The sequence below is a fragment of the Trinickia sp. genome (genome assembly GCF_057351765.1).
In genome coordinates, this window is record NZ_JBMRBK010000041.1 from 57672 (window position 1) to 115342 (window position 57671).

Annotated in this window: 45 protein-coding genes and 2 pseudogenes (2 of these 47 cut by a window edge); 24 read left to right on the top strand and 23 right to left on the bottom strand. The window is 65.4% G+C overall.

Annotated features, from left to right (window positions below; all coding sequences use genetic code 11):
* The 3 genes from astD to astE all read left to right on the top strand — a co-directional run.
* Positions 1-382 carry the final stretch of a succinylglutamate-semialdehyde dehydrogenase gene (gene astD / locus ACO1XS_RS11430; protein ID WP_331574412.1) on the top strand. Its footprint begins 1100 nt before the window's first position, so only the last 382 of its 1482 coding nucleotides appear in the window; its start codon lies off the left edge, out of view; the stop codon is at positions 380-382.
* Positions 383-481: 99 nt separating this feature from the next.
* Positions 482-1822 carry an N-succinylarginine dihydrolase gene (gene astB, locus ACO1XS_RS11435; protein WP_331574410.1) on the top strand — a complete coding sequence of 447 codons (1341 nt, stop codon included), beginning with the start codon at positions 482-484 and terminating at the stop codon, positions 1820-1822.
* Positions 1806-2876 (top strand): succinylglutamate desuccinylase, encoded by a 1071-nt coding sequence (gene astE, locus ACO1XS_RS11440; RefSeq protein ID WP_486390726.1) that lies wholly within the window; start codon positions 1806-1808, stop codon positions 2874-2876. The genes astB and astE overlap by 17 nt, the downstream gene beginning before the upstream one ends.
* A 40-nt stretch (positions 2877-2916) precedes the next feature.
* On the opposite strand, the gene ACO1XS_RS11445 is transcribed toward astE, so the two are convergent.
* Entirely contained in the window at positions 2917-3783 is an 867-nt protein-coding gene (locus ACO1XS_RS11445) for a hypothetical protein (protein ID WP_486390727.1), read from the bottom strand.
* Positions 3784-3901: 118 nt separating this feature from the next.
* Positions 3902-4741, bottom strand: a complete 840-nt coding sequence (locus tag ACO1XS_RS11450; RefSeq protein WP_486390728.1) for a LysR substrate-binding domain-containing protein — start codon at positions 4739-4741, stop codon at positions 3902-3904.
* 126 nt (positions 4742-4867) lie between these two features.
* Between ACO1XS_RS11450 and ACO1XS_RS11455 the strand changes: the two genes are divergently transcribed.
* From ACO1XS_RS11455 to ACO1XS_RS11470, 4 genes are all read left to right on the top strand, one after another.
* Positions 4868-5503: an FMN-dependent NADH-azoreductase gene (locus ACO1XS_RS11455; protein WP_486390729.1), complete on the top strand. Its 636-nt coding sequence runs from the start codon at positions 4868-4870 to the stop codon at positions 5501-5503.
* Positions 5504-5558: 55 nt separating this feature from the next.
* Positions 5559-6497 (top strand): helix-turn-helix transcriptional regulator, encoded by a 939-nt coding sequence (locus ACO1XS_RS11460; protein WP_486390730.1) that lies wholly within the window; start codon positions 5559-5561, stop codon positions 6495-6497.
* Between the two features lie 276 nt (positions 6498-6773).
* Positions 6774-7568 (top strand): ABC transporter substrate-binding protein, encoded by a 795-nt coding sequence (locus ACO1XS_RS11465; protein WP_486390731.1) that lies wholly within the window; start codon positions 6774-6776, stop codon positions 7566-7568.
* 142 nt (positions 7569-7710) lie between these two features.
* Positions 7711-9066 (top strand): EAL and HDOD domain-containing protein, encoded by a 1356-nt coding sequence (locus ACO1XS_RS11470; protein ID WP_486390732.1) that lies wholly within the window; start codon positions 7711-7713, stop codon positions 9064-9066.
* Between the two features lie 14 nt (positions 9067-9080).
* Here the strand turns inward: ACO1XS_RS11470 and ACO1XS_RS11475 are convergent, their stop codons facing one another.
* Together ACO1XS_RS11475 and ACO1XS_RS11480 are read right to left on the bottom strand one after the other, a co-directional pair.
* Positions 9081-10538 (bottom strand): HDOD domain-containing protein, encoded by a 1458-nt coding sequence (locus tag ACO1XS_RS11475; RefSeq protein WP_486390733.1) that lies wholly within the window; start codon positions 10536-10538, stop codon positions 9081-9083.
* A 68-nt stretch (positions 10539-10606) separates the two neighbouring features.
* Positions 10607-12454 carry a putative bifunctional diguanylate cyclase/phosphodiesterase gene (locus ACO1XS_RS11480; RefSeq protein ID WP_486390734.1) on the bottom strand — a complete coding sequence of 616 codons (1848 nt, stop codon included), beginning with the start codon at positions 12452-12454 and terminating at the stop codon, positions 10607-10609.
* A gap of 273 nt (positions 12455-12727) precedes the next feature.
* Here ACO1XS_RS11480 and ACO1XS_RS11485 point away from each other — a divergent pair, with 273 nt between their 5' ends.
* Positions 12728-13279: a peroxiredoxin gene (locus ACO1XS_RS11485; RefSeq protein WP_414720360.1), complete on the top strand. Its 552-nt coding sequence runs from the start codon at positions 12728-12730 to the stop codon at positions 13277-13279.
* A gap of 39 nt (positions 13280-13318) precedes the next feature.
* On the opposite strand, the gene ACO1XS_RS11490 is transcribed toward ACO1XS_RS11485, so the two are convergent.
* The 6 genes from ACO1XS_RS11490 to ACO1XS_RS11515 all read right to left on the bottom strand — a co-directional run bounded on the left by ACO1XS_RS11490 (position 13319) and on the right by ACO1XS_RS11515 (position 23307).
* Positions 13319-13873, bottom strand: a complete 555-nt coding sequence (locus tag ACO1XS_RS11490; protein WP_486390735.1) for a hypothetical protein — start codon at positions 13871-13873, stop codon at positions 13319-13321.
* Between the two features lie 13 nt (positions 13874-13886).
* Positions 13887-14303 (bottom strand): hypothetical protein, encoded by a 417-nt coding sequence (locus ACO1XS_RS11495; protein ID WP_331574388.1) that lies wholly within the window; start codon positions 14301-14303, stop codon positions 13887-13889.
* Between the two features lie 143 nt (positions 14304-14446).
* Positions 14447-17770 carry an efflux RND transporter permease subunit gene (locus ACO1XS_RS11500; RefSeq protein WP_486390736.1) on the bottom strand — a complete coding sequence of 1108 codons (3324 nt, stop codon included), beginning with the start codon at positions 17768-17770 and terminating at the stop codon, positions 14447-14449.
* Positions 17771-17782: 12 nt separating this feature from the next.
* Positions 17783-20926 (bottom strand): MdtB/MuxB family multidrug efflux RND transporter permease subunit, encoded by a 3144-nt coding sequence (locus ACO1XS_RS11505; RefSeq protein WP_486390737.1) that lies wholly within the window; start codon positions 20924-20926, stop codon positions 17783-17785.
* Between the two features lie 37 nt (positions 20927-20963).
* On the bottom strand, positions 20964-22340 hold the full coding sequence (locus ACO1XS_RS11510) for an MdtA/MuxA family multidrug efflux RND transporter periplasmic adaptor subunit (protein WP_486390738.1): 1377 nt from the start codon (positions 22338-22340) through the stop codon (positions 20964-20966).
* A gap of 160 nt (positions 22341-22500) precedes the next feature.
* The gene (locus tag ACO1XS_RS11515) at positions 22501-23307 is read right to left on the bottom strand and encodes an IclR family transcriptional regulator (RefSeq protein WP_414720359.1); all 807 of its coding nucleotides are present in this window, start codon (positions 23305-23307) and stop codon (positions 22501-22503) included.
* Between the two features lie 401 nt (positions 23308-23708).
* Here ACO1XS_RS11515 and ACO1XS_RS11520 point away from each other — a divergent pair, with 401 nt between their 5' ends.
* The 5 genes from ACO1XS_RS11520 (at position 23709) to ACO1XS_RS11540 (ending at position 29248) form a co-directional block, all read left to right on the top strand.
* Positions 23709-24638 carry an ABC transporter ATP-binding protein gene (locus tag ACO1XS_RS11520; protein WP_331574495.1) on the top strand — a complete coding sequence of 310 codons (930 nt, stop codon included), beginning with the start codon at positions 23709-23711 and terminating at the stop codon, positions 24636-24638.
* Positions 24638-25399, top strand: a complete 762-nt coding sequence (locus ACO1XS_RS11525) for an ABC transporter permease (protein ID WP_331574378.1) — start codon at positions 24638-24640, stop codon at positions 25397-25399. The genes ACO1XS_RS11520 and ACO1XS_RS11525 overlap by 1 nt, the downstream gene beginning before the upstream one ends.
* 130 nt (positions 25400-25529) lie before the next feature.
* Complete coding sequence (locus tag ACO1XS_RS11530; RefSeq protein WP_440561911.1) at positions 25530-27128, top strand: sensor histidine kinase; 1599 nt, start codon at positions 25530-25532, stop codon at positions 27126-27128.
* An 18-nt stretch (positions 27129-27146) separates the two neighbouring features.
* Positions 27147-27605 (top strand): response regulator, encoded by a 459-nt coding sequence (locus tag ACO1XS_RS11535; protein WP_173259556.1) that lies wholly within the window; start codon positions 27147-27149, stop codon positions 27603-27605.
* Complete coding sequence (locus ACO1XS_RS11540) at positions 27602-29248, top strand: ATP-binding response regulator (RefSeq protein ID WP_331574374.1); 1647 nt, start codon at positions 27602-27604, stop codon at positions 29246-29248. The genes ACO1XS_RS11535 and ACO1XS_RS11540 overlap by 4 nt, the downstream gene beginning before the upstream one ends.
* A gap of 77 nt (positions 29249-29325) precedes the next feature.
* On the opposite strand, the gene ACO1XS_RS11545 is transcribed toward ACO1XS_RS11540, so the two are convergent.
* Together ACO1XS_RS11545 and ACO1XS_RS11550 are read right to left on the bottom strand one after the other, a co-directional pair.
* Positions 29326-29508, bottom strand: coding sequence for a hypothetical protein (locus ACO1XS_RS11545; protein WP_486390771.1), 183 nt, complete (start codon positions 29506-29508; stop codon positions 29326-29328).
* Positions 29456-29578 (bottom strand): annotated as a pseudogene (locus ACO1XS_RS11550) (Rrf2 family transcriptional regulator); the annotation flags it as partial. The pseudogene ACO1XS_RS11550 and the gene ACO1XS_RS11545, both read right to left, overlap by 53 nt.
* 197 nt (positions 29579-29775) lie before the next feature.
* Between ACO1XS_RS11550 and hemN the strand changes: the two are divergent.
* From hemN to ACO1XS_RS11570, 4 genes are all read left to right on the top strand, one after another.
* Entirely contained in the window at positions 29776-31221 is a 1446-nt protein-coding gene (gene hemN / locus ACO1XS_RS11555; protein ID WP_486390739.1) for an oxygen-independent coproporphyrinogen III oxidase, read from the top strand.
* 17 nt (positions 31222-31238) lie between these two features.
* On the top strand, positions 31239-31940 hold the full coding sequence (locus ACO1XS_RS11560) for a Crp/Fnr family transcriptional regulator (protein WP_331574368.1): 702 nt from the start codon (positions 31239-31241) through the stop codon (positions 31938-31940).
* Between the two features lie 163 nt (positions 31941-32103).
* Positions 32104-33339, top strand: coding sequence for an NAD(P)H-dependent flavin oxidoreductase (locus tag ACO1XS_RS11565; protein WP_331574366.1), 1236 nt, complete (start codon positions 32104-32106; stop codon positions 33337-33339).
* Positions 33336-33761 (top strand): putative zinc-binding protein, encoded by a 426-nt coding sequence (locus ACO1XS_RS11570; RefSeq protein WP_331574364.1) that lies wholly within the window; start codon positions 33336-33338, stop codon positions 33759-33761. Before ACO1XS_RS11565 ends, ACO1XS_RS11570 begins: the two co-directional genes overlap by 4 nt.
* Here ACO1XS_RS11570 and ACO1XS_RS11575 read toward each other — a convergent pair.
* From ACO1XS_RS11575 to ACO1XS_RS11610, 8 genes and pseudogenes are all read right to left on the bottom strand, one after another.
* The gene (locus ACO1XS_RS11575; RefSeq protein WP_486390769.1) at positions 33735-34469 is read right to left on the bottom strand and encodes an anaerobic ribonucleoside-triphosphate reductase activating protein; all 735 of its coding nucleotides are present in this window, start codon (positions 34467-34469) and stop codon (positions 33735-33737) included. The genes ACO1XS_RS11570 and ACO1XS_RS11575 overlap by 27 nt on opposite strands.
* A gap of 1 nt (position 34470) precedes the next feature.
* A complete protein-coding gene (nrdD, locus tag ACO1XS_RS11580; protein WP_331574362.1) occupies positions 34471-34653 on the bottom strand; it encodes an anaerobic ribonucleoside-triphosphate reductase in 183 nt (60 codons plus the stop codon).
* A 2-nt stretch (positions 34654-34655) separates the two neighbouring features.
* On the bottom strand, positions 34656-36455 hold the full coding sequence (locus ACO1XS_RS11585) for a ribonucleoside triphosphate reductase (RefSeq protein WP_486390740.1): 1800 nt from the start codon (positions 36453-36455) through the stop codon (positions 34656-34658).
* A 247-nt stretch (positions 36456-36702) separates the two neighbouring features.
* Positions 36703-36945: pseudogene (locus ACO1XS_RS11590) on the bottom strand (DUF2249 domain-containing protein); the annotation flags it as partial.
* On the bottom strand, positions 36942-38069 hold the full coding sequence (locus tag ACO1XS_RS11595; protein ID WP_486390741.1) for a hypothetical protein: 1128 nt from the start codon (positions 38067-38069) through the stop codon (positions 36942-36944). The gene ACO1XS_RS11595 and the pseudogene ACO1XS_RS11590, both read right to left, overlap by 4 nt.
* Before the next feature lie 5 nt (positions 38070-38074).
* Positions 38075-38413: a metal-sulfur cluster assembly factor gene (locus tag ACO1XS_RS11600; RefSeq protein WP_486390742.1), complete on the bottom strand. Its 339-nt coding sequence runs from the start codon at positions 38411-38413 to the stop codon at positions 38075-38077.
* 96 nt (positions 38414-38509) lie between these two features.
* The gene (locus ACO1XS_RS11605; RefSeq protein WP_486390743.1) at positions 38510-40798 is read right to left on the bottom strand and encodes a nitric-oxide reductase large subunit; all 2289 of its coding nucleotides are present in this window, start codon (positions 40796-40798) and stop codon (positions 38510-38512) included.
* A 390-nt stretch (positions 40799-41188) separates the two neighbouring features.
* Complete coding sequence (locus ACO1XS_RS11610; RefSeq protein ID WP_331573376.1) at positions 41189-41770, bottom strand: DJ-1/PfpI family protein; 582 nt, start codon at positions 41768-41770, stop codon at positions 41189-41191.
* 182 nt (positions 41771-41952) lie between these two features.
* Between ACO1XS_RS11610 and ACO1XS_RS11615 the strand changes: the two genes are divergently transcribed.
* The 3 genes from ACO1XS_RS11615 to ACO1XS_RS11625 all read left to right on the top strand — a co-directional run bounded on the left by ACO1XS_RS11615 (position 41953) and on the right by ACO1XS_RS11625 (position 43505).
* Positions 41953-42405, top strand: a complete 453-nt coding sequence (locus ACO1XS_RS11615) for an Rrf2 family transcriptional regulator (RefSeq protein WP_331573378.1) — start codon at positions 41953-41955, stop codon at positions 42403-42405.
* A gap of 117 nt (positions 42406-42522) precedes the next feature.
* On the top strand, positions 42523-43167 hold the full coding sequence (locus tag ACO1XS_RS11620) for an NAD(P)-dependent oxidoreductase (RefSeq protein ID WP_486390744.1): 645 nt from the start codon (positions 42523-42525) through the stop codon (positions 43165-43167).
* 134 nt (positions 43168-43301) lie between these two features.
* Positions 43302-43505 (top strand): hypothetical protein, encoded by a 204-nt coding sequence (locus tag ACO1XS_RS11625; protein ID WP_331573380.1) that lies wholly within the window; start codon positions 43302-43304, stop codon positions 43503-43505.
* A gap of 21 nt (positions 43506-43526) precedes the next feature.
* Here the strand turns inward: ACO1XS_RS11625 and ACO1XS_RS11630 are convergent, their stop codons facing one another.
* Entirely contained in the window at positions 43527-45800 is a 2274-nt protein-coding gene (locus tag ACO1XS_RS11630; protein ID WP_486390745.1) for an FUSC family protein, read from the bottom strand.
* A 249-nt stretch (positions 45801-46049) separates the two neighbouring features.
* Between ACO1XS_RS11630 and recC the strand changes: the two genes are divergently transcribed.
* From recC to arfB, 4 genes are all read left to right on the top strand, one after another.
* On the top strand, positions 46050-49445 hold the full coding sequence (gene recC, locus ACO1XS_RS11635; protein ID WP_486390746.1) for an exodeoxyribonuclease V subunit gamma: 3396 nt from the start codon (positions 46050-46052) through the stop codon (positions 49443-49445).
* Positions 49442-53227: an exodeoxyribonuclease V subunit beta gene (gene recB / locus ACO1XS_RS11640; RefSeq protein WP_486390747.1), complete on the top strand. Its 3786-nt coding sequence runs from the start codon at positions 49442-49444 to the stop codon at positions 53225-53227. Before recC ends, recB begins: the two co-directional genes overlap by 4 nt.
* Entirely contained in the window at positions 53224-55356 is a 2133-nt protein-coding gene (locus ACO1XS_RS11645) for an AAA family ATPase (RefSeq protein ID WP_486390748.1), read from the top strand. Before recB ends, ACO1XS_RS11645 begins: the two co-directional genes overlap by 4 nt.
* A gap of 118 nt (positions 55357-55474) precedes the next feature.
* The gene (gene arfB, locus ACO1XS_RS11650) at positions 55475-55879 is read left to right on the top strand and encodes an alternative ribosome rescue aminoacyl-tRNA hydrolase ArfB (RefSeq protein WP_331573387.1); all 405 of its coding nucleotides are present in this window, start codon (positions 55475-55477) and stop codon (positions 55877-55879) included.
* A 62-nt stretch (positions 55880-55941) separates the two neighbouring features.
* Here arfB and ACO1XS_RS11655 read toward each other — a convergent pair whose 3' ends face one another.
* On the bottom strand, positions 55942-57219 hold the full coding sequence (locus ACO1XS_RS11655; RefSeq protein ID WP_331573388.1) for an EAL domain-containing protein: 1278 nt from the start codon (positions 57217-57219) through the stop codon (positions 55942-55944).
* A 404-nt stretch (positions 57220-57623) separates the two neighbouring features.
* Positions 57624-57671, bottom strand: partial view of a DMT family transporter gene (locus ACO1XS_RS11660; protein WP_331573389.1) — the end only. 882 nt of this gene lie beyond the right edge of the window; 48 of the gene's 930 nt are visible here — the last part of the coding sequence; its start codon lies beyond the right edge, outside the window; it ends in the stop codon at positions 57624-57626.

The following is a 57671-nucleotide window of genomic DNA, read 5'->3' on the forward strand; positions in this document are numbered from 1 at the left end:
CGCAGTCTCGGCATTGCCCGACGAGGAGCACTTCGGTCCGCTCGCGCAGATCGTGCGTTATGCGAGCCTCGACGAAGCGATCGAGCGTGCGAACGATACGGCCTTCGGGCTCTCGGCGGGCCTCGTCGCGGACGACGCGAGCGCCTGGGAACGCTTCAGCCGCACGATCCGCGCAGGCATCGTGAACTGGAACCGGCCGACGAACGGTGCATCGTCGGCCGCGCCGTTCGGCGGTGTCGGCCGCTCGGGAAATCATCGTCCGAGCGCGTTCTATGCGGCCGACTACTGTGCCTATCCGATGGCGTCCGTCGAGAGCGCGCAGCTCTCGATGCCTTCGAGCGTATCGCCTGGGCTTCGCTTTCACGAAGTCTCGAACGATTGAGACGCTGCGCCATGGACGACGCGGTGGCGCGACGGCAAGACTGAAAGTTGAAAGTTGAAAGTTTGAAACATTGAACGACCGACCGACCAAGGATCGACGATGCAAGCACGGGAAGCCAACTTCGATGGACTCGTAGGTCCGACGCACAACTATGCGGGACTCTCGTTCGGCAACGTCGCGTCGCAAACGAACGAGAAATCGGTCGCGAATCCACTCGCCGCCGCCAAGCAGGGGCTGCGCAAGATGAAGCAGCTCGCGGACCTCGGATTCCTGCAAGGCGTGTTGCCGCCGCAGGAGCGTCCCTCGCTGCGTCTTTTGCGCGAGCTCGGGTTCTCAGGCTCGGATGCGCGCGTCATCGATCGCGCCGCAAAGGAAGCACCGGAGCTGCTGGCCGCGGCGAGCTCGGCCTCGGCGATGTGGACCGCGAACGCCGCGACGGTCAGCCCGTCCGCCGACACGGCCGATCGGCGCGTGCATTTCACACCGGCCAATCTGACGAGCAAACTGCATCGCGCGATCGAGCACGAGGCGACCCGCCGGACGCTGCAAGCCGTGTTTGCCGACGAGAGCCGCTTCGCCGTGCACGAGGCGCTGCCGGGCACCCCGGCGCTCGGCGATGAAGGCGCTGCCAACCATACGCGCTTTTGCGCCGCTTACGGCGAGCCCGGCGTCGAATTCTTCGTCTACGGACGCAGCGAATACCGGCGCGGCCCCGAGCCCGTGCGTTATCCGGCCCGTCAGACGTTCGAGGCGAGCCGGGCCGTTGCGCAGCGCCACGGTCTTGCCGAGGCATCCACGGTTTATGCGCAGCAAAACCCCGAGGTCATCGACGCGGGCGTGTTCCATAACGACGTCATTGCCGTCGGTAACCGCGAGACGCTCTTTTGCCATGAACGGGCATTCGTCGATCAACGGGAAGTCTGCGACAGGTTGCGTGCGCAACTTTCCGGGCTCGGCGCCCAATTCAACGTCATCGAGGTGCCCGATGCGCGCGTGAGCGTGGAAGATGCGGTTTCGTCGTATCTGTTCAACTCTCAGTTGCTCACGCGTTCCGATGGACGCGATGTTCTCGTGGTGCCGCAGGAATGCCGTGAAAATCCGCGCGTGGCCGCCTATCTCGACGATCTGGCGAGCTCGGGCGGACCCATCTCGGAGGTGCTGGTTTTCGATTTGCGCGAAAGCATGAAAAACGGCGGCGGCCCGGCATGCCTGCGCCTGCGCGTCGTACTCGACGGCGCGGAGCAAGCGGCGGTCGCTCCCGGTGTCTGGATCGACGATGCGCTTTTCGCCCGGCTGGACGCCTGGATAGCCAAGCATTATCGCGACCGGCTCGCGAGCGCCGATCTCGCCGATCCGACGCTGCTCGACGAATCGCGTACGGCGCTCGACGAGCTCACCCAGATTCTCGGCCTCGGTTCCCTTTATGACTTCCAACGCTGACGGGACGAGAACCATGACCGGCGCGCCGGGTTTCCTGACCGACTTCCTGTCGTTCTCGCTCGCCGATGCGCGTCCCGTTGCCGATCGCGCGGGCGGCGAATGCGCGCATGGCGTGCGCTTCCAATGGCTCGGGGCCGGTTTGCTCCAGTTCGAGCCCGAAGCGAAGCCGGTCGCGAGCGTCGCCGTGTCCGCCGGTGTGCATGGCGACGAGACGGCGCCCATCGAACTCGTCTCGCGCATGGTGGCGGACATCGCGCGCGGCGCGCTGCCGCTTGCGTGCCGTCTGCTCGTGGTGCTGGGCAATATCGAGGCGATGAGGGCGGCCCGCCGCTATCTCGACGACGATCTGAACCGGCTTTTTTGCGGCGCGCACGCCCGATTGCACGGGGGCAGCGAGAAGGCGCGCGCGGCAACGCTCGAGGCCGCGACGGCGCGGTTCTTCGCGCAAGCGGCACCGGCCGACGCCGCGCCGCGCTGGCATATCGACATGCATACCGCAATCCGTGCTTCGGTCTTCGAGCAGTTCGCGCTGTTGCCGCACACGGGCCGGGCGCTCCCGAGCGCGATGCTGGACTGGCTTAGCCACGCGCGTATCGCTGCGATTTTGCTGCACACGGCTGCGGGGACGACGTATACGCAGTTCACGGCACAGACCCATGGGGCAATCGCTTGCACGCTCGAGCTCGGCAAAGTGCGGCCGTTCGGGCAAAACGATTTGTCCCATTTCGACGCAGCCGATCGCGCCGTGCGTGCGCTGGTCGCGAACCTCGCACCCGAGTCCGCTGCGCCGATGCCGCGCGTGTTCACGGTTGTCGACCAGATCACGAAACGCACGGACGCATTCGAACTCGCGCTGGCGAGCGATGTACCGAACTTCACCGTGCTCGCCAAAGGACAGGTGCTGGCGCGCGACGGCGAGTATCGCTACATCGTCACGCGCGACGACGCGCGGATCGTGTTTCCGAACCCGAGCGTGAAGCCGGGCTTGCGAGCGGGGCTCATCGTCGTCGAAACGACGGCCGAAACGCTGGCGCGCACACCCCGCGGTGCTTGATATCGATGCACCCCCGAGGCACGACGCGCCGTGGTACCGATCACTGCTCGGCCGGCACCGGCTGCCATCCGCCCGGGCAGGTCGCGACATACGGATAGTATTGGTCCCAATAAGGACAGTAGTACCAATAGCCCGTGTCGTCCGGGGGCGCGTCGGCGAATCCGGGGACAAACGGGTCGGGATAGGGATAGCTCGGCGCGGGATAGAAGTACCAGGCGCCGCCGACGACCCACCACCAGCCGTGCCGGCCGTCATGGGGCCCGTGATGCCAGTGTCCCGACCGCCAGACACGGACATCGTGCTCCTGGAAGCGGCCTATATCGCCATGCCACGGCGCGCGCGTGCGGGCCGGAGGAACAGCGGCGCGCGGTGCCATGCCCGGTTGCGGCGCGGTGGCGCGCGGTGCTACGCCGGGTTGGGGCGCCGTGACGCTCGGCGCCACGCCGGGCTGCGGATGCGGCTCACGGGGGGTGGGCTCTCGCTCGGGCGGTCGGGGCGCGGCGTTCGCACCCGGGCCGGCGCCGCCGGCCGCGCCCATCTGCGGTGTCGGCACATGCGGTGCCGGCATGATGCGGGGCCCCACCGCCGGCGGCGTGTGTGGACCGATCGCGCGCTGCTGCATCGGTGGCGCCGCCCCTGGCATCGGTGGCGCTGCCCTCGGCATGGGCGGTGCCGCGCGGTTTTGGGCCGGCATCGGCGCATTCGGTGCAATGCCGCCGTGCTGCGGGGCCGGCATTGCGGGTGCAGCGTGGCTCGGCGCTGGCGCCTGCCGGAGTTCCTGGGACTGAGCCCCGGGCGCATGGCCGGGGCCTTGCATCTGCGCGCGAATCGCGCCGCTGCCCGCGAGCGCTGCCGCAACGAGCGCTACCGCGCGCAACGCGTTCCGTGTTCCGTTTCGCATCGACATGGCGCACCTCCTCGCGACGCGTCGTCTCCCCCGTCAGCATAGGCCTGTCGAGCGCCGCGCGCTCGGGCGGCCGGTGCGCCATTGGTCTGATCACGGCGCGAGCGCGCGTGAACCGGCCCTAGCGCAGATCGCGCTGCGCTGCGCCGCAGAGTTCCTCGACGAGTGCGGTAATCGGGCTGCCACCGAACAGCGTGAACTCGACGCTCGGCAACGCGGGCAACCGCGAATCGGCCCCGAGCGCCTGCAAGCCGCTATCGAGACGGCTCGCCAGCATCGGCGCAATGGCGAGGCCTGCGCGCACCGCGGCGAGCACGCCGCCGCTGCTCGGACAGACGAGCGCGATGCGACTGTCGATGCCCGCATGCGCGAGCGCGGCGAGTGCCGCTTCACGGTAAGGGCAAGGCTCCGGAAACACCGCCAGCGGCAAAGGCAACGACACGTCGACATTCATCCATTCCGCCGCTGCCCACACGAGCGGCTCGCGCCAGAGAGGGCGGCCCGGCCGGTCGTCATGACAGCGCCCGCCGAGCACGAAGTCGAGTTCTCCGCGATCCATCGCCTGCAATAGTGTGCCCGGCACGCCGATCGTGATGTCGAGCGCCACTTCCGGGTTGCGCAGCCCGAACGTATGCAGCCGCTCCATGATGCGGGCGTGGGCGAAATCCTCGGACATGCCCATACGCACCGTGCCATCGCTCGAACTGCGACGCAAACGCGCACGTGCGTCGCGATTCAGGGCCAGGATCGCGCGTGCATAACCCAGTAGCAGTTCGCCGTCCGGCGTGAGGGCGGTCGAGCGCGTCGTGCGCACGAACAGCGTTTTGCCCGCCTGATCCTCCACCCGCCGCAAATGCGCACTGATGGCCGATTGCGTCAAATGCAGCCGCGCCGCGGCGCGCGTGAAGCTGCCTTCCTGGGCGACCGTCACGAACGAGCGCAACAGCACGGTATCGAACATGGAATTTAGTGAGTTTCGTGTTGAATGATTGAAGAATACTTCGTTTTCAATCGAGTTCGCAATGTGATTAGATGAAGCTCGAGCACACCAACCAGGCTTCACGCCCGCCATTCTTCGGAGAACCCTATGACAAGCCTGTTGCACATCGAGTCCTCGCCGCGCAAATCCCGCTCCGCATCGCGGGAGGTGGCGCACGCGTTCATCGAGGCTTACCGGAGCGCACACGCCGATGCGTCCGTCGAGACGCTCGATCTGTGGCACACACCGTTGCCTGAGTTCGACGGCGCTGCGATGCAGGCGAAATACGCGGGGCTTGCCGGAACGCCGCTCACCGACGAGCAGCGCGATGCGTGGAGGGCGATCCACGACCTCGCGAGGCCGCTTCACGATGCGCATACGCTGCTGCTCTCGGTGCCGCTCTGGAATTTCTCGATTCCTTACAAGCTGAAGCATTTCATCGATGCGGTCTCGCAAAAGGACGTGCTGTTCTCGTTCGACGAGCGGGGATTCGGCGGACTGTTGCGCGACAAGCGGGCCGTCGTCGTCTATGCGCGGGGACTTGATTATTCGAGGGAATCAATTACGCCCGCCGAGTGTTTTGATTTCCAGAAGCCCTATGTCGAAGCCTGGTTGCGATTCGTAGGCATCGAGGATATCGAAACGGTCGTCATCGAAAAGACGCTGTTCGGGCCTGAAGTCGATATCGCCGCGCGCCGCGACGCCTGCGCGAGCGCCGAGGCGCTTGCGCGCGCTCGGCCATGAGCGCGTTTTGCCCGGGCGTTGCCGCGGCCGCCCGTTTCATCCGCCGGGAGATGTCATGTCGGAATCGTTGCACACCGATGCAGGTCAGCGTTCCTATCGCATCCTCAGGGACCCCGAGCTCGGCCTCGGGCCTGGCCCTGTCGTACTGCCGCGAGAGGAGGGCGAACCTGCCCGTTCATCGGCTGCGCGTCTTGCTGCGTTGGCGGACGTGCTCACGGCGCAGTCCGACGGCGCGCTGCGCCGTACGCTGATTCGCAGCTGCCTCGTCGATGCCGGCTTCGATTGGCTTTGCTATTACCGCATCATGTGCCTCGATGGCCGGGTGAGCCGAGCGGCCTGGTATGCACAGTATTCGCCGCCGGGCTGGGCCGAGGCCTATTGCGGTGCGCACTGCTTCGACACCGACGTGCGGGTCGTCAAGGCGTGCACGGCCGGCTGGCCGTTTGCATGGGTGCTCGACGACCTGACACGCGATGCGGCCGGCGCGGGCAGGGCGGGCGCTGCCGCACGGAGTCTCGCGGCGCTGGCGGCTCGCGCCGGCATCGGTTCGGGCGTGACCGTGGGCTTCGAGACGGCGCGTCCGTTCGAGTACTGCATGGTGACGCTGTCGAGCACGCTCGCCACGCGTGCCTGGATTTCCGACGCGACGATGGGCGCGGCGCTGGTGTTGGCGGGCGAGATACACGCGTTCATCGAGCCGCGTATCGGCCCGCTGCTGACGACAACGGGCGCGGATGGGCTCTCGGGGCTGCAAAAGCGCATGCTCGATCTGATGACCCAGGGTTCGTCCGATCGCGAAATAGGCGCACTGCTGTCGCTCTCGGCCGATCAGGTGGCCTATCAGCTCGGCGGCATCGAGCGGCGCTTCGGAACGCGCAACCGCGCGCAATTGGCTTACGTGGCGGGCGTGTTGTCCCGGCAACCCGCCGAACGTGCCGCGCAGCCGCCGATGGAACCCGTTGAGGACGAGGGACGTCGCGTGCGGTACGCATGAGCGGCGCCCGGCTCGGCGGGGGGCGCGGCGTGGGTCTCGGCGTTTGCCGCTGAGCGACATCGAATTGCATCTTTGGGCATGCCATTGCGGCGGCCCGGTCCGTCCGATTTTCTTCCCCTTTCTCGAACGAGCGCGCGGGCGCCGCCTACAATGCGGCGCCCGCGCGCTTTGTGCGACGCACAAGACTAGCGCCGGGCATTTGAACGCTGATTTTGGCGCGGCGACGATGCGCCGGCTGCGCCCATCGTTGCAACTCTTTCTCGTTTAGGAATCCTGATGAAACTGAACTTCCGAAAGCACACAGCGCTTGCACTCATCGCTGCGGCGTCGCTGATCGCGAGCGGCGCATCGGCCGCCGAGCTCAAGCAGATTCGCTTCGGCGTCGAGGCGTCGTATGCGCCGTTCGAATTCAAATCGCCGACGGGCGAGCTGCAAGGCTTCGACATCGAAGTCGGCCATGCGGTTTGCGCGAGGCTCAAGGTCAAATGCGTCTGGGTCGAGAACGACTTCGACGGCCTCATTCCGGCGTTGTCCGCGCGCAAGTTCGACGCGATCAATTCGGACATGACGATCACGGAGCAACGTAAAAAGGCCATCGACTTCACCGAGCCGATCTATTCGATCCCGAATCAGCTGATCGCCAGGAAGGGCAGCGGGCTGCTGCCAAGCGCCGCTTCCCTCAAGGACAAGCGCGTGGGCGTGCTCCAAGGCACGATTCAGGAATCGTATGCGAAGGCGAAGTGGGCGGGCGCAGGCGTCGACGTGGTGCCGTACCAGACGCAGGACCAGATATATGCCGACCTCGTCGCCCGACGGCTCGACGCCGCGTTCCAGGATTCGGAGGCGGCGTCCAAGGGGTTCCTCAAGCGTGCGCAGGGCGCGGCGTTCGAGTTCGCGGGGCCGACGGTCACTGACTCCCAATTGCTCGGCTCGGGCGTGGGCTTCGGCGTGCGCAAGGGCGATGCGGCGTTGAAGGCGGCGCTCGACGAGACGTTGCGTGCGCTGAAGGCCGACGGGACGATCGAGCGGATCGCGGCCAAGTATTTCGACGTGAAGGTCGTGCTCAAATAAGACCGCTTCGCCGGCGTTTGCTCCGGCCCGCCTTCGGCTATCGCTTCGCTGCGGCCCCGTCGTATAATCCCGCCCAGATTGGCCACGGGGCCGGTACGTGTAGTACCGGGCGGCGATAAAAGCAGACAAAGAAGAGGGGCTGATGGAGACGACCAACGTGACGGCGGCACACCCGGCGGTGGCCAGCGAGCCTGCCCAGGCGGGACATCCGCCCGGCGCGGTGACCCATCCCGCGCGTCAGCCGCTCGTCGACGCCGAGGGGCTTTTGTGCGGATTCGAGTTGGTCACGCGCGAGCCGCTCGCCGGCGACGGTGCCTCGGACGCTGACCCCGCGAGCCGCCGTGCCGCATCCGACGCGGCGCTGACGCAAACGTTGGCGTTGCTCGGAGCGAGCGGCGTGCACGCGGCGCTGGGTGGCCATCGAGGCTATCTGAGCGTGAATCGCGCATTGCTCATGGCCGACGATCTCGCTCGCATCTCCCCGGAACGCTACTTCTTCCAGTTGCCGCCCGATATCGCTATCGATGGCGAGTTGACGGCCCGTCTCGTGGCGCTGCACGGCAAGCGTTATCGCTTCGTGCTCGACCGCGTGAGTGCTCCCGACGCGACGTTCGCCAAGCTGCTGCCTTACGTCTATGCCGTCAAGATCGACGTCGCGAAGGTGGCGCCCGATCTGCTTGCGAAGCTGGCGGACGCGCTCAAATCGGCCGGCAAGATTCTCATTGCGCTCGGTGTCGATTCGCACGAAACCTTCGAGCGCGCGAAGGCCGCGCGCTTCGATGTCTTCCAGGGGTATTTCTTCGCGCGCGCGGACAGGCAGGCCTCGCGGCGCGCCAGTGCACCGCGCCAGGCGCTGCTGAACCTGTTGCGGCTGCTTTCGGCGGATCCGAGCGTCGCGCAGCTCGAAGCCGAGCTCAAGCTGAACCCGGTGCTCGTCATGCACATCATGCGGCTCGCAAATTCGGGCGAGGCGAGCATCGGGCGCAAGGTGGCGACACTGCGCGATGCGATCAATGCGACGGGCACCAACCGTATCGCGCGCTGGACGCAATTGCTGCTTTATGCGGACGGCCGCAAAGTCCGGCTCGAGGACGATCCGCTCGTGCAGCTCGCGGCCACGCGCGCGCGTTTCATGGAAATGGCGGCGGCCCGTCTGACTCAGGCGAACCGGAAGGTCGTCGATGCGGCGTTTTTGACCGGCGTGTTTTCGCTTGTCGACGCTGTGTTTGGCGACACGCTCGAAGCCACGCTGGACGCGCTGATGCTGGCGGGTCACATCCGCGCGGCCATTCTTCGGCACGAGGGATTGCTCGGCACACTGCTGGCCGCCGTGCAGGCGCTCGAGCGCGCCGACTGGGCCGCGCTCGAGCAGGTGAGCGCAGCACTGGCGCCGTTCACGCCGCCCGAACTCGCCGAATTGGCCATCGCTTCAGCGGCATGGGCCAGCGCGGCGGATCAACACGGCGACAACGCGGGGCTCGAGCGCGTACAGGAATAGCGCGCTCGCGCGCCTCAGAGCGTTTCGACTTCCTGTGCCGGCGCGTGTGCGAAGAAGCGGGCGAGCTCGCGGGCGAGCTCGGTTAGCGCACTCATTTCGTCTTGCGAGATCTTGCGGGGCTCTTGCGCGTGCGACCAATCGCCGTACAGGAGCGCGACCGTCGCTTGGTCGACGGTCACGGGCAGCAGGACGAACGAGCGGGCGTCGGAAAACGCATCGCGGAACCAGGCCGGCAGCCGTGCCACCATCTTCGGATCGTGCGCGTTCTCGATGAAAATGCCGATCGAGTTGGCAATCGCAAGATGAAATACGTCGGGCTCGAATGCTTCATTGAACGAAAGCGCCGGCAGCAGTTTCTCCACATCGCGTCCAAAGCCCAGCCGCGACTTGAACAGCCCCGGTGCCTGTCGCACGAAGACGATCGTGCGGGCAAAGCCGAGACCGGCCAGCACGGTCTCCGAGGCAAGCGCCAGGACCGGCGCCAGCGCATTCTCGGACGGCAGCGCGCGCAGATCCTCGAGGCCCGCGGCGATGCGCGCCTCCGGCGCGACGCCCGCGCGAGCAATGGCATCGGCGCTTGCTCGCAGCTCCACGATTTCCCGCATGACCCCCATGCCGGCTTCCTCGCGCGCGAGCGCCGTGCTCATCGACACGAGGGTCTCCGGCTCTATCGCCAGCGCCTCGCCGTAGCGTTGCGCCAACGCCGCGAGTTCCATTTCGGCGGGTTGCGCGTGTGCATCGGACGCGCTCAGCACGTCGGCCACATCGGTCGAGAAATTGGTTACCGCGCGTAGCCATTGGACGTGCTGCAGCTCGTTTGCCTCGGGTTCATAACGGCCCATGCCCGCACGGATCTGCTCCGGCAGACGCCAGCGCGAGGCTGCTTCGAGGCCGATTTCGTCGAAGGTGACGCCGAGCACGGCGTTGCAGGCAGCGGCTTCGTCGAGCCCATCGTTTTCGACCTTGTGCCGGATCGTGTTCCACTCCGCTTCGAGATAGCAGACGACGAGCAGCTTGCCGACTTGCCGCATCAGCGTGCAAACGACGGCTTCCTCGCCCGCGCCCAAATCCGCTGTGTCCGAAGTCAGCTTGCGCGCCACGCTGCCGGACAGCAGCGTACGGTTGAGCTCGAGCTTCGCGTCGATGCGGTGCGGCGCGCTTTGGTGGAAGTGATCGACGAGCTTGAGTCCGACGACGAGGTGGCCGACGGCATCCATGCCGAGCACCATCAGCGCGCGCGTGACCGTCGTGATGTTGCCGCCGAATGCCATGTACATGGCCGAGTTGGCGAGCCGCAGGACCTTTTGCGTCAGCGCAAAGTCCGACAAGACGACCTGTACCAGCGCCGAAAAGTCGAGATCGTCGTTTTTCATTGCGGCCACTGTGGTCCGCAGCGATTGGGAGAGCATCGGAAAGTCGCCGCGCTCGCTCATTTGCGCCCAGAGCTTATCGAGCAGCGCCGCCTTTACCATGTGAATTCCGTCAAAACCATATACGTGTCGATTGATGGAGCCGTCCTGCGCACCTTTTTTCGCGTGCTTCAAGCGAAAGACTCGTCTTCGTGCAGGCGTAAAACGCGGGCCGCGAAGCGTTGCGCGAGCTCTTCCGAGGGCAGCGCCTGGCAGACCAGCCACCCCTGGATGTGCCCGCAACCCATCTCAGTCAGGAGCCGCCGTTGCGCCTCCGTTTCCACGCCTTCCGCGACGAGTTCCAGCTCGAGCGTGCGCGCGAGTCCGACCACGGCGGATACGATGGCCTGGTCGTTGCGAGAGGTTAGCAGGTTCTCGACGAAACTGCGGTCGATCTTGAGCTTGGCGAGCGGAAAACGTTGCAAGTACGCAAGGCTCGAGTAGCCCGTACCGAAATCGTCGATCGCGAACCGGATGCCGAGCGCCGTCAGCTCCTCGAGGAGCGCCTTCGCATGGGCCGGGTCCTGCATCAGCAGACTCTCCGTGATCTCGAGCACGAGGCGGCTCGCGTCGAGCCCGGTGAGCGTGAGCGCGTCGCGCACGTTCTGAGTGAAGCGCGGGTCGCGAAACTGCTGCGGCGAGACGTTGACCGCGACGTATTGCAGCGCGATGCCCTGGATGTCCCACTGCACGAGCTGCATGCAGGCCACTTTGAGCACCCAGTTGCCGAGGTAGTTGATGAGCCCGATCGATTCGGCCAGCGGGACGAACGTCGAAGGCGGCACGAGGCCATGGACCGGATGGTGCCAGCGCATGAGCGCCTCCACGCCGACCACGCCGCCCATCCGGCTCTCGGTGATCGGCTGGAAATGCAGCGCGAACTCGCCGTTGCGCACGCCGTCGTAGAGATCGGCTTCGAGTTTCAGGCGCTCGGCGTCGGCCGGATCGGCGTTGGGCGTATGAAACGCGATGGTGTTGCTGCCCGAGGCCTTCGCCTGAGCGAGCGCGTGATCCGCGCGCCGCAAAAACTGCTGGTGCTGTCCGGCCCGGCCGCCTCCCGGCTCGGCCGGATCGGGATAGAGCGCGATGCCGACGCTCGCCGAGAGATGGACAGCCTGGCCGCTGAACGAGTAGGGCTGTTGTATGGCGGTCATGAAGCGGCGCGCGAGCGCTTCGGCGGCAGCGGCCGCGTGCTCGCGCGTGCCTGCGCGCACGAGCACGGCGAACTCGTCGCTCGTCACACGCGCCAGCGTTTCCTCGGGTGAGACGAGACTCGCGAGCCGCGCGGCCGTCTCGCGCATCAACGCGTCGCCCGCTTCGTAGCCGAGCGCCCGGTTCACGCGTTGATAGTCGTCGAGATCGACGAGCAGCAGCGCCGCGCCGGTACTTTGGGTGTCCACCGTTTCCAGCGCGCTCTCGAGCGCCGCGGCGAGTGCCGTGCCGTTGGCGAGGCCCGTCATGCGGTCGCTGTGCAGCTCGTAGGTGAGGCGTTCTTCGGTGGCGCGCCAGTCTGAAATGTCGAACGCGGAGATCGCGAAGCCGGGGGTGCCTTCATGAATACCCGCCACGGCGCGCAGTTCGACCGGGATCGGGTAGGTCAGAGATTTCATCAAGTGCACGGTGGCGCGCTCGACGCTGCCCGACGCACTCGCACGTGCAAGGAGGCCGTCCAGGGCGGCTGTGTCGCCGGCCGCGACCAATTCGTGCAGCGTGACCGCACGCAGGTATTCATGGCGATAGCCGACGAAACGCAGGCTCGCTTCGGAGACGTAGAGAAAGTGCAAGCCGGCGTCGACAAAAGCCAGGAAGTCCACGCCGCGAACGAGCCGATCCAATTCGGTGGCCAGTGCATTGCGCCCCTGCGGCGCCGGGACCGCCGCGGCGGCCGCGGGCGGGGCCGCGGTTTTTCGCCGCCATAGCCGGTCGATCGTCTCGCGCCAGGTGCGCCGGCGCGGCACGTTGCTTCTTTTTGCTTCCATTGAATCTCGCTGACGACGGGTCCCGACACTGCGGCGAATGTGCTTCGAGGAGGCCCGCGCCGCGCGGGCGCGCCTCCCGCGCACGCCTCCATCAGGCGAATTATCGGCTCCGATCCGAAATTCTTTAGCGGTTTTCGCGAATTGTTACCCGCTGTTACCGCTGCCTACCGATTCAGCCGGGACTCGCGGTCTTTTTGAGACAATGTCGGTAGCCCGCGCTGGCGGCTCTCCGCAGAGGTTGAACCGATTCGAGGAAGCGAGATGAAACGATGGATGGGACGTATCGCGCTATGCACGGCGCTGGTGACCGGCCTGGGCGCATGGTCGTTCGACGCGGTTGCCGTGCTCAAGGCGGGCGACAAGGCGCCCGATTTCACGACGCAGGCCTCGCTCGGCGGCAAGACGTTCTCCTACGCTCTGGCCGACGCGCTCAAGCGCGGCCCCGTCGTGCTTTACTTCTATCCGGCGGCATTCACGAAAGGCTGCACCATCGAAGCACACGAATTCGCCGATGCCGTCGACGAATACAAACGATATGGCGCGACGGTGATCGGCGTGTCGCACGACGATATCGCCACGCTCGCGCGTTTTTCGGTCAGCGAGTGCCGCAGCAAGTTCCCCGTGGCTGCCGATGAAAGCGGCCGCATCATCGAGTCGTACGATGCCGCGTTGCCGCTCGTGACCAAGCGAGCGAACCGAGTGTCCTATGTGATCGCCCCGGATGGCCGCATCGTCTACGAGTACACGTCGCTTTCGCCGGACGAGCATGTCAAGAACACGCTTGCCGCCGTGAAGCAATGGGCGGCCGAACACCCGCACCGATGAGGCGTGGCACGGCGTGCGTCGGCTGAAGGCTGCGCCGTCTCATTGACGTGGCGGCGGGGGCGGCGGTATTTCCGGCGCCCCCCTGTCACGCTGCCCTTCGGCGTCGAACTGTTGCCGATAGCTTCGCGCCATGCCCGCAGGCACCGGCACGCGCTCGCCCGCTGCGTACATGCATTGGATATACGCATAGTCATAGCGGCGTTGTATCCCGTACCCGGAGGCCTGTGCGGTGCCCGCACCGACGGCGCCGCCGCCGAGAAGCCCCGCGCCCGCGCCGATCGCCGCACCGCGGCCGCCGCCGAACGCGGCGCCGGCCGCGGCGCCCACTGCCGTGCCGAGCGCCGCCGAGCCGACGGCGCTCGTGGTTGCCGCTTGTCCGGCGCTGACACCGCCCACTTGCGCGAGCGCATATTGGCGGCACGACGCATCGTCCCCGCGAAACTGATCGAAAGACTTTCCGGTTCCGGGCAATGCCAACACGCTGGGGCCACTCGGCATCACCGTGCAGCCGGCGAGTACGGCCGCCAGCGCCGCCGCGGGAGCGGCGAGGAGCCGCCGTTTGGCCTGCTGGCCGTCATGATAGGAGGAAAGCATCGGCGACCTCACTTCAGCGATTTCGCTCGGGCGTGGCCGGGACGTCCTGCCAGCCGCCCGCGCAGTCCTTGACGTAGGGGTAATACCTTTTAGACGCCGCGCAGTACCAATAGGTTTTGCCCGAAGACGAAGGTTGCGTCGCCGAGGGCGCCGCTTGCGAGCGTTCGATGTAGACATCGGGCTCGGGTGGCTGGACGACGACCGGCGGCGATACGATGACGGGCGGGCCGTAATACGCCGGCGGGTACGGCGCATAAGGGACGTAAGGCGGCGGATAGGGTCCGTAGTAGTACGGCGCCGGGACGACCGGGTAGTAGGGCGCGGGGGCCCCGACAAACACGCCCACGTTCCAGCGTGCCGCGTGGGCCGTACCGCTTATGCAGGCCGCGGCGGCCGCGAGCAGCGCGAGGGAAGCGTTTCGCCATCGCACGATGAATCTCCTTCAGAGGGGCAGCGCCGCAACCGGCCGGCGCACGAATCAAAGGTAGGCCAATCGCGCCGCGAGTGCCATAACAGCGCGTTTCACAATTATTCCGATCCTTTACGGCCCACGAAGCGGGATTTTTCTGATCTTCAGTGGGATTCGCCGGACGCGAGCCCGGGTGCATGGCGGCGCGCCCAGCGAACGCGCAGCCGGTCCAGGCAGAGGTAGACGACCGGCGTCGTGTAAAGCGTGAGCACCTGGCTCACGATGAGGCCGCCGACGATGGAAATCCCGAGCGGCGAGCGCAGTTCGGCGCCCTCGCCGGTGCCGAAGGCGAGGGGCAGCGCGCCGAGCAATGCTGCACAGGTCGTCATGAGAATCGGTCGGAAACGCAGCAGACAGGCACGCCGAATGGCATCGAGCGACGACATACCCTGCCTCGATGCTTCGATGGCGAAGTCGATCATCATGATCGCGTTCTTCTTCACGATGCCGATCAGCAGAATGACGCCGATGAACGACATGATGCTGAACTCGGTCTTGAAGGCCAGCAGCGCGAGCAGCGCGCCCACCCCCGCGGACGGCAGTGTCGAGAGAATCGTGATCGGATGGATGTAGCTCTCGTAGAGCACGCCCAGCACGATATAGACCGCCGCGAGCGCCGCGAGGGTCAAGATGGGCAGCGTCGAGACCGACGACTGGAACGCTTGCGCCGTGCCCGAAAAGCTGCCGTGAATCGTTCCCGGCATGCCGATCTCGGCCATCGTTTGCTCGATCGCTTTTGTCGCGCTCGACAGGGACTGGCCGGGCGGGAGGTTGAACGAGATCGTGGAGGCGACGAACGAACCCTGGTGACTGACCGACAGCGGTGTATTGCCGGGCCCGAACGAGGCGATGGCCGATAGCGGAATCATCGTCTCGCGCGAGGTCGAGACGGCGGAGCCCGTGGAGGCGCTCGACTTGCCGCTCGCCGCGATTGCGTTCGTCGCGAGGTTGCGCGCCGCGTCGGCCGCCGCCGAGCCGCCCGACGTACCCGCGGTTCCCGCTGCGGCGCCCGTGCCCGCACTCCCCGTGCGGCTGGCGCTGCCGCTCGTCGACGCGCTCACGGTTCCGGCGACCGCATTCGTCGATTGCGAGCCGCTCGCGTTGCCGCCCGACGTGCTGATGTAGATCTGCTTGAGCATTTCCGGATCCTGCCAATAGCGCGGCGCGACTTCCATTACCACGTGATATTGGTTCAGCGGGTTGTAGATCGTCGAGACCTGGCGTTGGCCGAACGCATCGTAAAGCGTATTGTCGACTTGCGACGGCGTGATCTTGAAGCGGGCGGCACTGGCGCGATCGATCGTCACCATCGATTGAAGCCCGCCTTGCTGCTGATCCGAATTGACGTCGACCAGCTCGGGGCGACGCTTGAGCGCTTCGGTGAGCTTCGGTCCCCACTCGTACAGCTCGGCCGTCGAATCGCCGAGCAGCGTGAATTGATACTGTGCGTTCGATTGGCGCCCGCCGACGCGGATATCCTGCACCGCTTGTAAAAAGGTCTGCGCGCCGGCAACGTGCGAGAGCGGGCCGCGCAACTGGGCGATGACCTGATCGGCCGACAGTTTGCGCTCGCTCTTCGGCTTGAGCGAGATGAACATGAAGCCCGCGTTCGTCGCGCGGCCGCCGGTGAAACCCGTCGCGGTATCGACGGCCGGGTTGTTCTTGACGATCTGCATCATCTCGGCGAACTTGGTCTTCATGAGCTGGAAAGACGTGCTCTGGTCGGCCATGATGCCGCCGACGAGGCGTCCGGTGTCCTGCTGCGGGAAGAACCCTTTCGGCACCGCTATATAGAGATAGACGTTGAGTGCGACGGTGGCGGCGAGCGTCGCAAGCACGAGCGCAGGATGCGCGAGCGCCCAGCCGAGCGTGCGTTCGTAGCCGGCCGCGAGCCTGTCGAAGCCGCGCTCGAGCGTGCGCGCGAAACGGCCCTGCGCTTTTTGTTCGTGGATCGGACGCAAGAGGCGCGAGCACATCATCGGTGTCACGGTCAGCGAAATCGCGAGCGAAACGCCGATCGCCACCGACAGCGTGACCGCAAACTCGCGAAAGAGGCGGCCGATGATGCCGCCCATCAGCAAGATGGGCAGGAATACCGCGACGAGCGAGAGGCTGATCGACAGCACCGTGAAGCCCACTTCACGCGCACCGAGGTAAGCCGCGCGCATCGGCGGTACGCCTTCTTCGATATGCCGCGAGATGTTCTCGAGCACGACGATCGCGTCGTCGACGACAAAGCCGGTCGCCACGATGAGCGCCATCAGCGAAAGGTTATCGATCGAGTAGCCGAGCAGATACATCGCGCCGAAGGTACCGATGATCGATATCGGTACTGCGACGCTTGGAATCAGCGTTGCGCGCCAGTTGCGCAGAAACAGAAATACGACGGATACGACGAGCGTGACGGCGATCAGCAGCGTGTGCTCCGTGTCCTTGAGCGAGGCGCGGATCGTCGTCGAGCGATCGATCACCGGCGTGACGTCGATGGCGGCCGGAAGCGATGCCCTCAGCTGCGGAATCATGCCGATCACGCGATCGACGGTCTGAACGATGTTTGCACCGGGCTGCCGGTAGAGGATGACGAGCACCGCCCGCTTGCCGTTCGATAACGCCAGGTTGCGCAAATCCTCGACCGAATCGACGACTTCGGCCACATCGGACAGCTTGACCGCCGCGCCGTTGCGGTACGCGATGATCAGATCCTTGTATTGCGAGGCCCGCGTAGCTTGATCGTTGGTATAGATCTGTACGGTGTGCGGGCCGAAATCGATCGAGCCCTTCGGGCTGTGCGCATTGGCCGCGGCGAGCGCGGCGCGTACGTCCTCCAGCCCGATGCCGTAGTGAAAGAGCGCCTGCGGTTCGAGTTCGACGCGCACGGCGGGGTTCGCCGCGCCGCTGACGTCCACCTCGCCGACGCCGTCCACTTGCGAGAGCGCTTGCTGCAGTACCGTCGAGGCCGCATCGTAGAGCTGCCCGGCCGACATCGTGGGGGAAGTCAGCGAGAGAACGAGAATCGGTGCATCCGACGGGTTGTACTTGTGATAGGTCGGATTACTGCGCAGGCTGGTCGGCAAGTCGGCGCGCGCCGCATTGATGGCCGCTTGTACGTCGCGCGCGGCGCCGTCGATATCGCGGTTCAATCCGAACTGCAGCGTAATGCGCGTGGAGCCGACGGAGCTTTGCGAGGTCATCTCCGTGACATCCGCGATCTGCCCCAAATGCCGTTCCAGCGGACTCGCGACGCTCGTCGCCATCGTATCGGGGCTTGCGCCGGCCATTTGCGCCATGACCACGATCGTCGGGAAATCGATCTGCGGCAGCGGCGCGACGGGCAGCTTCATGAATGCGAAGAGGCCCGACAAGGCAATGCCGATCGCGAGCAGTGTCGTCGCGACGGGGCGCGAAATGAACGGGCCCGAGAGATTCATGCGCTCATGCCCTCATACGCCGGCGTCGCCCGCGTGTCCGCGTCCGGCCGCCGCACCGAAGCGTTCGCGCAGCTTGCGCGCGAGCGAATCGAAACCGAGGTAGATCACCGGCGTCGTGAACAGCGTGAGCAACTGGCTGACGAGCAGGCCGCCTGCGATCGCGATGCCGAGCGGGTGACGCAGCTCGGAGCCGACGCCCGTGCCGAGCATCAGCGGCAGCGCACCAAGGAGCGCCGCCATCGTCGTCATCAGGATCGGCCTGAAACGCAACAGGCACGCTTGATAAATCGCCTCGCGGGGCGATTTGCCTTCTTCGCGCTCGGCTTCGAGCGCGAAGTCGATCATCATGATCGCGTTTTTCTTGACGATACCGATCAACAGGACGATACCGATGATGCCGATGACATCGAGATCGTGCCCCGAGATCATCAGCGCGAGCAGCGCGCCCACCCCCGCGGACGGCAGTGTCGAGAGGATCGTGATCGGGTGGATGAAACTCTCGTAGAGCACGCCGAGCACGATGTACATCGTGACGACGGCCGCGAGAATCAGGAACAGTTCGTTCGCGAGCGAGGCCTGGAAGGCCAGTGCGGCGCCCTGAAAGTGCGTTTGGAACGACGCGGGTAGGCCGATCTCGGCCTCGGCCGCGCGAATCGCTTTCACGGCCTGGCCGAGCGAGGCACCCGGGGCGAGGTTGAACGAGACGGTCGTGGCGGGGAACTGGCCGAGATGGGTGACGAGCAGCGGCGCGGGCCGTTCGGAAAACGTCGCAACGGCGGCGAGCGGCACCTGCCCGCTCGAGGCGATCGACGAGGGCAGATAGATCCCCTTGAGCGCGTCGATGTAGTGCTGCATTTGCGGCTCGACTTCCAGAATCACGCGGTACTGGTTCGATTGCGTGAAGATCGTCGACACGATGCGCTGTCCGAATGCGTCGTAAAGCGCATTGTCGACCGTGGCCGGCGTGATGCCGAAGCGCGCGGCGCTCGCGCGGTCGATTTCGACGTAGACCGAGCGGCCGCTTTCCTGCAGATCGGTGGCGACGTCGGCCAGCTCCGGCGCCGTTTTGAGCCGCTCGACGAGCTTCGGCACCCACGCCGAGAACTCGTCCGGATTGGGGTCCGTCAGCATGAACTGATATTGCGTGGGGCTGACGGTCGAGTCGATCGTCAGATCCTGCACGGGCTGCATATAAAGCGAGATCCCGGGTACGTCGGCGACCGATGCGGTGATCTCGCGAATGACGCTGCTCGCGTTTTCGCTGCGCTCGCTCGCCGGCTTAAGATTGATCAGCATGCGGCCGCTGTTGAGCGTCACGTTGGTCCCGTCCACCCCGATGAACGAGGTCAGGCTCTCGACATTGGGATTGCGCAGGATCTCGGCGGCGAGTGCGCTTTGGCGCTCGGCCATCGACCGATAGGAGACCGACTGGGGCGCTTGCGTGATGGCCTGGATCACGCCCGTGTCCTGTACCGGGAAAAAGCCCTTGGGGATGAAGACGTAGAGCACGCCGGTCAGTACGAGCGTGAGCACGGCCACGACGAGCGTCGAGCGCCGCCGCTCGAGCACCCATTCGAGCGCGATGCCGTAGCGCGCGATGATCGCGTCGATGGCCGCATGAGCCTTGGCTTCGAAGCGGTGGCTTTCGAGCGGCGGCGTGTGGCGCAGCAGCTTGGCACACATCATCGGCACGAGCGTCAGCGAGACCACCGCCGAGATCACGATCGTCACGGCGAGCGTGATCGCGAACTCGTGAAAGAGCCGTCCCACCACATCGCCCATGAACAGCAGCGGGATCAGCACGGCGATCAGCGAGACCGTCAGCGAGATGATCGTGAAGCCGATCTGTCTCGAGCCCTTGAGTGCCGCCTCGAGCGGCGATTCGCCGGCCTCGACGTAGCGGGCGATATTCTCGATCATGACGATCGCGTCGTCGACGACGAAGCCCGTCGCGATCGTCAGCGCCATCAGCGACAGGTTGTCGAGCGAGAAACCGCAGAGGTACATGACGGCCAGCGTGCCGATCAGCGAAAGCGGTACCGAGAGGCTCGGAATGACGGTCGCGTAGACGTTGGCGAGAAAGAGGTACATGACGAGCACGACGAGCACGACCGAGGCCGCGAGCTCGAATTGCACGTCGCGCACGGAGGCGCGGATCGTCGTCGTACGGTCCGTGACCACGGCCACATCGAGCGCCGCGGGCAACGATGCGCGAAGCTGTGGCAAGATTTTCTTCACGCTGTCCACCACCTGGATCACGTTCGCGCCGGGCTGGCGCTGCACGTTCAGCAAGATGGCGGGCGTCACGGGCTGCGAGCCCTGTTGCATGCCGACCCAGGCGCCGAGCCGAGTGTTCTCCGCGCCGTCGACGATCTTCGCCACGTCGGTCAGCATGACCGGCCGGCCATTCTTGTAGGCGACCACCGCGCTTTGGTAGGCATTGGCGTCGGTCAGCTGGTCGTTGGCGTTGATCGCGTAGTTGCGCGTCGGTCCGTCGAAGTTGCCCTTCGGCGTGTTGACGTTGAGGTTGGCAATCGTCGTGCGCAGGTCGTCCAGATTGAGACCGTAGGAGGCGAGCGCCAGCGGATTCGCCTGGATGCGCACGGCGGGGCGCTGCCCGCCCGACAGGCTCACGAGGCCGACGCCGGCCACTTGCGAAATCTTCTGGGCAAGGCGCGTGTCGGCGAGGTTTTGCACGTCGGTGAGCGGCATCGTCTTCGACGTGATCGCCAGCGTCAGGATCGGCGCGTCCGCCGGATTCACCTTCGCATAGATGGGCGGTGCGGGCAGGTCCGACGGCAGCAGGTTGCCCGCCGCGTTGATCGCGGCCTGTACTTCCTGCTCGGCCACATCGAGCGGCAGATCGAGGCTGAACTGCAGCGTGATGATCGACGAGCCCGCGGAGCTTTGCGAGGCCATCTGATTCAGCGAAGGCATTTGCCCGAACTGGCGCTCGAGCGGCGCCGTCACCGACGATGTCATGACGTCGGGGCTCGCGCCGGGATAAAACGTCTGCACCTGAATGGTCGGGTAGTCGACCTCGGGCAGTGCCGAGATCGGCAGGTAGCGCAGCGCCACGAGGCCGACCAGCATGATTGCCGCCATCAGCAGTGCGGTGCCGACCGGGCGCAGGATAAAGGCGCGGGAAGGATTCATGCGTTCGATGCCTCGGTCCGGTGCCTCATTGCGATCGTCATTGCGCGCCGGCAGCCGATGCGGAGCGTGCGCCGCTCGCCCCGTGGCCGTGGGCACGGGCGTGCCCGTGCCCGGCCGCCGCGCTGGCGGCGTTGCCGTGCGAGGCGCCCGAAGCTGCGTCTGCCGGAATCGTGATCTTGGCGCCTTCGCGCAGGCGGTCGGAACCGTCTATGACGACGCGCTCGCCGAGCGCGAGCCCCGATGCGATGCTCGTGCGTTCGCGGTCGACGGGGCCGACGGTCACGGGCCGCACGGTGACGGTGTTGTCGGGCTTCACGACATAGACGAAGCGGCCGGACGCGCCGTTGAGCACAGCCGATGTCGGGACGATCACCGCATCGTGAAGCGTGTCGATGAGCAGCCGCGCGTTCACGAACTGATTCGGAAACAGCAGTTGCCCGTCGTTTTTGAACAGCGCCCGAAGCTTGACGGTGCCCGTTGCGGTATCGATCTGGTTATCGATGGTGTCGAGGTATCCCGTTTCGAGCGGTGTCGTGTTGTTGCGATCGTAAGCGGTCGTCGAAAGCTTCGCGCCCGCGTGCATGCTTTTCACGATGGCCGGCAGATTGTCTTCGGAGGTCGTGAAGACGACGCTGATCGGCTGCAATTGAGTGATGACGACGATGCCGTTCGTGTCCGAAGGCGTCACGTAATTGCCTGGATCGACCTGACGCAGGCCGACTCGCCCGGAGACCGGCGCGGTGATGCGCGCGTAGACGAGATCGAGCTTGTAGGTGTCGACGCTCGCTTGATCCGAGCGCACCTGCCCTTCGTATTGCTTCACGAGCGATGCCTGCGTGTCGACCTGCTGGCGGGCGATCGAATCCTGCGCGAGCAGCGCGCGATAGCGCTCGAGGTCGAGCTTCGCCGTTTGCAGCAGCGCCATGTCTTTCGCGAGCGTGCCTTGCGCGTTATCGAGCGAGATCTGGTAGGGGCGTGGATCGATCTGGGCGAGCAGATCGCCTTGCTTGACCATTTGCCCTTCGCGGAACGCGACGCTTTGCAGGGTGCCGGCCAGTTGGGTTTTGACCGTCACGGAGGCCAGCGGCGTCACTGTGCCGAGCGCCGTCAACACGATGGGCATTTCTCCGCGCACGGCTGTCGCGACGTGCACGGGCTGCGGCATGTTCCCCAACCGGCCCGCGCCGCCGCGGCCGGCGTGTGGGCCGCTTGCGCCGGCCGGCACCGCGCCGGAGGGACTCGTGCGGCTCCACGGCCGCCACCAGGCCAGCACGAGCGCGGCTACCAGGACTGCGGCGACGAGCACACCGAGTCGGCGCCCCGTGGAGCGGGGGGCGACAGGTTTCGGCGCTTCGCCTGGACCGGGGTCATGGGAGGGGCGGTGAGGATCGGGGCGGTTTTCCTGTTCGGCCATCTGTAAGGGTCAAGAGTTGCGAGGCTGATGCGCTGTGTGCGGGCGCTCGGTTGGGATAAAAAGCGCCCATGAAGGACAAATGTTCGCGATGCATGATGCTACGTCGTGCGCTCAGCCGGAGTCCACCCAAGTATTTTTCAGCCGGTTACCGCTGTTACTGTTACTCGGACAGCCTCAGCCGCGGTGCGCCGCCGATCTCTCGCACGATCTTGGCGACGCATCCGACGAGTGCCGGCGCGGCGTGCTCGAGCAGCCACTCGTGCGTGCACAGATGCGCGGCGCCGCCGCAGTTCACCGCGTAGCGCTCGCCCGAGGGGCCGACGAATCCGGCCGCGATCGCGTTCAGGCCCGCGGACCACGCGCCGGTCTCGATCGCAAAGCCGTTCTTGTCCGTTTGCGCGAGCGCGTGCGCCACGCGGGCGTGAACATGGGGCCAGTCGTCGCCGGCGGCGGCTTGCACCCCGGTCATCAAGGCCTCGCGTTGCGGCGCCGTGAGTGCGGCAAGATAGGCGTGCCCCGCCGCGGTGCGAGTCAGATCCATGCGCGAGCCGATCTCGAGCCGCGAGACGAGCAGCGCCGAGGAGGGCCGGACAGCCTCGATCACGACCATGTCGAGCCGGTCACGCGTGACGAGGTGAACGGAGAGCGCCGTACGATCGGCCAGATCGACGAGAAACGGACGGGCGCGCGCCCGGATGTCGAAGTTGCGCAAAAAGCCGTTCGAGAGTTCGAGCACCGATGCCGTCAGCACGAATCGCTCGCTGTCGGGCAACTGAAAGAGAAATCCCGCCTTGACGAGCGTTGCGGTCAGGCGGGAGACGGTCGGTTTCGGGATACCCGTCAGCTCGGCCAGTTCCCGATTGCTGATCGGGGCATCGGCGCTTGCGACGCGGCGCAGCACCGTGAGCCCCCGTGCCAGCGCGGCGACCTCCTCGGGGGCGCCGTCTTTCTCGACGGGTTTGCTGATGGGAACGGATTTGCGCGTCGTTGCGGGCACGATTGTCTTCCGGTGATTTTTTCGAAACTTTATTTCATGTTCGCCTTTCATCACTTGCAAGTGCGCAAATCTGCTTGGTTAGAATCGGTAATAAATACGTCACATGGTCGATGTAATCGTTTTCCATGAGAGGGTACCTGTCAACAATTCGGCAAAAATTATCTTGACTTCGTCGGCTGAAAGAGAAAAAATGGAATCTCATTTCGGAGCGAGGAGTTCCGGAATACCGTCTCTCAGGTTCTAGCACGGCCCTCGGAATGGCTAGAACTTCTTTAAGGCGCCACGGTCACGTGGCGCCTTTTTTTTCGTCGGTTGGGCGGCGCGGGCAGGATCCCGGCGGTTTCGCCGCGGTTCTGATATCGTCCGTGTCCATGCAACCTATCCTGACCATTGCCGGCCTGTCGAAGACCTATGCCTCGGGCTTCACAGCGCTCAAGAACATCAACCTCGAGGTGCGCCGCGGCGAAGTCTTCGCGCTGCTCGGACCGAACGGCGCCGGCAAGACGACGCTGATCGGTATCGTCTGCGGCATCGTCAACGCAACGTCGGGCCGCGTCGCCGTCGACGGTCACGACATCGTGCGCGACTATCGCCGGGCCCGCGCGATGATCGGGCTCGTGCCGCAGGAGTTGACGACGAACGCGTTCGAGACGGTCTGGGCCACCGTCTCGTTCACACGCGGGCTTTTCGGCAAGCCGGCCGATCCGGCGCATATCGAGAAAGTGCTGCGTGCGCTGTCGCTCTGGGACAAGAAGGACAACCGCATCATGATGCTCTCGGGCGGGATGAAGCGGCGCGTGCTGATCGCCAAGGCGCTTGCGCACGAACCGGCGCTGCTCTTTCTCGACGAGCCGACGGCGGGTGTCGATGTCGAGCTGCGGCGCGACATGTGGAATCTGATGCGCACGCTCAAGGAAAGCGGCGTGACGATCATCCTGACGACGCACTACATCGATGAGGCCGAGGAAATGGCCGACCGCATAGGCGTCATCAATCGCGGCGAAATCATTCTCGTCGAAGAGAAGGCGCAACTGCTGCGCAAGCTCGGCAAGAAGCAGCTGACGCTCGATCTGGAGGCGCCGCTCGAAACCTTGCCGCCGTCGCTTGCGGGCTATGGGCTCGAGCTTTCGGCGAATGGCAGCGCGCTCACCTACACCTATGACGACACTCAGTCCGAGCGGGCCGGCATCGTGCGCCTGCTCAAGGACTTGGCCGATGCTCAGATCCGCTTCAAGGATCTGCAGACCTCGCAGAGTTCGCTCGAAGATATTTTTGTCGACTTGGTCAGGGAGACGTCCTGATGAATCTGTACGCGGTGCGGGCGATCTACCTGTTCGAAATGGCGCGGACCTGGCGCACGCTGATGCAAAGCGTCATCTCGCCGGTCATTTCCACTTCCCTATACTTCGTGGTCTTCGGCGCGGCCATCGGCTCGCGCATCCGCGAGATCGACGGCATCAGCTACGGCGCGTTCATCGTGCCGGGGCTCGTGATGTTGTCGTTGCTCACGCAAAGCATTACGAATGCCTCGTTTGGCATCTACTTCCCGAAATTCACCGGCACCGTCTACGAATTGCTCTCGGCGCCCGTGTCCTATCTCGAGCTGGTGGTGAGCTTCGTGGGCGCGGCCGCGACCAAATCGATCATGCTCGGCCTCATCATCATGGCGACCGCGGCGTGCTTCGTGCCGCTCAGGATCGAGCATCCATTCTGGATGCTGCTCTTTCTCGTGCTGACCTCGATCACGTTCAGCCTGTTCGGCTTCATCATCGGCATCTGGGCCGACGGCTTCGAAAAACTGCAGGTCATTCCACTTCTGATCATCACGCCGCTCACGTTTCTCGGCGGCAGCTTCTATTCGATCGGGATCCTGCCGCCGGTATGGCGCACGATTGCGCTCGCGAATCCCGTCGTCTATCTGATCAGCGGCTTTCGTTGGAGTTTTTATGGCGTGGCCGACGTGCATGTCGGCGTGAGCCTGGCCATGACGGGCGTATTCCTGTTGGTTTTCATGGCCATCGTCGCCTGGATCTTCAAGACGGGATATCGGCTCAAGACCTGAGGGCCGCCGGCAGCGGCGCGAGCAGACGGCATGCGCGCATGACAGCGCGCTTTGTCATTCCGCGCAAACGTCGACATAATGCTCGGACCGACAGGCGCATCGCCAGGTTCGTGACCCCACTCCTTCGAGCATGAGACTGACGACCAAAGGGCTGCTGCTGATTGCGATTCCGACGTTGTTCGAACTCGCGCTGCTTTCCGGGCTCGTGAAGGCGCAGGCAAATGCCGAGCAGGCGGAGCAATGGGCGCTGCACAGCAAGGACGTGCTGCGCCAGACCAACGCGATTCTCGAACCGGTATTGCTCGAGACGGTACGCATGCGCGGCGCGGTGCTCACTGACGACCGGACAACGGCGACGCCCGTTTCACTCTGGATCGATCTCGATCGCAATATAGACAGACTGGTCGATCTGGTTGCGAACAACCCCACCCAGGTCGAGCGCGCCGCGCAGATTCGTCAGTCGGTGCAAGCGTACCGGCAATGGTCCGACCGCGTACAAGACCTGCTGCGCAACGGCCGTCACGACGACGTGCTGGAACGCTTTCGCAATCAGGCCAATATCGACGTGATCGATCGTTTCCGCTCGCAGGTGGCGGCATTCCAGGCCGAGGAATTGCGCATCGATTCACTGCGCACGGAGGATGCCGCCTCCGCGCTCGCGCAGCAGCAGCGGCTGACCACCGCCGCCGTCGTCGGCTCGCTCGTGCTTGCGGCACTGGCGGTATTCCTGTTTACGCGCGGACTGCGCGGCCGGCTGCGGCAACTGTCCGATAACGCGGCGCGGCTCGCCGAGAACGCGCCGCTTGGACTGCCGTCGCCCGGCGATGACGAGATCGCGCATCTCGATTCGATCCTGCACGAGACGAGCCGCCGCCTGCGCGAATCCGAACGGATGCAGGCGCGCTTCCAGAACGACCTTGCGCGCCGGGCCGACGAACTGGCTCGGACGAACGAGACGCTGCATCAGCAAACGCAGGAAAACGAGATGTTCATCTACAGCGTCTCGCACGATCTGCGTTCGCCGCTCGTCAATTTGCAAGGGTTTTCCAAAGAGCTGACGCATGCCTGCGACGATCTGCGCGCGGCGGTGCGCGAATCGTCGCTCTCGCCCGAGGACCGCGAGCATGTCGAGCGGCTCATCGACGAGGATATCGGCGAGGCGTTGCGCTTTTTGCAAAGCGCGGTCTTGCGTGCCGCCCATATCATCGATTCGTTGCTGCGGCTATCGCGAGTGGGCCGCGTCGAGTATCGCCGCCAGGCCGTCGATGTCGCGGCGCTCGTGCGCCACGTGCTCGATGCGATGCAAGGCTCGATCCGCTCGCGCAACGCCGAGATCGTCGTGGTCGACCTGCCGCCCGTCTGGGGCGATCCGACGGCGCTCGAGCAGATATTCGCGAATCTGATCGGCAACGCGGTGAACTACCTCGATCCCGAGCGGCCCGGTCGCATCGAAATCGGGGCCATGCCCGCGCCCGCCGGAACGCACTCACTACGCATCTTCTATGTGAAGGATAATGGTCTCGGTATTCCGGCCGTGGCGATGCCGCGCCTTTTCCATGCGTTCCAGAGGCTGCACGGCGCCGTGGCGACCGGCGAAGGCATTGGGCTCGCCCTCGTGCGCCGCATGGTGGAACGGCATGGCGGACGCGTGTGGGCCGAATCGACCGAGGGCGTTGGCACGACCTTCTATTTGTCGCTACCGGAGGCGGCCGAGCAGGTCGCCGCCTGATTGAGGGAAATCGATATCATGCATACCGGACCCGCAGACGGCCAGTCCGTCAACATCATCCTGATCGAGGACGACGACGGCCACGCAACGCTCATCGAGCGCAATCTGCGTCGCGCCGGTCTCACGAATGGCTTCACGCGTCTTTCCGACGGCCAGAAAGCGCTCGACTTCTTCTTCGGCGAGGACGCGCCTTTCCTGCGCGACCCCGCCCCCGCATCGGTCATCCTGCTCGATCTGAAGATGCCGCGTATCGACGGCCTCGAGGTATTGCGGCGCCTGAAGGCCGACAAGCGTACGGCGTCGCTGCCGGTCATCGTGCTGACGACCACCGACGACCCGCGCGAGATCGAGCGCTGCTACGAGCTGGGCTGCAACGTCTACGTGACGAAGCCCGTGGAGTACGACGCCTTCATCGAGGCCGTGCGCCGACTCGGCTTCTTTTTGCAGGTGGTGAAGCTGCCCGCGTGCGGCCGATGACGGCTCACGTCCTGTTCATCGACGACGACGAGGGGCTGTTGCGCCTTGCGTCGCGTGCGCTGGGGCGCGCAGGCTACCAGGTGAGCCAGGCGTCCACGACCGACGCCGCGCGCGCGGCGATGACGCAGGAAACGCCCGATGTGCTCATCGTCGATTACACGTTGGGCGGTCGCGAGACGGGGCTCGAGTTTCTGCGCGCGCTGCGTCGCAACGGGTTTGCGTTGCCGGCGATCCTCTGCACGGGTTTTGCGGACGAGGCGCGCGTCATCGAGGCGCTGCGCTCGGGCGTGGCCGACGTCGTGCCGAAGAGCGAGCATTACCTCGAGTACTTGCCGGAGGCGATCGAGCGCGTGCTGCGCGAGCGACGCATCGAGCGCGAGCTGGCCGAGGCGCAACACGCGCAGGAGCGCGAGGCCCATTTTCGGGCGCTGGCTGAAGAACGCGAAGCGCTGCTTGCCTCCGAGCGGGCCGCGCGCGCCGAGGCCGAACGCGTTTCGCGCATGAAGGACGAATTCGTCGCGATGCTCTCGCACGAATTGCGTACACCCTTGAATGCGATCATCGGTTGGACGCAGGTCCTGCTGCGCGATGCAAGCGCGTCCGAATCCGTTCGCAAGGGGCTCGAGGTGGTCGACCGCAATGCGCGCGCCCAGGCGCGGATGGTCGACGATCTGCTCGACTTTTCGCGGATTCTCGCCGGCAAGCTGCGTCTCGATGTCGAGCGCGTCGATCTCGTCGATCTCGTCGAATATGTCATTCGCTCGCTCGGTCCCGGCGCGCTCGCGAAAGAGATTGTCATCGTGCCTGCGCTCGAACCCGACGCCGCGATGCTTGGCGATCCCGCGAGGCTGCAGCAGATCGTCTGGAATCTGCTGTCGAATGCGGTGAAGTTCACGGGCAAGGGCGGCAGCGTCGAGGTCGCGCTACGCCGTATCGACGATGAGGTCGAACTGACGGTGGCCGATAACGGTCAGGGCATCACGCCCGAGTTTCTACCGCATGTGTTCGAGCGTTTTTGCCAGGAGGACTCGAGCATCGCGCGGCAGCACGGGGGGCTCGGGCTCGGACTCTCGATTGCCCGGCAGCTCGTCGAAATGCATGGCGGGCGCATCGAGGCGCGCAGCGATGGCGCAGGCATGGGTGCGGCGTTTGTCGTGCGCTTGCCGGCGAGCGTCGCCAAGCTTGCTCATACCCCGCTCGACGAACCGTTGCCGGATGTGACGCCGCCCGCGCTGGCGGGCTTGCAGGTGGTCATCGTGGAGGACGAGCCCGACGCACGCGACCTCGTGTGCCGTGTGCTCGAGGAGCGCGGCGCCAAGACGCGCGCGTTCGGGCATGCGCTCGACGCGCTCGAAGCCTGTATCGAGGCGCCGCCCGATGTGATCGTGAGCGACATCGGCATGCCGGGTGTGGACGGCTATGAATTCATTCGCCGCTTGCGGACGTGGGAAGCGCCGCGCGGGCGCGTGACGCCGGCCGCCGCGCTGACGGCATTCGCACGCAGCGAGGACCGCAGGCGAACGTTGCTCGCGGGATTCCAGACGCACTTGGCGAAACCCATCGATCCGCTGGAACTCGTCGTGGTCGTCGCCGCGCTGGCGGGGCGGGCGGCATCGTTTTCGGGTGGGGAAGCGGGCATGTAAAACGGGGGCCTGCCTTGGCAAGGGGGGCGAGCGCTACTACGCGCGCCATGCGCCGCTGCGGTCGGGCCGCACGTATCTCACGCATGCGATTTACGTGCAAGCCGCACGAGCGGCTGCTCCCGCGCCGCCAACCCCAGCACGCGCGACAGCTTGGCCTGCTCCGCGGCGATGTCCGCGAGCGTGTATTGGTCCAGCACGCTCTTGACGAAGGTGCCCGCGTGCAATGCCGAGCACCTCGGAAAGCTCAGCGATCGTGACAAGCTCGTCCGAGCGAACGGCCGCATACATCAGTACGCGCAAACTGTAATCGGTGAAGTCCGTCAGTCTCATAGCCAAGCCTATAAAGGCGATTCATTGTATGTCTTTTGTGGCGGCATTCGGGCGTGAAGTCATACCCACGTTGGGTTGCGCGAGCGAGGGAGAAACCGAAGATTGATGACATACATCAAGTTTGCCGTGACCGGCGATTCGATAATGGTCGAAGGTCGGCATTGCCGCCGGGCCATGCACTTCGACGGGAAAGGGATATGTCAGCTCATTCGGCGCAAAGCCACGCAGCATCAGCGAGCGTTGCCGAGCCGGACTTCGGCCGCTTCGCCGGCCTCGAAATATCGGAAGCGTTGATCCGTCGTTTCGACAACGCCGGTCCGCGATATACCTCTTATCCGACGGCCGACCGCTTCGTGCCGGGGTTCGACGAGGCGACGTATCGCCGCCATCTGGCCGAGCGCGCCGACACGGCCGCCGCCGCGCCGCTATCGATCTATGCCCATCTGCCGTTTTGCGAGTCGCTGTGCTATTTCTGCGCCTGCAACAAGGTCATTACACGCGAACACGGTCGCGCAGCGGAGTACCTCGACTACCTGCTACGCGAGATCGCGATGGTTGCGCCGCAGCTCGGCGGTAATCGATCTACTGCGCAACTGCATCTGGGCGGCGGCACGCCGACGTTTTTCAGCATGACGGAGCTGGGGCGCCTCGTCGATGCGTTGCATCGCCACTTCGCCTTCGAGCCCGACGCCGAAATGGGCATCGAAATCGATCCGCGCACCGTCACGGCAGACACGCTTTCGTCGCTCGCATCCCTGGGTTTCAATCGCACGAGCTTCGGCGTGCAGGATTTCGATCCCGCCGTGCAGCATGCCGTCAATCGCATCCAGCCGCTCGACATGGTCGAACGCGCGTTGGCGGCGAGCCGCGATGCGGGGTTCGAATCGATCAATGTCGATCTCATCTACGGGCTGCCGCGGCAATCCGTCGCAAGCTTCGATCGCACGCTCGACGAGGTCATCCGTCTCGCGCCCGACCGGATCGCGCTTTATAACTACGCACACCTGCCGAACCGTTTCAAGGCGCAGCGGCTGATCGACGCGAGCGAGCTCCTGCTTGCCGAAGACAGGCTACATATCTTCATGCACGCGACTCGTCGGCTGCTCGATGCGGGCTACGTCTATGTCGGCCTCGATCACTTCGCGAAGCCCGGCGACGAACTGAGCCGCGCGTTGCGCGACGGGACGTTGCACCGCAATTTCCAGGGCTATACGACGAAGGCCGAATGCGACCTCGTCGGCTTCGGCGTCTCGGCAATCGGCAAGATCGGTCGCGCCTATAGCCAATCGACGCGCTCGGTGAAGTCGTATTACGGGCATTTGGACGCGCAGCGTTTGCCCGTCGAGCGCGGGCTGACGCTGAGTCCCGACGACCTGCTGCGTCGCGACGTCATCATGACGCTGATGTGCAGCATGCCGCTCTCGTTTCGCGCGATAGAGGCGCGCCACGGGATCGAATTCGCGCGCTACTTCGCAGATGAGATCGCCGCGCTCGCCCCGCTCGGCGAGGCCCAGCTCATCGATGTGGGCGACGACGCGATTCGCGTGCTGCCGAAAGGGCGCTTGTTCGTGCGCGCCATTGCGATGACCTTCGACAAATACCTTGGGCGGCCCGGCGCGGCCTCGTATTCGAAACTGATCTAGGTCGATGGAGCATGCGAATGCAAAGAGCAAAGATTCGCGTCCAGGATTTCCTGGCGAGAATGCCGCTCTTCAACGAGCTGTCGCGCAACGAGCTCGATCGGATTGCGCTCGGCACGACACAGCAGCAGCTCGCGCGCAAGGAGATGGCGTTTCATTGCGGCGATGTGTGCTCGGGCTTGCATGCCGTGGTCTACGGGCAGATCAAGCTCAGCGTGGTCTCGCCGCTCGGCGAAGAGAAAGTCGTGCGGCTCGTCGGCCCCGGCGATAGCTTCGGCGAGGCCCTGATGTTTCTTGGCAAGCCGTACTTCGTGTCGGCACAGGCGATCAGCGATTCGCTGCTGCTGCATGTCGCGAAAGCCCCAATCATCGACGAATTGCGCGGTAATCCCGATTTCGCCTGCAAGATGCTCGCGGGCTTGAGCGCACGTCTGCACGCGTTGATGCGCGACGTGGAGGCGTACTCGCTTCGATCGGGCACGCATCGTCTCATCAGCTACCTGCTTGCGCTAAAAGGCGAGGCCGAACCCGGCGAGCAACGAGCGGGGCTGCGCGTGCGACTCGAAGCGGGCAAGAAGATGGTGGCGTCCAGACTCAACCTGACGCCCGAACATTTTTCGCGCATTCTCCACGAACTGGGAGTGCGGGGGCTCCTCACGGTCCACGGACGCGAGATCGTCATTCCGGATGTCGCGAAGCTGCAGGCGGCATGCGCTTACTAAGTCCTGACTTGCGCATCGCGTGCCGATAGCCGGCACACAGGCAAGTGTTCAAGGAGCGATCAATTGCCGCACCGCAGGCCGACGGGTCCTTGACCCAGATTAAGGTCCGCCCTGCGCACGCACCTCACACTTGCCGTTACTGCGATTTTCGTGAGGTCGTCCTGTGTCAGTGCCGAAGGCTGTGTTCGAACCCCTGCGCATCAAGGGCAAGACGTTGTTGCCCATCGTCCAGGGGGGAATGGGAGTGGGGGTGTCCGCGCATCGCCTCGCGGGTACCGTTGCCTCGCTGGGCGCAATGGGAACCATCTCCAGCGTCGATCTGCGCCGTCATCACCTCGATCTGATGGCCGAGACTGCGCGCTCGCGCGACCGTGCACTGATCGATGCCGTGAATCTGCAAGCCCTCGATCGAGAAGTGCGCTCAGCGCTGCGCCTCGCGCGCGGCGAGGGAGCCGTGGCCGTCAATGTCATGCGTGCGGTGTCGGCGTATGCGCAATATGTGCGGCGCGCGTGCGAAAGCGGAGCCCATGCCGTCGTCGTCGGCGCGGGATTGCCGCTCGATTTGCCCGAGCTTACGGTGGATTTTCCGGATGTCGCGCTGATACCGATCTTGTCGGATGCGCGCGGCATCGGGCTCTTGCTGAAGAAATGGATGCGCAAGCAGCGCTTGCCCGATGCCATCGTGATCGAAAACCCGCGGTATGCGGCAGGGCATCTTGGCGCGCCCTCACTCGACAGCGTCACAAACCCGCATTTCGCGTATCGCGAAGTCATCGAAGGCACGCTCGCGCTGTTCAAGGACCTCGGGCTCGAGCGCGAGAAGATTCCGCTCATTGCCGCGGGCGGCATCCATACGCACGAGCAGATGCGCGAGATCGTGTCGCTCGGCGCGACAGCCGTTCAGCTCGGTACGCCGTTCGCGGTGAGCAAGGAGGGCGATGCGCATCCGAACTTCAAGAAAGTGCTCGCCGAAGCCCCGCTCGATGAGATCGTGACGTTCATGAGCGTCGCCGGGTTGCCCGCGCGTGCCGTGCTGACGCCGTGGCTTGCCGAGTACCTGGAAAAGGAAGCGAAGCTGCAGCGCGTCGCCAAGCCGCGCAAGTGTACGGTCGGCTTCGATTGCCTGCAGCAATGCGGCCTGCGCGATGGCATCGCGAAACACGGGCAATTTTGCATCGATAAGCGGCTCGCCTATGCGCTCGCCGGCGACGTCAAGCGCGGGCTTTTCTTTCGCGGCTCCGAGCCGCTGCCGTTCGGCAGTCGGATTCGTCCCGCGCGCGAGCTCATCGAGTACATGTTGACGGGGCGCAGCCCTGCCGACGATCCCGCGGACCCCGCGGATAACGTTGCTCTTCCTGTCACGAGGCGGCTTGACGCTGGATTGCCGATTCCACTATGACGAATGATCGTTTCCCACCGAGCGGCGAACGCCGCGTGCTACCGCTCGTTTATTCGTGCTCGGGCTGTTCGAGCGCGGCGCAAATGGCGAACTACGTAGCCGTACAACTGGATCGGCGCGGTGCGGCCGAGATGTCGTGTATCGCCGGTGTCGGAGGCGATGTGCCGGCGCTACTGAAGCTCGCGCACTCGGGCAGGCCCATCATCGCCATAGACGGATGTCCGCTTGCGTGCGTAAAGCACTCTCTCGGGCGGCATGAGCTTGCGGCGGACGAATATGTGCAATTGGCCGAGCACGGCGTGCGCAAGCGGTTTCACGCCGACTTCGATATGCAGCAGGCCGACGAAGTGGTGAACGAAGTCGAAGGGCTCGCCCGCGAATTGCGGGAGCGCGCATCAGCCTCGTCTGACGTCGAAGGATAGAAACCGTCCGCGCATTTCGTCGAGTACGCTTTCGCTCGGATAGCCCGCCAGCGAGACGGCGTTCAGCTGCGCGTCGCGCGAACCCTGCTTTCGAAAAAGTTGCAGGGCGTACTTTTTCACGCCCAGATTCGCAAGCGTGCGCGCCAGAACGAGCAGGTCCGTCTCCGACAGCAACGCCGGGTGCGCCGTCGTGCGGCATTCGTAATCGACATCGCTGGCCAGTAATGCTTCGAGGCTGCGTCTGGCGGACGTTCCGCTATCGCGCACGCGCGTCACGCGTTCGTAGTCGGTGAATGGCGCCTTGATGTCGAGCCCCACCCAATCGAGCAAAGGCAGCAGCTGCGCGAATCGGCGCGGATGCGTGCCCGCGCTGTGCAGCCCGACTTTGAAGCCGAGCGCACGGACATCGCCGATCGCAGGGCCAAGCGCCGGGTCCGCGGTGGGCTCGCCTCCGCTGAATACGACAGCATCGATCAGACCGGTCCTGCGCGCCAGCAAGCGCATGACGTCGGTCCAGGGTACCGCGCCTGCCCGAGTGCGCGGTTGCAAATGCGTGTTGTGACAATAGCCGCAGCGCCATGGGCATCCTTGCACGAAGACGACGGCCGCGAGCGCACCCGGAAAATCCGTGGCAGTAAACGGCGCCACGCCGCCGACCTTGATGGGCCGCAGCGACGCGGCCGCGCAAACGACCGGCGTGCTCGGGATGTTACGTTGCAAGAGAAACCTCCTCGGTGAAATAGGTGCGCTCGTAGAATTCGCCTTTCTTGCCCGTATTGAACGAAGAAACGGGCCGGTGGTACCCCATGACGCGCGTCCAGATCTCGCACGGTTGGCGTTCTTCGTCGCGAAGCTCGACGGGGCCGGCGTGTGTCGCGTGATTGTGATTCATGTTCAAGGCTCCATTGGTTCAGGGGTTGCGGGTCGATTGCATTTGCGATGAAGCAGCGCCTCGTCGCATTTGGGACAGAACTCGTGGCGGCCCGGCAAATAGCCGTGCTTGGGGCAAATCGAGAACGTTGGCGTGACGGTGATGTACGGGAGCGAGAAGCGGCTCAGCGTACGCTTGACGAGTTCGCGGCAGGCGTCGGCCGACGACAGCGGCTCCGTCATATAAAGATGCAGGACCGTGCCGCCCGTGTATTTGCGCTGCAAGTCGTCCTGATGCTCGAGCGCCTCGAACGGATCTTCGGTAAAGCCGACCGGCAACTGCGACGAGTTCGTGTAGTACGGCATGTCGGCGGTGCCTGCTTGCAGGATGCCGGGATAGCGTTTGCGGTCTTCCCTGGCGAAGCGGTATGTCGTACCCTCGGCCGGCGTGGCCTCGAGGTTGTACATATGCCCGGTCTCTTCCTGGAACGCGAGCATCTTCGCGCGGACCCGATCGAGCAGGCGGACAGCGAAGGTATGTCCCCAGTCGGTCGTCAGATCGTGCGCGTCGGCCGAGAAGTTGCGGATCATCTCGTTGATGCCGTTGACCCCGAGCGTGGAGAAGTGATTGCGCAGCGTGCCGAGGTAACGCTTCGTGTACGGAAAGAGGCCGTTATCCATCAGTTGCTGAATCACGCGTCGTTTGATTTCCAAACTCTCCTTGCCGAGTTCGAGCAACGCGTCGACGCGAGCCATGAGCGCACCTTCGTTGCAGGCATAAAGATGGCCGAGCCGCGCGCAGTTCAATGTCACGACGCCGATCGATCCGGTCTGCTCGGCCGAGCCGAACAGGCCGTTGCCGCGCTTGAGCAACTCGCGCAGATCGAGCTGCAGCCGGCAACACATCGACCGGATCATGTTCGGTTTCAATTCCGAGTTGATGAAGTTCTGAAAATACGGCAGGCCGTAGCGCGCGGTCATCTCGAACAATCGCGTGGCGTTCGGACTGTCCCAATCGAAGTCGGCCGTGATGTTGTAAGTCGGAATCGGAAACGTGAAGACGCGTCCTTTCGCGTCGCCCGCTTGCATCACTTCGATGTAGGCACGATTGATCATGTCCATCTCGGCCTGCAGATCGCCGTAGCGGAAGTCCATTTCCTTCCCGCCGACGACCGGCACTTGCTCGCGTAGATCTTCGGGGCACACCCAATCGAACGTGAGATTCGTGAACGGCGTTTGCGTGCCCCAGCGCGACGGCACGTTCAGGTTGTAGATGAGTTCCTGAACGTATTGGCGCACTTCCTCGTAGCTCAACCGATCCTTGCGCACGAACGGCGCCATGTAGGTGTCGAACGAGCTGAACGCTTGGGCGCCGGCCCATTCGTTTTGCTGCGTGCCCAGAAAGTTGACGATTTGCCCGACTGCGCTCGACATGTGTTTGGGCGGTGCCGCTTCCACCTTGCCGGGCACCCCGTTGAGCCCCTCGGTGAGCAGCGTGCGCAGCGACCAACCCGCGCAATAGCCCGAAAGCATGTCGAGGTCATGGATGTGCAAGTCGGCGTCGCGATGGGCCTGGCCGACGGCGGGCGGATAGACGTGGCTCAGCCAGTAGTTCGCGACGAGCTTGCCCGAGATGTTGAGGATCAGGCCGCCGAGCGAATAGCCTTGATTTGCGTTGGCATTGACGCGCCAATCGCGGCGTTCGAGATACTCCTCGATGGCGGAGGCCACGTCGACTTGCGGTTTGGCATGCCGTTGCGCCTGCGCGGCGTGTGCGTGGCGGCCGGCTTGAAGAAGGTGAGCGGGTATCGGTCCGTGGTCCATGTGAGCCTCGATGAGCACAATATATTGTGATGTTGCTCATCGTATGCACTACATATAGCGTGGTCAACGCCGCTCGCCTACATTCTTGCGTCTACTTGACCTGCGTTAAGTTATGAGCCGGCCGCGAGCATGGCGCGCGGCCGATTGCCCTTCGCCATTAGCCGCTGCAACCGCACGCGCCGGTTCCACCGCCTGCGCATCCGGCAGCCGACGCTTGCGCGGGCGCCGCGCTTTCGTTCGGCGCGAGCCTGATGCCGAAGTCGATCACGACACGCTCCGGTGTGCGCTCCACGTATTCGATGTGGACCTGATCGCCGTACCGCTGTTGCATTTGATTCAGCAGCGGCAGAGGATCATGGTCGTTGATGAAGCGCATGGTCTCCCCATGGTCGAGCGTTTCGAGCGCCCCGAAAATGGCGGCGTGGCGCAAGCGCTTCGCAATGCCGCGCACATCGAAGGCATAGGTCGTATTGGGATTGGCATTGGTCATTGCGGACTCCTGAGTGGAAGTGACATCGACGAGAACATGACGACGATGAACAGTGCCAGCGCCGCGGCGTTGCCGATTGCGCCGGCGCGGTGTAGCACAAATGCCTGCGCGAGCGCGCCGCCGATGCGCAGGGCGAGCGCCGCATGCAACGCAGCGAGCGGCAGATAGAAGAGAGGGCGATAACGCACGCGCAGCCGTGTGAGCGCCGGCAGGACGATCGGTGCGTGCCCGAGCGCCATCGACATGACGAAGCCGAGCGTGAGCGCATGCAGCGCCGCGTCGTGCCACGGATGCCCGGCGTCCCATGAACCGAACAAGCCGAGCACCCCGCTCAATGCGAGCCAGCCATAGCCCGACAACAGACAGACGGCAATAAAACGCGTGAGTCCGCGCTGACGCACGGTAACGCGCGCGACGTCATGGCGGGTCAGCCATAGTGCCAGTGCGACCAGCGCTGCGGAGAATGCGCGCAACGCGGGCTCCGGCGCATACGGCGAGGCACCGGCTGAGAGGAAGATGACGACGGCGATGGCGACGAACGTCACCCGCGCGCGCGGTGGGGTTCGCCGCATGCGCGTGAGCTCGAGTCTTTCGGCCGCGATCGTCAAGACGAGAAACGCCAGCCAATTCGGCACGGCCTGCAGCGGTGCCTGAGTCGCGAGCCACATAACGTTGCCTGCCCACCAACTCGACACGCCGAGCGCGAGCACGAAAAGATGCAATGCCGGCTGCCGGCGAAGCAACCCGGCCATGCTCGCAAGCGCGGCCGTCGCCGCGATGACCAGAAGAGCCTGGGCCCAGGCGGGCGGCGCGCCGGCCAGCAGCACGAGGCCCGCGGCGGCTGCGCACGCGGGGGCACAGAGGTGCTGGCCTGCCCGGAGCGCGACCGCGCGCTCGAGACTGACGACTGCGCCGAAGAAGACGGGCAGGACGAGCACACCGTGCCAAGCAGCGCTCGACAGCGCGTGGGGAGGCAGGGCGATGCCGAAGCGAGCGAGACCGGCTGCAATGCCGCATACGAACGCGACAGCGATGGAGCCTGCGAACGCGAGCCGCACGCCCGTTTGCGCGGCGCGCCTCCACGATGCGCGGGCGCCGGTTTCGGCTGTACGGGCAGGCGACATATGCTTCAATCGTCGCTCCAACCTAGCGTATCGCGAGCGGCGTCGCTCATCATCTCGGGCTGCCACGGCGGCTCCCAGACGAGATCGATGTCGACGATCGTGCCCACCTGCAACGCGGCATCGATGACCGCGTGCACGTCGTCGAGAATCGACTGCCCCATCGGGCAGGCGGGCGAAGTCATGGTGATCGCGATGCGCCAGCCTTCGGTACGCTGCTCGATGTCGTAAACGAGCCCGAGATCGACGATGTTCACGCCGATCTCCGGATCGATCACGTGCTGCAGCGCCTCGCGAATCTGCTCGCGCGCCGACGGGGCGCTGGTAGGGATCGGTAAGGGCTCCATAGTCGTTCTCCGCGGGGCTTTATTGAGCGTGGGACGGTTGGGCGGCCGGACGCGAGCATCCGGCCGTCAGGGCGTGGGGCGCGTGCCCGCGTCGTCTCAGACGCGATGGGCCGCGCGTTCGACGGCTGCCTCGGCCGGATGTGCGGGCCGCACGCGGCGCAGCAGACGCAGCGCGAACCAGCCCAAATAGAGCACGCCGGCAGCGAAGACGATGTCGCCCGGGACGCGGATCCACACGAGCGCCTGCATGATCGGTGCGTGCACGATCTCGGGTGAGCGCGCATACCAGAGCCCCTTGCTGACGCTGGCCCACGCCTCGTAGATGCCCGAGGGCAGGATGGAGAGGAACACCATCATGAACAGGCCGATGTTGAGCATCCAGAATGCCGGCTTGAGCAGCGTGTCGTCCCACGCTTCGCGGGGCGACAGGCCGCGCAGGCAGAACAGCATGAGCCCGATACCCAGCATCCCATAGACGCCGAACAGGGCAGCATGGCCGTGCGCGGGCGTCATGTTGAGCCCCTGTACGTAGTAGAGCGAAATCGGCGGGTTGATCGAGAATCCGAGCAGCCCGGCGCCTACGGTGTTCCATACGCCCACGGCGACGAAGCACAGGATCGCCCACTTGTACGTTTGGACCCACGGTGCGGCCTGCGTCTTGCGATAGGTTTGCCACCCTTCGAGGCCGATGAGCGCGAGCGGTACGACTTCGAAGGCCGAGAACACCGAGCCCACCGCGATGACGGCCGTCGATGCGCCGGTGAAGTACAGGTGGTGCAAGGTGCCCAGAATGCCGCCGAACAGGAATACGATCGTCTCGAGCACGATGGCGCGGTTGGCCGTTTCGATGCGGATGAGGCCCAGTCTGGAGAAGATCAGCGCGATGACGGCGGTTGCGAACACTTCGAAGAAGCCTTCGACCCACAGGTGCACGAGCCACCATCTCCAGTACTCGATCATCGAGTAATGCGTGTGTTGGCCCCAGGCGAGCGAAGTCGAATAAAAGGCACCGATGCAAGCCGCCGACAGGAACACCATGCCGATGAGTCCGCGCCCGTTCGTTTCGCGGTTCTTCAGCGCGGGCATCAATGCACGTCCCATCAGCACGAGCCAGAACAGCAGGCCGACGAACAGCAGGATCTGCCAGACGCGGCCCATGCTCGTGTAGGCGAGCCCCTGATTGCCGATCCAGAAGCTGTAATCGGTGCCGCGATGCTGTAGCGTGCCGAGCCAGCCGCAGACGGTCGACCCCACTACGATCACGAGCAGCGCGTAAAACAGCACGTCGACGCCGAGCTTTTGCAGCTTCGGTTCGTGCCCTGAGAGCAGCGGAGAGATGTATAAGCCCGTTGCAAGCCAGGCGGTGGCGATCCAAAGCACGCCGAACTGTGTATGGATGGTGCGGCTCGCGACCCATGGCAATACGTTTGCAAGCGGCAGCCCGAAGAAGCTGTGGCCTTCCACCGCATAGTGGGCGGTGATCGCGCCCATGCCGACTTGCGTCAACAGCAAGCCGATGACGACATAGAAGTATTTCTTCGTTGCCTTCATCGACGGCGTGGGTTTGACGTTGAAGAGCGGATCCTTGGCGGGGGCCGCCAAAGACGCTTCGCCTTCGTTATGTGCCGAGTGGTACCAGATCATGCCGGCGATGCCCGCGAGCAGCAGGATCACACTGGCGACGGACCACATGCCGTTGGCAACGGTCGGGTTGTTGTCGACGAGCGGCTCGTGTGGCCAATTGTTCGTGTAGGTGATTCCCGTTTGTCCGGGGCGATCGGTGGTGGCCGACCAGGCCGACCAGAAGAAGAACGAGGCAAGCGCCGCCCGATCGTCGGCACGTCTGACGGAAGCGGCATTCATCGCGTATTGATCGCGTAGCGCATCGAGCGACGGGTCGTCGCCGAACAACGCTTCGTAGTGCGCCGCGACGTCGCGCACGGCGCTCGCGCGCTCGTTGCTCAGCGTGAGGCGGCCCGTCGAAGCGTCGTAGCGATTCGCGCGCATTTCGCGCTTCAGGCGTGCGTCGAGCGTTCCCTGCCGATCGTCCGTCAGCGCGGCATAGGGTTGCTCGAACTGCAGCTTAGCCCAGTTCTCGCGCAACTGCAGCGCTTCGCGATGGAGCCAGTCGGCCGACCAGTCGGGCGCCACGTAGCTGCCGTGGCCCCAGACGGTGCCGAGTTGCTGTCCTCCGGCCGCGAGCCATACTTGCTGGCCGCGCTTGATTTGATCGCCGGTGAACAGCACTTGACCGCTCTGATCGACAACCGCGCTCGGAATCGGCGGGGCGGCCAGATAGATCTCTTTTCCGAGCCAAAGCAAGGCGGCGAACGATAGCAGGCAGACCAGGCCCAACCATCTCCATAAGCGTCGTGTCGATTGCATATCCTCTCTCCTGGAGGGTGAAGTGCAGGGATGCCATTGCCTGCGGGTCGATCCGTTTGCAGTGGCTGAAAGATGTATTCGAAATACATGTTAACGGGCATCATAGAGTCGCCTTTTGATCTAGGTAAAGGTTCGTGTCGGTCGGTAAGCGGGTGGTCTGCACGTTCGCCATCCGGGAACGTCGATGTTTGCGGGGGTGCGCGGGGTGTCGCGTTATTTCGCCGCAGGTACCGGTGTGCAGGCGATGAAGTGGCCTGGAGCGGGCCGCGTCCGGGCGCTGGAACGCGTCGTTTTGGAGGGGAGGCTGGAGTGTGAGCAAAGCCCCCGTTGTCGGGGGCTCAATGTCGGTGTCGCCCGTGGAACGCCGGGCGCTGTGAACGCCGAGTGGGTTTACAGCTCGATACGCGTGCCCAGCAAAACGAGGAACTGCCTCAACCATTCGGGATGCGCGGGCCACGCCGGTGCCGTGACGAACGGCGTGTCGGTGACGGCCGCATCCACAGGAATATCGGCGTACTCGCCGCCGGCCAGCCGAACCTCGGGCGAGCAGGCCGGATAGGCCGAAATGCGCTTGCCCCGAATGACGTCGGCCGCCGCCAGCAGTTGCGCCGCGTGGCAAATCGCCGCAATCGGCTTTTTATCGTTCGCGAACTGCTGCACGAGCGATATCACCTTCCGATCGAGCCGCAAGTACTCGGGTGCGCGACCGCCCGCGATCGCGAGCGCGTCGTATCCATGCGCATCGATTTCGTCGAACGATGCGTTGAGCGTGAACTGATGCCCGGGTTTCTCGGTATAGGTCTGATCGCCTTCGAAGTCATGGATCGCCGTTTTCACTTTGTCCCCGGCCTTCTTGCCGGGGCATACGGCGTGCACGGTATGCCCGACGGCTTGCAGTGCCTGAAATGGCACCATCGTTTCGTAGTCCTCTGCAAAATCGCCGGTCAAAAAGAGAATCTTCTTCGCTGCCATGGCTTTCTCCTGTCGGTACCTACGTTGGGACGGAACGAGCACGGCAAAGTGTACTCCGGCTCATCGACGCAGCGGCGGCAGCAGCGCACGTATCCTCGAGTACTTGCCCGCGACAGAAAATGTAATTATTATGGTTACATTATTTGGGGGCGCGGACGCCGGACCGGGAGTGAAAGCGGGAAATGAATACGAGCAGCCGTTTCGCTTACGCCGTTCACGTACTGGCGTTGCTGTCGCTGCAAGAGGGCGTGCCGCTTTCGTCGGAGATCATTGCGGGCAGCGTGAACACGAATCCGGCGTTGATCCGGCGCCTGCTTTCCATGCTGGCCGCAGCCGGGCTGACCACGGCGCAATTGGGGGCGGGCGGCGGTGCGCTGCTCGCTCGCGAGCCGAAGGACATCGCATTGGTCGATGTCTACCGCGCTGTCGATGACGGCAAGTTGATCGGCTTGCATCGGGATACGCCGAATCCCGACTGCATGGTCGGCAGACACATTCAAGCGGTGCTCGTCGAAGTCGTCGACGCCGCCGAGCGGGCTCTCGAAGCATCGCTTGCTTCGCGCACGCTGGCGGATGTCACGGCTGGCGTGCTGTCGGCGCACCGAAAGGAAGAACAAAAACGGCGGCGGGGGTAATGCAGTCGAGCCGACGTCAGTCGGCCATCGATAAAGCACGAATCGGGCGGGGATCGCACCCTGCCGTTTTTTTCCGGTAATGTGTAACCAATGCAGTTACTAATCAGGAGAGCAACGATGCAAAAGAATCTGAAGATCGCACTTTTTGGCGCAACGGGCATGATCGGCTCGCGAATCGCTGCCGAAGCGGCACGGCGCGGCCACGAGGTCAGCGCGTTTGCGCGACATCCCGAACGTGTGCAGGATGCCGCGCACATCACGGCGCGTCAGGGCGATGTTTTCGATGTGCAGGCGATGACGGCCGCGGTTGCGGGCCACGACGTAATCGCAAGCGCGTATGCACCGCCGCACGACGATGCAGGCAAGGTTGTCGATGCCGCGCGGGCGCTGGTGGCGATCGCTCGGGCGGCAGGCATCAAGCGGATCGTAGCCGTGGGCGGCGCGGGCTCGCTCGAAGTGGCGCCTGGCAAGCAGCTCGTCGATGCGGACGGATTTCCCCCGCAGTACAAGGCCTATGCACTCGCGCATCGCGACGCGCTCGGGTTTTACCGGACGGCGACCGATATCGACTGGACCTTTTTCGCACCGGCGGCCATCATCGCGCCGGGCGAGCGCAAGGGCACGTTCCGGGTTGGCACGGACAAGCTCATTGCGGACGAGAACGGCAACAGCACGATTTCGGCCGAGGACTACGCCATTGCGTTCGTCGACGAAATCGAGGACGCACGGCTTGCGCGGCAGCTCGCGACGGTGGCCTACTAAGCGGGCGAGGACGTAAGCGCAGGGAAAGCCGCGATACGGATCACCGTCTTTTGCTGAAAAGCGTAGAATGCGGCCCGCGTAGGCGGGGGTGTGCCCCGGCCTGCGCGAACCCTATTCTTTTCCGGCATTCGATCGTGAACCAACCTCGCAAGAAGCTCGACCCGACCGTGCGCGTCGCGGTGTTGATCGTCGTCGCCGTGCTGATCGTGATCGGCACGCTTTTCTATAACGCGATACGGGGCAAACTCGAGTACGACCGCGAGCGGCGTGCGACGCAAGATGTCCCGGCATCGGCCGCGGTACGCGCAGGCTCCGCCGCGGTTCCCGCCTCGCAGTAATCCGCGCGGAACGAAACGCTTTCAGTCTTCCGACAACAGAATCGTCCGCGCGTCCTTGCGGATCAGAAACGATGCGGCAAGCATCTGTTTCGCTTGCAACGCAAGCATCTTGAGTTCTTGCACGAAATCGTTCGCATGCTGGCCCGAGCGTTCGGCGTCGGTCACCATGGCATCGAGCTCACGCGTGAGCTGCTTCGTCGTTTCCGCTGGCTCGGCACTGGGCGCATCGGCCGCATGCGCGTTGGCAAGATTTTCCCGTACGACCGAGAGCGTGCGCTGCAGCGCCAGCGGGCGCTCCGATTCCTTGTCCGCAACGCCGCGTATGAGCGGCACGGCTGCCGTGATTTGCGCGGCCAGCGCATGGGCTTGCACGAGCAGATCGTTGAGTTCGGGCACGAACTTGCGATGGGCTTCCGGCTCGATCAGCATGCGCCGCAACGCTTGCGCCAAGTTGGCAAACGCGATGTGCGCGTTCTTGCGCGCAAGCCGATAACGAAAATCGCGGTCGGCCGGCGCGCCGCGCTCCGCTGCGACGGCGGCGTTCGTGCCGGCCGCCGCGGCTCCCGCTGGCTCGCCTGGCTGGCCGCCCCACCACCAAGCCGCCTCGAGATGTTGACGCGAAGTGGCGAGCAACTCCGTCACGAGCTTGCCTATGTCGCGATACTCCCAGTATGGAAACAAGCGACTCGCCGCGATCGCCAGCGCGCAGCCGACGACGGTATCGATCGCGCGCTCGCCGATGATATGCAGGCTGCCCGGCGCCAGCAGATGAAAGAGCAGCAGCACATACGCGGACGTGAATACGACGCTCGCCGTGTAATTGAAAAGCAGCAGGCTGTAGCTCATGACCATCGACGCAAACATTACCGCGAGCAGTACGTGCGGCGAGTGGACCAGCAAGATCAGCGCGATGCTGACCGCGCAGCCGATGGCCGTACCGACGATACGCTGCTGATTGCGCTGCTTCGTGAGCGAATAGCCGGGCTTCATGATGATCAGTGTGGTCATCACGATCCAGTAGGCGTTCGTGAGCGGCAGCACCCGGCCCAGCGCGAAGCCCAGGGCGACGGCGATCGTCACGCGCAAGGCATGGCGAAAGCTCGGCGAGGCCATCGTCAGGTTCGAGAAGATCTGCCGCAGCGGTACGCGCCTGCCGGAGAGAAAACGCGTCAGGCTCGGATCGAGGCGCAGTTCGGTGCGAACCGTCGGCGAATCGTCCGCGAGGCTTTTTTTCATCTTGTCGATGAGCCGGATGCCGCTCCAGATGCGCCTGAACGAAGCCGATGCGGCCGCGTAGGCCTCCGCCTTGCGCTGCGCCTGGCCTTCCTTGCGCTGCAACTCGAGTTCGTATTCGATCGCCCGCAGCTCGGCCTTCACGCTGATGCGCGATTCGGAAACGCGATTTTGCAGCACGGCAAGGCCGATCTCGTCGAGATCGAACGCCGCTTTGCGGATCAGATCGCGGTAGAACAGCATGAGGTCGGCGTTGCCGAAAGTGCGGCGCAATAGCGGGTAGTCGGTATGCGCGCCGACGAAGAGTTCATGCAGATCGACGACGTTGATGAATAGATTGAAAAGCGTGACGCGCCTTCTGTCGAGCTTGCCGCGGCGCAGCTTCGGCAGGTTGCGCAGCACGATGGCACGCGCGGCGTCCTGGAGCTCGACGGCCGCGATCTGCTTTTCGACGAGATTGCTGTAGCAGACGTCGAGATCGGCATCGACATCGTAGAACGCGGCGCGCGCGAGCAGGTATTCGGCACAGGCGAAGACGCTTTCGGCGAGCGCCTGCTTTTCGACCCGATACGCCTGCCATTGCAGCACGAGGGTGGCCCAGTACGTGTACCAGAGGCCGCCCGCGAGAATCCAGGCGGCATTGGTCAGTGCCGCGAGCGGGCTCAAGTGCTCTTCGAGCGTGACGACCATCATGAAAAGCGTCGCGAAGCCGATCTGCGGCCAGCGATTGCCATAAGCGACGGTCAGCGATAGCGCGAACGTGAGCGCGGCGACAGTGGCCCCGAGCGCGAAGACGTTGAACGTGGCGAGCCCCGTTGCGAGCGCGGCAACGAAGCCGAGCACGCTGCAGGTCAACATCTCGTTGTGCTTGTACTTGAGCGGCCCGGGCATGTCGACGACGCAGGCCCCGAGCGCACCCGTCGCGATGGTGAAGCCGAGCTCGGTATTGCGAAAGACGATCAGGCAAAGCACGGCGGGCAGCGAGACGCCGATCGCCATGCGCAGTCCACCGAAGAAATACTGACTGTAGAGGAACTTCTTGATTTCTATCGAATATCGCATCGATGTGGGAGCTGGCAGCGGATGAGCCGATTACCGGACGTTGGAGCTTGAGCCCGCGTCGAGTCTAACGTATTTGGCTGCGCGCCCGCCACTGGAAACGGCCGCGACGGTACCTGCGCGGTTCCCGCTTGCGGTGAAAGAGGCGAGGCGGCGCTCGCGTTTGCTATCCTCATGCTTTGCGCCGAAACGCGCCTTTAAGCGCTGTCCGTACGCGTTCGAAAAACGCGTACCGCCGGCTTCGCGGGGTCCATGCTTCAGCTCCTTTATTCCAATCGCTACGAGACGCTTGTCGACGCACTCAGCGAAGACCTCTCGGCCATGCCGGCCGATCCCTGGTCCAGCGAGGAACTCATCGTGCCGAGCGCCGCCGTACGCCGGCATATCGAACTCGAGCTCGCCAGGCGGCGCGGGATCTGCGCGAACGTCAATTTCAGCTATCTGGCCCAGTGGCTATGGATGCAGATCGGCCGCGCGATGGATGTGCCCGTGCATTCGCCGCTTGCGGTGGAGCGGTTGCAATGGCGCTGTTATCGGCTCTTCGGCGCGCGCGAGGGCAAGCTCGCGCAGGCGTGGCGAGCGTCGCCACGGCTTGCCGCATATCTCGCGGGGGCCGACGAGCCCATGCGCTATGAACTTGCACGCCGGGTCGCGACGCTATTCGATCATTACCTCACGTATCGCCCCGAGTGGCTCGCGCGTTGGCAGCGCGCCCAGTCCATCTTCGATGCCGACGCGCCTGCCCTCGCGGGCAGCCTGGCCGGCTCGTTGCGCGAGGACGAGAGTTGGCAGGCGGCACTTTGGCGGGCGGTGCTGGCCGAGCTTGCCGGCACGGACGACCCTCGCGCGCTCGAGCAGGCATCGCCGCCCGCGCATCGTTTTCTGGAAGTGGCGCGCAAGCTCGATCTCGACGCGGTCATGCGCGCACGCTGGCCGGCCTCGGTCAGCGTGGTCGCGCTGCCGACCATCGCGCCGCTTCATATCGCGTTGCTGCGCGAGCTGTCGCACTGGATCGACGTGCGGCTTTACGTAGTGAACCCGTGCCGCCAGTTCTGGTTCGACATCGTGAGCGAAGGCAGGGCGTTCGCGCTCGAAGCGGCAGGCACGCTCGATTTTCACGAAGTCGGCCATCCTCTGCTGGCGGAGTGGGGACGGCAAACGCAGGCGCAACTGCACTTGCTGCACGAGTTGACCGAAGGCGCGGCATCGGCGGAAGCGACCCGGTTCGTCCCGAATCCGCAGGCGAGTTGGCTCGCGAAGCTGCAAAATGCCATGCTCGATCTCGTGCCGGAGACGTCCGAGCCGCCCCCCGAGCGCGGCATCGAAGTGCACGTGTGCCACAGTCTCTCGCGCCAGCTCGAGGTGCTGCACGACCGGCTGCTGGACTGGTTCAACGCCGGTCGCGATACACCGGGCGGCAACGGCGCCTCGGCGGAGCTCGAGCCGGCCGACGTGCTCGTTGCGTGCCCCGATCTGGTCGCCGCCGCACCGCTCATCGACGCCGTGTTCGGTACCGCGCCCGCTGACGAGCGCCGCCGCATTCCTTATCGCATCACGGGCCTGCCGGCGTCGCAGGCCAACCCGGTCGCGCGTGTGCTGCTCGATTGGCTGGCGCGTGCCGATCGAAACGTGACGGCGCCGGAGCTCGTCGAGTGGTTACGCGTCGACGCGCTCGCCGCGCGATACCGCATCGATGCGGGGGCGCTCGACACGGCGCAGGCCTGGCTTGCGGCGGCCGGCGCACGCCGCGGGCTTGCGCCGGCCATGCCGACGGATCCCGATGTGCCACCGGAACGCCATACGTTCGCCGATGCGCTCATGCGGTTGTTCCTCGGCTACGCGATGCCGGATGGCGGCGAGCCCGTCGATGCCTGGTTGCCGGTACCCGGCGCGGCGGGTGCCGAAGCGGAGTTGCTCGGCCGACTCGCGCGTTTCGTCGACGATATCGAGCAGTTCATCGCGCGCGCGTCCGAGGCCGGCAGCTGCGAAGCCTGGACTGCGCTGCTCGAGCAGGCATTGCAGCGCTTTTTCGATGCGGGGCCGGGGTTTTCCGATTCGATTGCCGCCGTGCGCGATGCCGTCGATGCGACGCTCGATGCGATGCGCGAAAGCGCCGGCGACGCACGCATACCCGCGGACGTCGTGCGCGCGGCGCTCAGCGCGGCGCTCGACGACGGGGCGTACGGTGGCGTGCCCGCGGGCGGCGTGACGTTTTCGTCGCTGACGAGCCTGCGCGGGTTGCCTTACCGCGTCATCTGCCTGATCGGCATGGACGACGGCGTGCTGCCTTCCCACTCGCGTGCCGACGAGTTCGACCTGATGGCCGCGCGCCCAGCGTTGGGCGACCGGCAGCGGCGCGCCGACGAACGCAATCTGTTTCTCGATCTATTGCAGGCGGCGCGCGAGCGGTTCGTCATCACCTATACCGGCCGCAGCATTCGCGATAACGCGCCGCTGCCGCCGGCCGCGCTCGTCGACGAGCTGCTCGATCATCTGGCGCGCGTGCAGGCCGGCGCCGATGCCACCCCTGCGCAGACGCAGGCCGCGCGCGATACATTCATCGTCGAGCATCCGTTGCAACCGTTCTCGCGGGCATACTTCGAGCCAGCGACGGGCTTGTTCACCTACGATCGCGAGCGTGCGCAACTGGCCGAGCGGCTCGCGGCCGGCGAGGCCGCACCGGTGCGGCCATTCTTCTCTACGCCGCTGGCGCCCGAGTCCCTCGGACCGATCGCGTTCGCCGACTTCGCGCGGTTCTGGCGGCACCCGGCGCGCGAGTTGCTGCGCGAGCGGCTCGGCATCGTGCTCGAAGCCGCCGACGGCGAGCTTGGCGACACCGAGCCGTTCGAACTCGATTACGCGGCCCGCGATGCGCTCGCCGAGCGTTTGCTGCCGCGCCTCATCGCACACGGCGACGACGCCATGCGCGCGCGCGCGACGCGTATCGCCGAGGCGAGTCCCGAGTTGCCGGTGGGCGCCACGGGAGACGTCATGAAGCACCGCGAGCTTGCGGCGTTGACACGTCTGGCCGGCGATGTGCGCGCGCAACTGGCCGTTGGCGCGGCGCGCTTGTCGTTCGTCGTGGAGGTGACGCCGCGCTGGCCCGACACCCACGGTGTTGCGGTTTTCGGCGAGCACGATGCGGCGCTCGCGCATGGGCTCGGCGACGCTGGACCTCTCGAGTTGCATGGCGTGCTCGAGAACGTGACGAGCAATGGGCTCGTGCTCTACCGTTATGCGCGCCCCGGTGCGCGCGATTACCTCGGCGCGTGGCTCGCGCATCTGGTGTATTGCGCGGCACAGCCCGAGGGGCCCCGCCGCACGACGTGGCAAGGCCTCGGCGAGCGCTTTTCCTTCGCGCCCGTGGCGGCGCCGCACGAGATGCTCGCGCCGCTCGTGGCCCTCTTTGCCGCGGGGCGCCGCGCGCCGCTGCGCTTCTTTCCGAAGAGCGCGTGGGCGAGGATGACGGGCAGCGAGGCACAAGCGCTCGGCGTCTGGATCAGCGATCGCGTACGCGGAGAATCGGACGATCCCGCACTCGAGATCGCCTGGCGCGGTACGGCATTGACGCTCGACGAGCCGTTCGCCGCACTCGCGCGTCTCGTGTTCGAGCCGCTCTTGAAGCACCTCGAAGGGGTCGCGGCATGAGCGGCGCATCGGTAGTAGCCGCTCCCGTCTTGTCGCCGCCCGCCGAGCTCGACGTCTTCACGTGCCCGCTCAGCGGCATCAATCAAATCGAAGCGTCGGCCGGTACCGGGAAGACCTGGAATATTTGCGCGCTCTATGTACGGCTTTTGCTCGAACGCGACTTGAACGCCGACCAGATTCTGGTCGTCACGTTCACGAAGGCGGCGACAGCCGAATTGCACGAGCGCATCCGGACACGTTTGGCCGAACTGGCACGCGCAATCGAAACGGGCGAACCGGGCGGCGACGCGTTCGTCGCTCGCCTTTTCGAGACAGTGTTGGCCGATGCGGACGCAGCCGCGCTCGAGCAGGCCGGCAGGCGCATTCGGCGCGCGCTGTCCACTTTCGATCAGGCCGCCATCCATACGATTCACGCGTTTTGCCAGCGCGCATTGCAAGAGGCGCCATTCGCGGCCGCGATGCCGTTCGCACTCGAACTGGAAGGCGACGATACCGGACTGCGATTCGAACTGGCGGCCCGGTTCTGGCGCACGCGCGTCGAGCCCGTCGCCGCGGCGCATCCGGCGTTCGCCGCGTGGCTCGTCGCGCATGGCGCGGGTCCGCAGGTGCTCGATGCACAGCTCACGCGGCGGCTCAAGAAGCCGCTCGCGATCATGCGGTTCGGCCCGCTCGGCGGCTCCACGGCCTCGACGGACGCGGCCGCCGACGCCGACGAGCGGCGGATGCAAGCCCACTTCGACGAGGCATGCACGCTATGGAGCGGGGAGCGCGAGCGCATCGTGCAACTGCTCGAGGACGCGCAAGCCGCGCTCTCCCGCACGACACACAAGCCCGAGGCGGTGGCGGCCGCGCTCGACGCATGGGCTCGCTATTTCGTGGAGGGCGACTGCCATGCGGCGCCACCGCGTGCCGCGTTGAAGCTGACGGCGTCCGCGCTCGAGAAAGCGACGAAGGCCAAGTTCGTCGCCCCGACCCATCCGTTCTTCGCGCTGGCCGACGCGCTTGCGGCCGCCGTCGATGCCGCCGAGGCAGCCCATCGCCGGCGTTGGCTCGCACTCGTCGCCGAATGGCTCGAGACGGGGCCGGCCACGCTCGCCGCGGCCAAGCGCTCGCGGCGCGTCGTCTCGTTCGACGACCTGCTGTCGAATCTGCACGATGCGCTCGTCGCTCACCCCTGGCTGGCGCAGGTGTTGCGCGCGCGCTATCCGGCCGCACTGATCGACGAATTCCAGGATACCGATCCGCTGCAGTTCGCCATCTTCGAGCGAATTTTCGCGCGCGGTCCGAGCGGGCCGGCGCCGGTCTTTCTGGTCGGCGATCCGAAGCAGGCGATCTATAGTTTTCGCGCGGCCGATCTGCATACCTACCTTGCCGCGCGCGCCGCGGCGAGCTCGCGCTACACGCTGGCGGTCAATCAGCGCTCCACGGCGCCGCTCGTCGATGCCTGCAACCGCATCTTCAGCGCGAATCCGCGCGCGTTCGTGCTCGACGGGCTCGACTATCTGCCTGTGCGAGCCGGCAAGCGCGAACGTGCGCCGCTCGTCGACGGTGCCGCCACGGGCGAGGTCGACGCGTTGCGCTTATGGATGCTGCCGTCCGGCGAGGCGACGCTCATCAAGCGCGACGCGCAACGGCAGGCGGCCGAGGCGAGCGCGGCCGAGATCGCACGGCTCTTGCGCGGTGCGCGCCAGGGATCGGTGACGCTCGGCGAGAGACCGCTCGCGCCGGCCGACATCGCGGTTCTCGTGCGCACGCACCGGCAGGGCAGCCTCGTCAAACGCGTGCTGGCCGGATGGGGTATCGGCAGCGTCGAGCTCGCGCAGGCGTCGGTTTTCGCGACGATCGATGCCGCGCAACTCGAACGCGTGCTGCTCGCGATCGACATGCCGGGCGATCTGCGTCGGCTGCGTGCGGCGCTGGCAGCCGATTGGTTCGGCCTCGACGCGGCCGCGCTGGCCTCGCTCGAAGCGCTGGCCGACGCGGCGACGGCAACCCATGCCGATGATGCGACGGCCTGGGCCGAGCGCTTTGCACGTTATCGATCGCTGTGGCACGAGCGTGGTTTCGCGACGATGTGGCGGACGCTGATGCGCGAACTCGGGGTTGGCCGGCGGCTCATCGCCGGCCGCGACGGCGAGCGCCGGCTGACCGACGTCAATCATCTGGCGGAGCTCGTTGCCGCGCAGACGGCGGTGCATCCCGGTATTGCGCCGACATTGCGCTGGCTGGCCGCGCAGCGGGACCAGGGTGGGGGAGACGATGCGCAACTGCGGCTGGAATCCGACCGCGATCTCGTGCAGATCGTGACGGTCCACAAGTCGAAAGGGCTGGAATACGCGCTCGTCTTCTGCCCGTTTCTCAATGACGGTGCGATGCAGCCGTCCTCGGGCGGCGGCTTGACCGACGCCTGCGAATACCATGAAGAGCAAACCGGTGGTACGGCGACGGTGCTGCACTTTGGCTGCGAGGGCGACGACCTCGAGCGCGCCGAGCTCGAGGCACGGCGCGAGGAAGCCGCGGAACGCGCCCGCCTGATCTACGTCGCGCTGACCCGCGCGGTGTACCGTTGCTACCTCGTCGCAGGGCCTTATCTGTCGTCGCGCTCGACGAAGGAATCGCGTCGTAGCGTACTCAATTGGTTCGTTGCCGGCGATGGTGAATGCGCAAGTTTCGACGATTGGTACCGGGAGCCGCCGGATGACACGGTCACGACTCAACGGTGGGAAGCACTGGCTCACGGACCCATTTCACTGGAACCGCTGCCGGTGCCTGCGGGGCGTGCGCCGCTCGAGCGCGAAAGCTCGCAAGGCCAGCGGTTCGCGGCTCGCACGAGCCGGAGGTTGGTGAACGAGACCTGGCGGATCGCGAGCTTCAGCTCGCTCGCGTCGGGGGTGTTGCACAGCATGCCAGGTCCCGTCGAAGACGAGCCGCGTCCGGACCACGATGCGCAGGCGGCCTTCGATGCCGGGATAGCCGCGTCGGACGCCGAGCCGGCTGAACCGTTTGCGGCGATCGTGGCGCGCCCGGCGGTTGCTGTCGCCGCTGACGACATTCTCGATTTTCCGCGCGGCGCGGCGGCCGGCGAGTGTCTGCACCGACTTTTCGAGTTGGCCGATTTCACTGCGCCGGCAAGCTGGCCGCAAGCGATCCAGCGCGCGCTCGCGGAACGCCCCGTGCCGGCCGATGCGCAAACGGCGCACCGGATGCCGGCAATGATGGCCCGCATGCTGACCGAGGTGGCGAGCCGGGAGCTCGCGCCGGGCCTGAGCCTCGCATCGCTCGACGCCGAACGCCGCTTCGTGGAATGGCCGTTTCTCTTTGCGTGTCCCTCGCTCGATCCATCGGTGCTGCGGCGCTTGCTCGTCGCACACGGATACCCCGACGTGGCGCTCGAAACCGGTTTGCTGACCGGCTTCGTCAAAGGATTCGTCGACATGATCGTCGAGCATGAAGGGCGTTACTGGATCATCGATTGGAAATCGAACCATCTCGGTGTCGAGCCCGACGATTACGGTGTGGCCTCGCTCGAGGCGGCAATGACGGCGCACGCTTACCATTTGCAGGCGCTGCTCTATACGGTCGCGCTGCATCGCTATCTGAAGACGCGCAAGCGAGGCTACGACTACGACGTGCACATCGGTGGCTACCTTTATGTGTTCTTGCGCGGTGTACGGGCCGGCTGGCATGACGGGGAGTTGCCGGCAGGCGTGTATCGGCGCTTGCCGGCGCGCGCGCTGATCGAAGCGCTCGACACGCTGTTCGGCGCGGGAGGAAACGCATGAGCGACCCCTTGCGCGCCCCGATCGCCGCACCGGCCGATTTCGCGACGGCGCTTGCCGTCGGTTTCGCACGCCGCATCGGCACGCTCGCCGAACGGCTCGGCGCGGACCCGTCGAGCGTCAGATGGGCGCGTCGCGCCGCATTCGCGGCAAGCCGCGCGACGCAGGCCGGCCATGTGTGTTTGCCGCTCGCGCGGCTGGCGCACCGATACGGCGCCACGCTTGCCGAAGTACGTGCCGCGCTCGCCGCGAGCCGTATCGTCTCGGATGGCGACGACGAGGCCGATGCGTTGAGGCCGCTCGTCGTCGATCGAGCCGCACGGCTTTATCTCGCCCGCTACTTCGATTACGAGCGCAGGCTCGGCGCTTCGATCGTGGCGCATGCGCGCCATTCCAATCCGCAACTCGACGAATCGGCGCTCGCCGCAAGCCTCACGCGTTACTTCGGTCCCGCCGGCGGCGACGAAATCGACTGGCAGCGCGCGGCGGCCGCGCTGGCGCTTGCGGGCCGCCTGACGGTGGTGAGCGGCGGCCCCGGCACGGGCAAGACGACGACCGTCGTCGGCATGCTCGCGTGTCTCGTCGATATGGATCCGACATTGTCGATTGCGCTCGCCGCGCCAACGGGCAAGGCGGCGCAGCGCATGCAGGAAGCGCTCGCGGCGCGCGCGGCCAGCTTGCCGCCCGGCATCGGCGAGCGGCTGCCCGCGCGTGCACAAACGCTGCATCGTTTGCTCGGTGTTGGGCAGGGTGTGCGGCCGCGTTATCGCCGCGACAACCCGTTGCCGTGCGATGTGCTCGTGGTCGACGAGGCGTCGATGATCGATGTGGCGATGGCCGCGCAGTTGTTCGACGCGCTCGCGCCGCAAACGCGCCTCATATTGCTCGGCGACAAGGATCAACTTGCGGCGGTCGAGGCGGGCGCGGTGTTCGCGGAGCTGAGCGCGGCGCCGGCGTTCAGCGAGGCGGGTATTGCGCGCATCGCTCGCGCGACCGGGGCGGATCTCGTGTCAGTGGGTCGGGCGCTGCCCGCGACGGGGCCGCAGGCGGCCGATGTCGCGGCGATGTCGACCGAGGCCGACGAGACGGCCGGGTCGCTCGACGACGATGCGTTTCTGTCGAGGGACGACGAGTTGGCGCTCGATTGGGCAGCGCCGTGGGAGCTTCCCGCGGACCCGTACCTGGACTACGAGATTCATGCCGCCGCTGCAAGAGCGGAGCCGGCTGACTCGACTCAGTCCGCCGCGGTCCGCGAGGCGGATGATGCGTTGCCGCCCGACGGGCCGCCGCTGGTCGATTGTGTTATCTGGCTCGAGCGCAATTACCGCTTCGGGCTCGATTCTCCCGTGGGACGTCTGTCGCTGGCGATCCGCCGCGGCGACGTCGCCGCGGCGCTTGCGTCGCTGTCGCCGGTCGAGGCCCCGAGCGGGAGGGCACCCGCCGCCGCGACGCTCGATGAGGATAGTGCAACGATACTCGCCGCACAGACGGTCGAGCGGCTCGCACAGGGTTTCGAGCGCTATATCGCGGCGCTCGGCCACGCGCTCGACGAGGCGAAACCGGACCCCGAGCCGCTTTTCGAAGCGCTCAACGCCTATCGCATCCTCTGTGCGACGCGCGTGGGCGCCCGCGGGGTGGATGCGCTCAATACGCTGATGGCAGCGCACGTACGGCGTGCCGCGCGCGTGCCGCTCGCGCCGGGTGCCGCATGGTTCGCCGGCCGTCCGATCATGATCGCGCGCAACGACTACGCGCTTGGCCTCTTCAACGGCGACATCGGCGTGACGCTGCCCGGCGAGGGCGGCGTGCTGCGCGTGTACTTCCGCACGGCCGACGGCGGTTTTCGTGCGGTATCGCCCGCGGCATTGCCGCCGTGCGACAGCGCGTTCGCCCTGACGGTGCATAAATCGCAGGGTTCCGAATTCGACGAGGCCGCGCTCGTGCTGCCGGCGTCCGCGAACCGCGTGCTGTCACGCGAACTCGTCTATACGGCGGTCACGCGTGCACGAGTGTCGGTACGCCTCGTCGGCGCGCGCGCGGTGCTGGCCGATGCGATCGCGATGGCCGGCGCCCGCGATTCGGGGCTCGCTGCGCGCATGGCCGAAGCGATGCGCACGAGGGATAACGGGTGAGGGCGGGGATGCGCGATGCGCCGCAACGGTTCGGCAGCCCCTGGCACCCGTGTCTTCGTGACGGGTTATGCCGTATGGACGGCTTGCGCCGATGCGCCTGTCCCGCTACCGTTGCATCATGACATTTCGCTATTCCGTATCGCCTGCCGAGGTCGAACTCACTGCCGTGCGCGCGCAAGGCGCGGGCGGCCAGAACGTCAACAAGGTGTCGAGCGCGATCCACCTGCGGTTCGATATTCGTGCCTCGTCACTGCCCGAGCCGATCAAGATGAGGCTCCTCGCGCTCGCCGATCACCGGATCACGCACGAAGGCGTCGTCATCATCAAGGCGCAGGAATACCGCACGCAGGAAATGAATCGCACGGCGGCGCTCGCGCGTCTGAACGAACTCATTGCGGCGGTCAGTCTGACACCCCGCGCTCGCATTCCCACGAAACCGACGCGCGCGGCGAAGCTGCGGCGGCTCGACAGCAAGGCGCGCCGGGGCGATATCAAGGCCGGGCGTGGACGCGTGACCGACTGAAACTGAAGGTGCGGGCCGCAAGGCGGAAAGCGCAGAGGCGACGATTGGCGTAGCTCTCGCGCCTACTGGCCGCGAGGCGGCTCCGGCATCGATGTATCGAGCAGGAAGTCCGCGCAGAATACGAGCCGGCGCGAATCGAACTCGACGGTGACGGCTGCCGTGTAGCAATCCTTGCCGTCGGTGAGGGAGAAATGAGGACCCATGACGGCCACCCGCCCCGGCGCCGCGAGGGCGCGCTTGAAGTAGGCACGGCGCGACCAGTTGCTACCGGCGTCGGGAAAGAGCGGCGAGAGTCGCTCGCTCTCGGGCGCCGGATCGCGCGTGATCGAAGGTTCATGCTGATTGCCGTACTCGTCGAGGAGAAATACGCGCTTGGCGAACGGCTGCGCCAACGTCTGATCGGCTGCCAGCGCAAGATTGCCCGCGCGCTCGTAGGCTCGCGCGCCCTCGAGTACCGCGTGCTCGAAGTGCCTCAGGTCGATTGCGCCGTGCGGCCGGCTGCCCTCGCGCGTGTGAAACCGCGCCCACATCGCTTCGACGAGCGCCGGTGCTTGCGCCGCGGCGACGCTCGGCGACGTATCGGGCTGCCCGAGCCAGAAACCCTGGATGAAATCGACGTCGGCCTCCATGAGCGTCATCAGTTCCTCGTCGGTTTCGACGCCTTCGCCCAGCACCATCGCGCCGGCGCGATGCAGCATCGTCACGAGCTGGGTCGCGAACTGAGGATCGGCGCCCGGCATGGCCATGCGCGCAACGAGCGAGCGATCGAGCTTGACGAGATCGGGCCGCACGCGCCAGATGCGGTCAAAGTTCGAAAAGCCGGTACCGAAATCGTCGATTGCAATCATCAGATCGCGTCTGCGCAGTGCCTCCACGGTGTGCTCGAAATGCGCTTCGTCGGCGGCCGGCTCCTCCAGCAACTCGATGACGATGCGTGAGTGAGGCAGTCCGAAATGCGCGCAAAGCTCGTCGACGTACGAGCTATAGGGCCACCCGGTCTTGAAAAGGCGCGGCAGCGCATTGACGAAGAGCCAGCCCTTGTCGAGCCCCGCCTCCGCGAAATTGGCGAAATGCACGCAGCGCGTGAGGCGCTCGAGTGCGAGGGCGACGGTCTTGCCGGGCGCGCGGGCAAAGACCGTTTCCGGGGCAATCGCCTCTCCGGCTGCGTTCGTGGCGCGCAACAGCGCCTCGAAGCCCACGACGCGTTTGTGCGTAATCGAGACGACCGGCTGGAATGCGCTGCGCAGTCGAATGCCGCGGTAATCGATGTACCAGCCCGTGTCGTCCCGGGCCAAAAGGGGTAGGACGTCCGTTAGGGTCATGACACGCTTCGACGCCATGGCGAGCGCCTGGCTGATGCGCGAGTGCGCGCTCGCGCCGCTTGGGCGACGTGCGAGCCGGCCGAACGGGTGATGCGCGCTTTTTCGCGGTGAAGGCACGGAGCGCTGAGAGCGGGAGTGCGAACCATGCCTGATCGTGATCATATGAAGGGAGCCCAGTGTAGCAAACGAACGCATGAGGCGATGGAGTTCAGCGTAAGTCGCTGCTGGGATCGCGTTATGTTCGATCGGGTACGGTGGCGCGGAACTTGCGCAGGCCGGGCTGGATTCGGCGTGCTGTGCCGAACGCAAGCCCGGCAAGGCTGTGGCGGGGGCGCGACGCAACGGCCCCGTGCTAGGGGCGTGCGCGCGATTGCTTTTGGCGGGTGCGGCGGGGTCTTGTCAGGCGAAAGAGCGACGGGGTCTCAGGTCTGCGCAGGGCGCCGGCCGAAGCCGGGAATGCGCTTGACCGC

What these genes read in the sequence shown, in the direction of transcription:
- ACO1XS_RS11480 (WP_486390734.1), bottom strand. Translation starts at nt 12,454, where the DNA reads ATGGAAGCAAAAAGAAGCAACGTGCCGCGCCGGCGCACCTGGCGCGAG.
- ACO1XS_RS11655 (WP_331573388.1), bottom strand. Translation starts at nt 57,219, where the DNA reads ATGGCGTCGAAGCGTGTCATGACCCTAACGGACGTCCTACCCCTTTTG.
- ACO1XS_RS11455 (WP_486390729.1), top strand. Translation starts at nt 4,868, where the DNA reads ATGACAAGCCTGTTGCACATCGAGTCCTCGCCGCGCAAATCCCGCTCC.
- ACO1XS_RS11620 (WP_486390744.1), top strand. Translation starts at nt 42,523, where the DNA reads ATGCAAAAGAATCTGAAGATCGCACTTTTTGGCGCAACGGGCATGATC.
- ACO1XS_RS11505 (WP_486390737.1), bottom strand. Translation starts at nt 20,926, where the DNA reads ATGAATCCTTCCCGCGCCTTTATCCTGCGCCCGGTCGGCACCGCACTG.
- ACO1XS_RS11500 (WP_486390736.1), bottom strand. Translation starts at nt 17,770, where the DNA reads ATGAATCTCTCGGGCCCGTTCATTTCGCGCCCCGTCGCGACGACACTG.
- ACO1XS_RS11470 (WP_486390732.1), top strand. Translation starts at nt 7,711, where the DNA reads ATGGAGACGACCAACGTGACGGCGGCACACCCGGCGGTGGCCAGCGAG.
- ACO1XS_RS11605 (WP_486390743.1), bottom strand. Translation starts at nt 40,798, where the DNA reads ATGCAATCGACACGACGCTTATGGAGATGGTTGGGCCTGGTCTGCCTG.
- ACO1XS_RS11560 (WP_331574368.1), top strand. Translation starts at nt 31,239, where the DNA reads ATGCAAAGAGCAAAGATTCGCGTCCAGGATTTCCTGGCGAGAATGCCG.
- hemN (WP_486390739.1), top strand. Translation starts at nt 29,776, where the DNA reads ATGTCAGCTCATTCGGCGCAAAGCCACGCAGCATCAGCGAGCGTTGCC.
- ACO1XS_RS11600 (WP_486390742.1), bottom strand. Translation starts at nt 38,413, where the DNA reads ATGGAGCCCTTACCGATCCCTACCAGCGCCCCGTCGGCGCGCGAGCAG.
- ACO1XS_RS11475 (WP_486390733.1), bottom strand. Translation starts at nt 10,538, where the DNA reads ATGGTAAAGGCGGCGCTGCTCGATAAGCTCTGGGCGCAAATGAGCGAG.
- ACO1XS_RS11540 (WP_331574374.1), top strand. Translation starts at nt 27,602, where the DNA reads ATGACGGCTCACGTCCTGTTCATCGACGACGACGAGGGGCTGTTGCGC.
- ACO1XS_RS11520 (WP_331574495.1), top strand. Translation starts at nt 23,709, where the DNA reads ATGCAACCTATCCTGACCATTGCCGGCCTGTCGAAGACCTATGCCTCG.
- ACO1XS_RS11530 (WP_440561911.1), top strand. Translation starts at nt 25,530, where the DNA reads ATGAGACTGACGACCAAAGGGCTGCTGCTGATTGCGATTCCGACGTTG.
- ACO1XS_RS11585 (WP_486390740.1), bottom strand. Translation starts at nt 36,455, where the DNA reads ATGGACCACGGACCGATACCCGCTCACCTTCTTCAAGCCGGCCGCCAC.
- ACO1XS_RS11445 (WP_486390727.1), bottom strand. Translation starts at nt 3,783, where the DNA reads ATGTCGATGCGAAACGGAACACGGAACGCGTTGCGCGCGGTAGCGCTC.
- ACO1XS_RS11630 (WP_486390745.1), bottom strand. Translation starts at nt 45,800, where the DNA reads ATGCGATATTCGATAGAAATCAAGAAGTTCCTCTACAGTCAGTATTTC.
- ACO1XS_RS11535 (WP_173259556.1), top strand. Translation starts at nt 27,147, where the DNA reads ATGCATACCGGACCCGCAGACGGCCAGTCCGTCAACATCATCCTGATC.
- ACO1XS_RS11615 (WP_331573378.1), top strand. Translation starts at nt 41,953, where the DNA reads ATGAATACGAGCAGCCGTTTCGCTTACGCCGTTCACGTACTGGCGTTG.
- ACO1XS_RS11610 (WP_331573376.1), bottom strand. Translation starts at nt 41,770, where the DNA reads ATGGCAGCGAAGAAGATTCTCTTTTTGACCGGCGATTTTGCAGAGGAC.
- ACO1XS_RS11525 (WP_331574378.1), top strand. Translation starts at nt 24,638, where the DNA reads ATGAATCTGTACGCGGTGCGGGCGATCTACCTGTTCGAAATGGCGCGG.
- ACO1XS_RS11460 (WP_486390730.1), top strand. Translation starts at nt 5,559, where the DNA reads ATGTCGGAATCGTTGCACACCGATGCAGGTCAGCGTTCCTATCGCATC.
- recC (WP_486390746.1), top strand. Translation starts at nt 46,050, where the DNA reads ATGCTTCAGCTCCTTTATTCCAATCGCTACGAGACGCTTGTCGACGCA.
- nrdD (WP_331574362.1), bottom strand. Translation starts at nt 34,653, where the DNA reads ATGAATCACAATCACGCGACACACGCCGGCCCCGTCGAGCTTCGCGAC.
- ACO1XS_RS11645 (WP_486390748.1), top strand. Translation starts at nt 53,224, where the DNA reads ATGAGCGACCCCTTGCGCGCCCCGATCGCCGCACCGGCCGATTTCGCG.
- recB (WP_486390747.1), top strand. Translation starts at nt 49,442, where the DNA reads ATGAGCGGCGCATCGGTAGTAGCCGCTCCCGTCTTGTCGCCGCCCGCC.
- astE (WP_486390726.1), top strand. Translation starts at nt 1,806, where the DNA reads ATGACTTCCAACGCTGACGGGACGAGAACCATGACCGGCGCGCCGGGT.
- ACO1XS_RS11485 (WP_414720360.1), top strand. Translation starts at nt 12,728, where the DNA reads ATGGGACGTATCGCGCTATGCACGGCGCTGGTGACCGGCCTGGGCGCA.
- ACO1XS_RS11570 (WP_331574364.1), top strand. Translation starts at nt 33,336, where the DNA reads ATGACGAATGATCGTTTCCCACCGAGCGGCGAACGCCGCGTGCTACCG.
- ACO1XS_RS11490 (WP_486390735.1), bottom strand. Translation starts at nt 13,873, where the DNA reads ATGCTTTCCTCCTATCATGACGGCCAGCAGGCCAAACGGCGGCTCCTC.
- ACO1XS_RS11465 (WP_486390731.1), top strand. Translation starts at nt 6,774, where the DNA reads ATGAAACTGAACTTCCGAAAGCACACAGCGCTTGCACTCATCGCTGCG.
- ACO1XS_RS11595 (WP_486390741.1), bottom strand. Translation starts at nt 38,069, where the DNA reads ATGTCGCCTGCCCGTACAGCCGAAACCGGCGCCCGCGCATCGTGGAGG.
- ACO1XS_RS11510 (WP_486390738.1), bottom strand. Translation starts at nt 22,340, where the DNA reads ATGGCCGAACAGGAAAACCGCCCCGATCCTCACCGCCCCTCCCATGAC.
- ACO1XS_RS11450 (WP_486390728.1), bottom strand. Translation starts at nt 4,741, where the DNA reads ATGTTCGATACCGTGCTGTTGCGCTCGTTCGTGACGGTCGCCCAGGAA.
- astB (WP_331574410.1), top strand. Translation starts at nt 482, where the DNA reads ATGCAAGCACGGGAAGCCAACTTCGATGGACTCGTAGGTCCGACGCAC.
- arfB (WP_331573387.1), top strand. Translation starts at nt 55,475, where the DNA reads ATGACATTTCGCTATTCCGTATCGCCTGCCGAGGTCGAACTCACTGCC.